The 44,917-nt window shown below is 38.8% G+C and carries 35 protein-coding genes and 1 pseudogene (1 of these 36 running past the window's edge); 16 read left to right on the top strand and 20 right to left on the bottom strand.

Annotated elements, in window-relative coordinates:
* Positions 1 to 136: 136 nt before the first annotated feature.
* Positions 137 to 496, top strand: a pseudogene (locus JMN32_RS27820) (transposase); the annotation flags it as partial.
* 76 nt (positions 497 to 572) lie between these two features.
* Here JMN32_RS27820 and JMN32_RS21035 read toward each other — a convergent pair.
* The 6 genes from JMN32_RS21035 to JMN32_RS21010 all read right to left on the bottom strand — a co-directional run bounded on the left by JMN32_RS21035 (position 573) and on the right by JMN32_RS21010 (position 12,406).
* Positions 573 to 1,787, bottom strand: coding sequence for a hypothetical protein (locus tag JMN32_RS21035; protein WP_202858353.1), 1,215 nt, complete (start codon positions 1,785 to 1,787; stop codon positions 573 to 575).
* A 24-nt stretch (positions 1,788 to 1,811) separates the two neighbouring features.
* Entirely contained in the window at positions 1,812 to 2,885 is a 1,074-nt protein-coding gene (locus JMN32_RS21030) for a porin family protein (protein WP_202858352.1), read from the bottom strand.
* Positions 2,886 to 2,934: 49 nt separating this feature from the next.
* Positions 2,935 to 5,976 (bottom strand): WD40 repeat domain-containing protein, encoded by a 3,042-nt coding sequence (locus JMN32_RS21025; RefSeq protein WP_202858351.1) that lies wholly within the window; start codon positions 5,974 to 5,976, stop codon positions 2,935 to 2,937.
* 129 nt (positions 5,977 to 6,105) lie between these two features.
* The gene (locus tag JMN32_RS21020; protein WP_202858350.1) at positions 6,106 to 9,306 is read right to left on the bottom strand and encodes a hypothetical protein; all 3,201 of its coding nucleotides are present in this window, start codon (positions 9,304 to 9,306) and stop codon (positions 6,106 to 6,108) included.
* 136 nt (positions 9,307 to 9,442) lie between these two features.
* Complete coding sequence (locus JMN32_RS21015) at positions 9,443 to 10,807, bottom strand: ATP-binding protein (protein ID WP_202858349.1); 1,365 nt, start codon at positions 10,805 to 10,807, stop codon at positions 9,443 to 9,445.
* 201 nt (positions 10,808 to 11,008) lie between these two features.
* Positions 11,009 to 12,406 (bottom strand): hypothetical protein, encoded by a 1,398-nt coding sequence (locus JMN32_RS21010; protein WP_202858348.1) that lies wholly within the window; start codon positions 12,404 to 12,406, stop codon positions 11,009 to 11,011.
* Between the two features lie 213 nt (positions 12,407 to 12,619).
* On the opposite strand from JMN32_RS21010, the gene JMN32_RS21005 reads away from it, so the two are divergent.
* The 10 genes from JMN32_RS21005 (at position 12,620) to JMN32_RS20960 (ending at position 27,030) form a co-directional block, all read left to right on the top strand.
* Entirely contained in the window at positions 12,620 to 13,024 is a 405-nt protein-coding gene (locus tag JMN32_RS21005; RefSeq protein WP_202858347.1) for a hypothetical protein, read from the top strand.
* Positions 13,025 to 13,256: 232 nt separating this feature from the next.
* On the top strand, positions 13,257 to 13,532 hold the full coding sequence (locus JMN32_RS21000) for a hypothetical protein (RefSeq protein ID WP_202858346.1): 276 nt from the start codon (positions 13,257 to 13,259) through the stop codon (positions 13,530 to 13,532).
* Complete coding sequence (locus JMN32_RS20995) at positions 13,532 to 14,038, top strand: hypothetical protein (RefSeq protein ID WP_202858345.1); 507 nt, start codon at positions 13,532 to 13,534, stop codon at positions 14,036 to 14,038. The genes JMN32_RS21000 and JMN32_RS20995 overlap by 1 nt, the downstream gene beginning before the upstream one ends.
* Positions 14,039 to 14,040: 2 nt before the next feature.
* Positions 14,041 to 14,547 (top strand): hypothetical protein, encoded by a 507-nt coding sequence (locus JMN32_RS20990; protein ID WP_202858344.1) that lies wholly within the window; start codon positions 14,041 to 14,043, stop codon positions 14,545 to 14,547.
* Positions 14,548 to 14,932: 385 nt separating this feature from the next.
* Positions 14,933 to 15,955, top strand: a complete 1,023-nt coding sequence (locus JMN32_RS20985; RefSeq protein ID WP_202858343.1) for an FISUMP domain-containing protein — start codon at positions 14,933 to 14,935, stop codon at positions 15,953 to 15,955.
* A gap of 62 nt (positions 15,956 to 16,017) precedes the next feature.
* Positions 16,018 to 21,195, top strand: coding sequence for a fibronectin type III domain-containing protein (locus JMN32_RS20980; RefSeq protein ID WP_202858342.1), 5,178 nt, complete (start codon positions 16,018 to 16,020; stop codon positions 21,193 to 21,195).
* Between the two features lie 252 nt (positions 21,196 to 21,447).
* Positions 21,448 to 23,193, top strand: coding sequence for a lipase family protein (locus JMN32_RS20975; protein WP_202858341.1), 1,746 nt, complete (start codon positions 21,448 to 21,450; stop codon positions 23,191 to 23,193).
* 62 nt (positions 23,194 to 23,255) lie between these two features.
* Positions 23,256 to 23,942: a hypothetical protein gene (locus JMN32_RS20970; protein WP_202858340.1), complete on the top strand. Its 687-nt coding sequence runs from the start codon at positions 23,256 to 23,258 to the stop codon at positions 23,940 to 23,942.
* Between the two features lie 126 nt (positions 23,943 to 24,068).
* Positions 24,069 to 25,889 carry an eCIS core domain-containing protein gene (locus JMN32_RS20965; protein WP_202858339.1) on the top strand — a complete coding sequence of 607 codons (1,821 nt, stop codon included), beginning with the start codon at positions 24,069 to 24,071 and terminating at the stop codon, positions 25,887 to 25,889.
* Positions 25,870 to 27,030, top strand: a complete 1,161-nt coding sequence (locus JMN32_RS20960) for a hypothetical protein (protein ID WP_202858338.1) — start codon at positions 25,870 to 25,872, stop codon at positions 27,028 to 27,030. The genes JMN32_RS20965 and JMN32_RS20960 overlap by 20 nt, the downstream gene beginning before the upstream one ends.
* A gap of 637 nt (positions 27,031 to 27,667) precedes the next feature.
* Here the strand turns inward: JMN32_RS20960 and JMN32_RS20955 are convergent.
* From JMN32_RS20955 to JMN32_RS20930, 6 genes are all read right to left on the bottom strand, one after another.
* Entirely contained in the window at positions 27,668 to 28,576 is a 909-nt protein-coding gene (locus JMN32_RS20955; RefSeq protein ID WP_202858337.1) for a ribose-phosphate diphosphokinase, read from the bottom strand.
* The gene (locus JMN32_RS20950; protein ID WP_202858336.1) at positions 28,573 to 28,947 is read right to left on the bottom strand and encodes a hypothetical protein; all 375 of its coding nucleotides are present in this window, start codon (positions 28,945 to 28,947) and stop codon (positions 28,573 to 28,575) included. Before JMN32_RS20950 ends, JMN32_RS20955 begins: the two co-directional genes overlap by 4 nt.
* 94 nt (positions 28,948 to 29,041) lie before the next feature.
* Positions 29,042 to 29,992, bottom strand: coding sequence for a cation diffusion facilitator family transporter (locus JMN32_RS20945; RefSeq protein WP_202858335.1), 951 nt, complete (start codon positions 29,990 to 29,992; stop codon positions 29,042 to 29,044).
* Positions 29,985 to 30,473: a DUF2231 domain-containing protein gene (locus tag JMN32_RS20940; RefSeq protein ID WP_238354573.1), complete on the bottom strand. Its 489-nt coding sequence runs from the start codon at positions 30,471 to 30,473 to the stop codon at positions 29,985 to 29,987. The genes JMN32_RS20945 and JMN32_RS20940 overlap by 8 nt, the downstream gene beginning before the upstream one ends.
* Before the next feature lie 2 nt (positions 30,474 to 30,475).
* Positions 30,476 to 30,802 (bottom strand): hypothetical protein, encoded by a 327-nt coding sequence (locus tag JMN32_RS20935; RefSeq protein ID WP_202858334.1) that lies wholly within the window; start codon positions 30,800 to 30,802, stop codon positions 30,476 to 30,478.
* 147 nt (positions 30,803 to 30,949) lie between these two features.
* Positions 30,950 to 31,417 (bottom strand): hypothetical protein, encoded by a 468-nt coding sequence (locus JMN32_RS20930; RefSeq protein WP_202858333.1) that lies wholly within the window; start codon positions 31,415 to 31,417, stop codon positions 30,950 to 30,952.
* A gap of 129 nt (positions 31,418 to 31,546) precedes the next feature.
* Between JMN32_RS20930 and JMN32_RS20925 the strand changes: the two genes are divergently transcribed.
* Positions 31,547 to 32,038, top strand: a complete 492-nt coding sequence (locus tag JMN32_RS20925; protein WP_202858332.1) for a cupin domain-containing protein — start codon at positions 31,547 to 31,549, stop codon at positions 32,036 to 32,038.
* 60 nt (positions 32,039 to 32,098) lie between these two features.
* On the opposite strand, the gene JMN32_RS20920 is transcribed toward JMN32_RS20925, so the two are convergent.
* The 5 genes from JMN32_RS20920 to JMN32_RS20900 all read right to left on the bottom strand — a co-directional run bounded on the left by JMN32_RS20920 (position 32,099) and on the right by JMN32_RS20900 (position 37,491).
* Positions 32,099 to 32,293 carry a cold-shock protein gene (locus tag JMN32_RS20920; RefSeq protein WP_202858331.1) on the bottom strand — a complete coding sequence of 65 codons (195 nt, stop codon included), beginning with the start codon at positions 32,291 to 32,293 and terminating at the stop codon, positions 32,099 to 32,101.
* A 20-nt stretch (positions 32,294 to 32,313) separates the two neighbouring features.
* On the bottom strand, positions 32,314 to 32,559 hold the full coding sequence (locus tag JMN32_RS20915; RefSeq protein ID WP_238354572.1) for a cold-shock protein: 246 nt from the start codon (positions 32,557 to 32,559) through the stop codon (positions 32,314 to 32,316).
* Between the two features lie 11 nt (positions 32,560 to 32,570).
* The gene (locus JMN32_RS20910; RefSeq protein WP_202858330.1) at positions 32,571 to 33,785 is read right to left on the bottom strand and encodes a DEAD/DEAH box helicase; all 1,215 of its coding nucleotides are present in this window, start codon (positions 33,783 to 33,785) and stop codon (positions 32,571 to 32,573) included.
* Between the two features lie 432 nt (positions 33,786 to 34,217).
* Entirely contained in the window at positions 34,218 to 36,053 is a 1,836-nt protein-coding gene (locus JMN32_RS20905; RefSeq protein WP_202858329.1) for a cytochrome-c peroxidase, read from the bottom strand.
* A 1-nt stretch (position 36,054) separates the two neighbouring features.
* A complete protein-coding gene (locus JMN32_RS20900) occupies positions 36,055 to 37,491 on the bottom strand; it encodes a PhoX family protein (RefSeq protein ID WP_202858328.1) in 1,437 nt (478 codons plus the stop codon).
* A 308-nt stretch (positions 37,492 to 37,799) separates the two neighbouring features.
* Here JMN32_RS20900 and JMN32_RS20895 point away from each other — a divergent pair, with 308 nt between their 5' ends.
* Positions 37,800 to 39,401, top strand: a complete 1,602-nt coding sequence (locus tag JMN32_RS20895) for an NADP-dependent glyceraldehyde-3-phosphate dehydrogenase (RefSeq protein WP_202858327.1) — start codon at positions 37,800 to 37,802, stop codon at positions 39,399 to 39,401.
* Between the two features lie 117 nt (positions 39,402 to 39,518).
* On the opposite strand, the gene JMN32_RS20890 is transcribed toward JMN32_RS20895, so the two are convergent.
* Entirely contained in the window at positions 39,519 to 39,959 is a 441-nt protein-coding gene (locus JMN32_RS20890; RefSeq protein WP_202858326.1) for a TerB family tellurite resistance protein, read from the bottom strand.
* A gap of 215 nt (positions 39,960 to 40,174) precedes the next feature.
* Positions 40,175 to 40,660 (bottom strand): hypothetical protein, encoded by a 486-nt coding sequence (locus tag JMN32_RS20885; protein WP_202858325.1) that lies wholly within the window; start codon positions 40,658 to 40,660, stop codon positions 40,175 to 40,177.
* 169 nt (positions 40,661 to 40,829) lie between these two features.
* On the opposite strand from JMN32_RS20885, the gene JMN32_RS20880 reads away from it, so the two are divergent.
* Positions 40,830 to 41,165, top strand: coding sequence for a hypothetical protein (locus JMN32_RS20880; RefSeq protein ID WP_202858324.1), 336 nt, complete (start codon positions 40,830 to 40,832; stop codon positions 41,163 to 41,165).
* Between the two features lie 296 nt (positions 41,166 to 41,461).
* Here the strand turns inward: JMN32_RS20880 and JMN32_RS20875 are convergent, their stop codons facing one another.
* Complete coding sequence (locus JMN32_RS20875) at positions 41,462 to 41,875, bottom strand: hypothetical protein (RefSeq protein WP_202858323.1); 414 nt, start codon at positions 41,873 to 41,875, stop codon at positions 41,462 to 41,464.
* Positions 41,876 to 42,029: 154 nt separating this feature from the next.
* On the opposite strand from JMN32_RS20875, the gene ppsA reads away from it, so the two are divergent.
* A complete protein-coding gene (gene ppsA / locus JMN32_RS20870) occupies positions 42,030 to 44,432 on the top strand; it encodes a phosphoenolpyruvate synthase (protein WP_202858322.1) in 2,403 nt (800 codons plus the stop codon).
* Positions 44,433 to 44,511: 79 nt separating this feature from the next.
* On the top strand, positions 44,512 to 44,917 hold the beginning of the coding sequence (locus JMN32_RS20865; RefSeq protein WP_202858321.1) for an AI-2E family transporter. Its footprint extends 671 nt past the window's final position; the window shows 406 of its 1,077 coding nt (coding positions 1-406); its start codon is at positions 44,512 to 44,514; its stop codon lies off the right edge, out of view.

The following is a 44,917-nucleotide window of genomic DNA, read 5'->3' as shown; positions in this document are numbered from 1 at the left end:
CTAAAAAGGCTGGCGATAGAATTTTCGCCAGCCTTTCTTTTGAGAGACTTTTGAGACAGCCTCTTTTATTTTCATTCACTTTGCTAGGTTTTCTCAAGGCAGTAATTGAATAAATTGCCTTTATTAGTTATACAATTATACTGCACCAACTAAAGAAGCCGCCAGAGCTGCCTGGAAGATTTCTCCGGTACTTGGGATAGTAAATATTCTTATGCCTAAACGGGAGGAGGGAGAACAGGGATGAACTCATCGCTTTTTTTGAATTCCATCTGGAAATTAGAAAGATCATATACACCACCAATCTAATAGAGAACCTAAATGGCAAAATCAGAAAGTATACCAAAACAAGCTTTCTTTCCCTACTGATCAAGCCGTCATGAAATCAGTTTATCCCGTTGTACGGGAGGCCACTAAAAAATGGTCAATGCCTATCGGGGGTTGGAGAATTATTCTTAATCTATTCTTAACTTTATATGAAAAAAGGGTCAGAATTTAATCTAACCCTTACTTAACGTACACACTTTCTGGGACAGTGTCTCCTATTCTTTTAGTTTATTGTTGACTATTGACTTTTACTTCTCACCTCCATCACCAGGAGTGTTTCCGTCAGCATCAGTTTTTATAAACTCTATGACATTATTATTGTTAACTTTGGCTGTACCCAATATAATAAGACCTCTGTCTGAAGATTCCTTGACGAAATTACCAGAATCATCGTACTCCCCACCAAATGTTTTCGACCAGAGTAGCTGCCCCAGGGAGTTTGTTTTTAAAAGATAGATATCACTTGTTCCTGCTGTAGTAAGGATTTTACCAACTACTGTATATCCACCGTCCGAGGTACGAGCTACGGAGTTACCCTCTTGGGAGAATGTAGAAGTTAAGTCCGCCGCCCATTTAAAAGTCCCTTTATCACTTATATTAACAAGCAAAACATTGGATTCACCACTATTCGTAAATGATTTCCCTGTAATAATGTATCCACCAGTGATCTTTTTCATATCGCTGGCAACGGACTGGGAGTTATTTATTTCCTCCTGATAGGTATAATCCCAGATCAAACTTCCAAGCGAGTCGGTTGAGACAACTCTCATACTTTGAGTACCATTTCTGTTAAGAGTTCCACACCATACCAGTTCTCCCGCCTCGTTTTCCACAACAGAAGTTACAGCATCAAATTCATCTATTAATCCATAGGTATTGCTGAATATCTCATTACCAGAATCATCTACTTTGGTAATGAGCATATCTTTATCAGAAGCATTGTTTTCTATTGTACCTATTAGAAGGTACCCGCCTGATACGGATGGTATAAGTCCAAGACCTTCTTCATTTTTAGTGCTATCACCATAAGTGAATGAGGCAACTTCTTCACCTTCGGAATTGATATGCAGAAGTAGAAAATCAGTGGTTCCGTTAGAAAGTGTGGTATGTCCGAATATAAAAGCGTCACCATTCGAGAGCAGTTCAATGTCTTTGCTGGTTTGATTTAGAGGTTGCTCTACTTGCTTTTGCCAAACACGGTTTCCGTTAACGTCTGCTTTTGCTATTAATATATTAGTGCTACCATCTTCTGTTGAGTTTGTGGAGCCAGTGAATATGAAATCACCATTATCAGCTTCTATAGCGGCATAGCCATTTTCATCATTTACCTCTCCAAAAAATTTGATGAACTGTCCTGAATCATCTGGTTCTGCAAACGGGTCAACCTCGCAGGATACACAGGCCAAGATGGCAAATAATGACAGAGCAATTGTTATATTACAAATGTTAAAGGAACTTTTCATGTCTACTGTTAATCTTGCGTACTGTTATTTTTTTGATTTTTTGACTAACAACTTTGGCTTATACTTAGGAATTAGATAACCAACTGTAAATGAGTAGTTGTTTATGCTAAAATCATTGTCTACATATAGGTAATCGTAAACTAGTGATGTATTAGCTGTTCTGTTATCAGGGTTTACAATATTATTCAACCCATATGTATAGCGAAAGTCAACTATCAGGTAGCCTCTGCCAATAATGTTTTTGAGTTTTACACCGGCACCAACCGCAGCTGCATAATTAATACTATTGCGCTGATCAGCTAAGTCAATGGATGGTCCTGAAACCTCACGTTGGTTTTCACCGCTGACGGCATCTTTTCTCAATACATCAGCTTCCGAACTTAGAAGATAGCTAACCGACCCTCCTGCATTGACGAAAGGAGTAATGTTATTATTCTTTCCATAATTGCCTATGTTGTATTTGACAAAAACAGGTAGTTCTACTAAGGTTTGTGTTTCTTCAAAGTTCAGGTCCGCAAAGCCCAGTATAAGATCTCTATACTGGTATTTTTTCTGGCTGAAATAGATTTCCGGAGCTGCAGATACCTTTTTGGTAATAGGTATCTCAAGGGCTATACCAACATTAAACCCTGGTATAAAGTTGTATTTACCCCTTTCAATAGAGGAGTCGTCAAGGCTAAAATTCTTTGAAACATTCACAGCAGTCATATTACTTCCTGCTTTACCACCTAGCAGATATACAGGAGTAGTCCTAAAAGAATTGTATAAATTAATAAATTCTGAGGGGTCAGCGATTACATCTATTTCATACTCAGGGTTTAGTGAAAGGAAGAAAGTCATTGCTTCAGCAGCCTTGTCACTTTCATTGAAATAAAGGTATGTATTTACCAGGAGTTTGTATGCAGCTATTTTTTCTTCCTTGTTAAATCCTGATTTCAGGCATGAAGCGAGTTGTTCCGGTACCAAATCGATACGCCCCCTTTCATAGGTAAGTTGGGCTTCTCTTAAGGTTTGAGAACAGCTACTTTGAGATTGGGCTATAGCCTGCAAGCTAAAAGACGCTGAAATTACTAAAATGAATATGATTCGTTTAAACATGATTGTTATATCGCCGTATTTTCAGGTTGAATTAATGTTAAGAATATTGCTATAATCCTTTGTAGTTTTGACAAGTTCTCTGATAGGATATGTCGGTAGTATCAGCAACAAAATCTTCCCACTCTTTTAGTTCCATATTACGAGAAATTTTACCGCAAATAATGTTAGCCATACTCTCTATTTTTGTAGGCCACATTCTGATCAAGTGGTCTTTACAGCCTGCCAATATGTAATCTCCGTTAGGGCTAAATTCAATAGACCACACCCAATCATCATGATCATCCAGTATGATAGGGGGGTCGTTGAGTCTTTCTGTATTCCAGATTCTTACCGTAGCATCGAAGCTTCCTGTAGCAAGCTTAGAATTATCTGCACTGAATCTTATGTTATTTACACGAGCAGCATGTTTATCCGAAATGGTTAACGGCATATTGGTACGAAGATTCCACACTCTTACTGTTCCATTTTCATTTCCAGCTGCAAGCATTTTCCCATCGCTGCTAAATGCAACGGATACCATATCTGATTGTGTCCTGCTGTCATGATAAAAAACTTTCTCTTCTTTAGTATCCAGGTCAATGAAAGTTACCTGTCCCTGTATTTTTGCAGTGGCTATTACCCGTGTTTTAGGGTTAAGCGCAATTGAGTTTATTTTTAAATCACTTTTTGTGATTTCACGAGGAGCAATAACTGTTGTTTTTGTAATCTCTCTTGGAATATCCCAAAGTAGTATTCTTTTGTCCTCACCAACTGAAATGAACTGGTTATTAGAAGCAAACTCTAAATACCATGTAGACCTGATCCTTTCATTCTGGCCGATCAAGTAGAGCTGAGGAGCACTTGGGTTTGTAACGCTAAACAATTGCAAATAGCCATAATCTCCTCCAGTAACCAGCCACTTTTTATCAGGACTTAAGGCCATAGATTTATTGATGAGCCTTTCGGTATTTGTTTTTACGGTAATAGGGTTACTTCTATTATTTAGGTTCCACAATAGTATAGTACCATCACTACCCGTTGAGTAGATTTGGTTGCCGCCACCAGGTACATTGGTAAGGACCCTAACATTATCAGTATGCTTGATTAGTTGGTTATATCCCTTGCCCTGAAGTTTTTTTACAGCATAGTATAAGCCACTGTAAATGTCAGGATCCAGAGGGTTGCCACCATTTTCATGATTAAACTTATAGGCTTGTTGGGCGACCAATCCCATTTCTTCAGGGTCCGCAATTTGCAGCGATTTGATAGCCATAGATCTTGCAATAGACAAGAGTCGCAAGTTATATGCATCTTCTTTTGCCAGGTCAGCAATGTTCTTTTGGTTTAGCGCATCATTTTTTGCACTATCAGCAAGGATAACAGCATCTCTTGCTATTCTTTCATTTCTTCGAGCTTCTTGCATGGCACTCGTCGCAATCTCTTTTTGCTGTAATGCAATCTTTCGACTGGAATCAGCTTTAATAGCTGCTATCCTGGCTTGCTCGCCCTTTTCGATTGCCTTTATTCTTGCGCTGTCTGCTTTTACCTTCTCTTCTCCCGCAATGATTCGTTGCTTTTCCCCATACAAAAAGAAACCAAAGGCAATAAGGAATGCAAGACCGAAGACTCCTGTAGTTACTTTTGCAATGAAAAGTCGTCTTTTCTGAATCTTTTGCTTGTTGCGCTGTTCCTTTTCATACTCATTCTTACTGTATTCTAAGAATAACATTGCTCTTTCATAGCCAGGGTTATACCTTAAACCCCAGGAAAGTGAAGGTTTGTGGGTTTCAAGCCAGCTAAGAGCCAGTTGAAGATCCGGTGGCCTCCATAGGCCCGCCTTACCTAACTGGTGCATCTCTGCAGCTTCGCAAAGTCTGAGGTAAAGTTTGGCAGACTCTGACTCATCATCTACCCATTCTCTAAGGTTAGTCCATATTCTCATCAAACTTTCGTGAGAAATATCAACCATGCTGTCCTCAGTCAGTGTAACATTATATGGAGGCATCAGCAAGGTACGACCTGCTGCGCGAAAATGCTCTACAATAAACATCACTTCTTCAGTAGTAGCTCCAGCAATTACGGCAATCTCCTGAAGACGCGTAGGTCTTCTTGTACCCCGACCGCCATCACCTTTTTCAGTAATGTTTTTAAATATCTTTTCACATAAAGCTTGTTGCTTTTCATTAAGCTCATAAAAGGCCTCGTTAGCGTGTATAGAAAGAGCCTTTTCCATACCTCCAATAGCCTCATAATGGGCAAATGAGATTGCATCACCCTTAAAACTATTATGCAGCCAATAGTCGTATGTACGCATTAAGGCATGCTGCATTACAGGTAGAGAATCTGCATCATCCCCAACATCATTCAGGATTTTCTGGACAAGGTCTTCATCAATAGTTGCTCCAACGGTTTCAATAGGGCCTATTACGGCTTTCTTTTTTTCCAGCCTCGTCATTTGAGGTATAAGAAACTGACTGTCATTTATTTTGTCTGTAAACTCAGGGTATTTTGCACAATCACCAACAAAATCAGAACGCATTGTAATGGCAATGTATATCGGTATCTCACTCTGACTGGTGGCTGTTATGAGTAGGTTAAGAAAGATACTTACATCATCATAATTGTTGTCATTCTTTTCTCTGTACCTGAAAATTTCCTCGAACTGGTCAATGTATATTAGAATGTTACGTCCTGAAGCTTCGTATCTTTTGCCTGCAATATTGACCAGTGTATTTACATCTCTCCTTAAATTATCTACTGTTTCAGTAACCAGTTGCTGGGAATTTTCATCATCAGCATGTTCAATCTTTTCGTGCAACAGAGCCTTGGCCATGTTTTTAAGGGCCGAGTTACCTGGACGAAAGTTTACGGACTCCCATTTAGAACTTACTGCTGTCTTGAAGTCTTTGAATAGAATGGGTAAAATTCCACAGTTAATAAATGATGATTTACCTATACCTGACGTTCCAATTATGGCAACGAAATGGTGTTCTATCAGTTTGTCCAGTACCTCACCAATCTGTTCTTCTCTGCCAAAATATAAATGGCTTTCCTCATACCTAAATGGCCTTAAACCCGGAAATGGGTTGAAAGTTTCATTCGAACCGTTCATAAGATCTGGTTTAGCTTCTGTGTTGGATATTATCACTGTCAATCGTGTTTATGGCTTACAAACCGGAGATGCCGGTATATTTAAAAATCCTGATTCATATTTATTTACCAGAGGTTTATGTTAACGTCATTAAACGGCCATTACCTCTTTTTTTTTATCATTTAATTCGTTTAACAAATTGTCAGGAAGTACTTCATAGAATGAGCACAATTCACTGAATGCCGATCTGTCAATCCAAAATAAGATAGTATTTTCGTTAGCAATAAGATTATATTCAGCTTCGCCTTCATTTATAAGATCCAAATCGTGCAAGAAACCATTTTGATCATAGCTGTTAAGCTCAAGACCATTTTTTTGCAGTGAGACAGAACCTTTGTAAATAAAAGCATAGGCCATATCATCCATACCATTAAAGGAAACAACTTCAGTTCCTATAGGGTAGAATGCAGCCTTGGTAAGCTTTGCGATTTCAGAAAGCACTAACCCAGGTACAGATTGAAGGCCTGCTATGTCATTTAAAAATTTAACCACTTCTATATTTAGTTTAGGGCTTTCTTGCAGTTCACCTTCTTTTCCTTTTTCAACATCTTCGATTAGTTTTAAGGCCTGTTCCGCATATTCCTTTTTGTATTTATCACGCTCGATAAATACAGCAAAGTTTTCTTGGCTCAGACGATAGTATGCTGCAGCAGCGATCTCCCTAAGCATTTGATCAGGGTTTACAAGGTTTGCCGCGAAAATGTCATGGTTTGATGGAGAGTTTTCCTCTGCCAATTCCATAATGGCACATGCCTTGGTCCATCTGTTGATCTTTTTATAATCCTTTAGGATCAAATCATACAGTACTTCATTCTTCGACATGGATGTTGTAGGAAGTATATACTGTAGTTTATTAATCTTTTCCGAGTAGGAAGAGACATTTAGAATGGGAAGTACAATCGGTTTCAATTCCTCTTCAAGGAAAATATCGAGAAGTTCTGATGCAAAGTCCGACTGATCGGTATTACCGCTGTTAATGTTTTCCTTAACGAGATCAACTGATTTTGCTTCGTAGAGCAGAGCCAATAGTTGGAATATCGTATTGTAATTATTCTCTATTTCTGCAGTTACAGCGTTAAGCAATAGGTTAGATGCTTTTTCTTTTTGCAAGTCCAGGTATGCCTGCATATTGGAAATGGTAGTTGCGCATATTTCCTCTAACTCCCTCTTAATATTAAGGGCCTTATCCTTTTTTACATTGTAACCTGACTTACTTAAGGCCACCAATGTTGCAGCTATCACATTTTGGTTTGGTAGGTCCAGTTTTTTCAATAAGAGTTCTACAGCTTGCTGAGATCCAATGCGACCATAGATCTGAACTATTCTAAGTTGGATTTTTTCTGATTGTCCGGTCAGGTGGAATGCAGATTCTAATACTGGCAAAGTTTGCTCTCCTGTTGCAGAAATTGCAGCTACCGCAGCATTGCTGTATAGGGGATTGTCAAGCATGACGATCAGGTTTTTTAGCATACTTTCATCTTCGGAACCGGCTGCAGCCGCTGCCGCGTAGTACCTTACTTTGGTTACAGGGTCACGGAAGAGCTTGTTCAGAAGTTTGGGTTTTATATCCTCTTCAGCGTACCTGGTTAATGAGGCTCCAAAGATCCTTTCGTTTACTAATTTGGAGTAGGTCAATTGCTCGATGTAAGTTAACTTTTCAAGCCTGAATTCAGCACCCCTAAGCTTATGATACGTTTTCTCAATGAGATCTCTGTTTTTAAGCACATTAAAATACTTGGATTCCATAATCTCATCCAGAATCGGGATAGCTTCTAACAGGCAGAGATGGCTGGCCTGATGAAGGGCTATCTTCTGAGCTTTATCATTATCACTATTGATGATCGATAATACAGCCGATTTAAATACAACAGGGTCGAGAGTGTTTATGATATTTAAGTGGCGGGGTAAGCGAGCCAAAGGGATGTTTTTTGTTTCTCGTGCCAATTTTTCTGCGTAACTCAACCTGGCTTCACTGGTTTTAACCAGCTGTTGTTTATCAAGAGTATTCTTTAGAACATCCCTATACGTGTTGTAAATTTTGAATACTATAATGATGCAAACAATGCAAATTATAATCAGAGCTGCAGCAAAATAGGCATCATTGTCTATGAATGTTGCTGTAGTCATATAGAGCAGAATACCACCGGCGATGGCAACGGAAGCCTCTCTGATTACTCCGGTTATTTTTAATAGAGTATCCTGTCTTAGCAGGTCCTCGATAGGTAGGAAATAGTACCTGAAGGCATTTGCAGTTAGGTTGTCATTAACCGACGTGCCGATAAGTTTAAGGATGCAGATAGTAAGGAAGAACACATGAAACGTGTTAGTACCAGGTACATGTCCAAAATAAGAGCCGATGACTATACCCAACCCAGATAACAGGCCTACAATAATGGGTAGAACCAGTAATGCTACTTTTAGGCCGTACTTATTCATTACACGGTTGTAAATCAAAATATGAGTGAATATTCCTGCTATTAATATGCAGCCATAAAAGAAACCCAGGAAGTCTAATAGCTCATTAGTGCTTGAATAGCTAGCTTCTACAATGTGTAAAAAGTAATAATCCACAAATAAGAGTATGACTGTTACTGTTAATGAGAAAAGAGCTAACTGTACAAGGAAGTTGTTCTTACTTATTTTGAAATAACTGTTTTTTGCATTGATATATTGAGCACTTACTGCCAATTCCTTAAGCACTACAGAACTTCGTGATATCAATGCCAGCAGGAGAGAGGAGAAAGCAAATGCGAGGCCTGCAAAATATACAAACTCAGAAATTGAAAGTGCAAGTTGTTTTCGTAATGGGGTTATTGTGAAAAAAATAGTGGCCGCACCTATAATTACACCTATGTGGGTCCATTCAGAGAGCTTTTTATGTCGCTGTTGAGCAAATATTAAACTGCCCAGGCTTCTGAAATTATAGTAAACAAGCGCATTGATTGGACCAGTTAATACAAATAGCCAATATACATATTTATAATAGTCAATATTTTCCAGACCATAATAAATAAAGAATGTGCTCAGAGTGATCAGAGTGAAGGAAATTATGGCAACTCTGGAAAACGAAAACCTGTTTTTTTGATAAGCGTATATCCCCAAAACAATAACTCCTACCAGTCCTGACATTGCAAAAGCAGATGGTAAGTCCTGACTATCGTATTTGTTCAAAAAGAGACTTACAGCGGCGAGGTCCAGGAAGGCTAGTCCGATGCCGATAAATATTCCCAATGTGGCTAGGATTGAGAACTTTCTTTTTGTGTTAAATGCTTGGTGGTTAAGGCTTTTCATTATTGCTCTGGCTCAACTGTATTCAATTTTTTGCCAATCTCACTTCGATAAGAACATGTTACTTCGGTCAAAAAATAGTTAATCTAGATTATTGTAACGCGTAAATATATTCAACTTAATATTCAAAAAATAACTTTTACATGGTTTTTCCTGTCTTTTTCAGCTCTTTTCTTATCCCTTCGTAAAAATTATCTTCTGTGACATATCCTTCATTATTATGGATTGCCATCATGGCACAATATCTTAATACATTTATAATATTACCACCAGAAAGTTCATATTTTCTTGAGATTTCATGGAGGTCAATTTCTTCATCTAAAATATAGTTTCCGGTAAATGCCTTTTTGTATAATTGGTGTCTTAGGTTTTCTCCTGGCATTGGGAAGCGGATCAAGGATTGAAAGCGTCTCATGAAGGCCGGATCCATATTTGACTTATAATTACTAGCGAGTATGACAACTCCAGGAAAGTCCTCTATCCGTTGTAATAGATAAGATACTTCCTGATTGGCATATCTGTCGTTTGAACTACTGGTTTGAGTCCTTTTTCCAAATAGTGCATCGGCCTCATCAAAAAACAGAATCCAATTACGGTTTTCTGCATGATCAAAGATTTTTGCCAGGTTCTTTTCGGTTTCACCAATATATTTGGAAACTACCATTGAAAGGTCAATATGATATACATCCAGCCCGGCAGTTTTCCCCAACAGGCAGGCAGTTAACGTTTTTCCTGTTCCTGATGGGCCATAGAAAAGGCTTCTATATCCTCGCTTAATCTTTCTACCTACTTCAGGGTCTGTAAGGAGGTGATGACCATGCTGTAACCATATGCTTATTTCCTGTACCGAATCGTAAGTTTCTGAAGCCAATACCAGATCATCCCAGTTTAGTTTTGTTGAGATTCTTTTAGCTGGAAAATCCGTGCTATACTCAGGGCGGTGGTGTTCTCCAGAGGTTAGCATACTCAGGTATTCCTTAGAAATAGTCAATAAACCACTCAGTTCAGGCTCGTTTTTATGGATATGTTCCAGATATAAGATGTTTTGGGATGCGAAAAAATGCTCTTTACTGAATAGTTTTGATAAGTAGAATCTTAGCTCCAGATTATCGGCAGCTAAGACATAAATGGCTGTTTCACCAGTTGGCATAAACCCGTTATGATTATTCCCCACAATCCCACCAAACTCGGTAAACACTCTTCCATACTGGTCATTTCGTGTAAAAAAAATGTCAAGCATTTCAGGTTTAATGTGGGGCAGGAGGGCGAGTAATAGCACTATGCGCTCAGGCAGGTCCATATTGAACTGCGTAACTAGTTGAACATAGGGAGAGGCAGAAACACTCTGATCAAACTGGGGCGGTTCAAGTTTATAAAGCTGCTGGGCGTCAAATTTTCTTTGCTTGTGAAGCTCTATTCTGAGGCTTAGAAAATTGGAGAGCCACTCTAGCTCCCTTGCCAAGACAGCAGCATTTAAGGAGAGTAAATTAGGACTTTCTTTCATGGCACAGATCAATCTACATTATGGGGACAAAAATAGAAGAATAAAAATATTTCTTGTAAAAAACTTGATGTGTTGTTTGTTATTTTTGCTATAAGTGAAACATTATTAATTCGTTATGTGTTATTTAAAACTTTGACCGCTCATTGCTGTATAGAAGTCAGCTTCATTCCAAAGTAATGAGATCATTTACAACCTTATACATTACCAATCTAAGGAGACTTTTTGATCTATATATTCAATTGTACCATCGGCCCCTGCATATCCTTTTTCACCCTGTCTGCCAGAGTTCCCCCGGTTTTCTCCCTGGCCTCCATTTCCTCCTGCACTATTGGAGCCTCCCTCGCCACCTTTAGATAGAATGGTTATTGCATTTATATACGGTTTTGCAGCAGGGTCTATATATACACGAACATTACCACCATCACCCCCGTCGCCTCCGTGTCCACCATTACCCCCGTCACCCCCATTGCCTGACTTCCCGTTGGTGTAATTAGAAGAACCACTACTTCCTCCAGACCCGCCATTACCCCCGTTACCGCCATTACCACCAGAGCCACCCCAGCCACCGTTAGCAATTATTGACAAATAACTGTTGTCGCTATTGATCTTCAGGTAATGTTCTTTATGTGAAGTGGTGCTTTTGATATGGACATTTAGAATTGGAACCTCATTAACATATGATCCTGACAATGAGACATATACTTCAACATTTTCACCATTCCCACCATCATCTCCATCACCACCATCCTGACCTCTGCTACCAGGTGAACCATCACGACCAGACCCTTGGCCTCCACCTCCTTTTCCATCTTTACCAGAGTTTCCGCTCCTGCCATCACGACCATTCCTGCCCGATCTCCCCCCATAAAAGGCCACTATTTTATTCTTAAAATCCTGAGGTATTTGTATGGTATCATTTATCGCTTTGTCAGCAACCAGTTGAGCGTTTACTCCAATAGTATTATTCCTCATATGCCGGTGATCGGTTTCCGACAAGGTTATAATTCCATCTTTAAATACTCCGCCGTTAGCCGTGAAATTGAGGATATCCCAGGAAAAACTGCTTGATTTGCTCGTAATGGTTTCCTCATTATACAATCTGGCGGATAAATTCAAGGTATAGCTCAGTGGATCTTGTGTTGGGGTGTAGTTAAGATCTATACTTGAGATTTCATGGACAGGGATAATCAATTCATCTTTGAATTCGGGTCTCATGATCACACCTACCTTCACCTTTACCCCCTCGTTGGGAATGTCGGAGCGCTTTGGGGCTACATGAACTAAACCGTTTTTAAAAGATCCTCCTTCAACCTCAACCGCATAGGCGGTCCAATCGATTTTATTATTGCTAGTGCCCGTTGTAATGGTTTCCTTATTTTTTTTCTGTTGAGCTTTTACTATCAGAGGTACGTGAGAACCCACTACATATAAGCCACTATCAGTAGGGTACATGGCTTCAATGGATTCAATCTTCTTTACATTTTTTTTAGTACGTATATCCTGGGCAGTTGCCTGCTGAAGTAGCAGGCAATACAGTACATAAATGAGGAAAAACCTTGGAGCTAATCGATAAAGTAGTAAATGGTTTAAAAGTGACATTTTGAAAATTTAAGTTGAAAAAACTATAGTAGGTAAAAAAATGAATAGTGTAAAGTGAGGATATCGAAAAAATGCCTTTTACGAAAATGTTGTTTTTTTATTGAGGTTTCATAATTAATCCCTTTATATTGCGTGCTTGTGAATTTTCTAAGATCGGCTCTATCGTCCCCATTAAGTTAGTGCAGGCATTTTGCAGTGAGGCATTAACTTTTCATGAATAGCCATCAATCTCAACAACAGTCAAATACAACCACATCTGGCAACAAGCCAGATAACCTACAGCGTGACAATTTATCACCAAACTCGAAAATACCTAACCTGACAGGTACAGCGGGGTTTGTGCCAAGATCTTTATCGGGTGCGGCGTCTGACGGGGCAGGAACAGTCTCAGCTAGTGAAATTATGCAGATGATGAAGATCGATTATTCGTCTTTGAAAGAAGTACAAGATAAAATAGCGACTGATAATGAAGATGGTGCATCAATAGAAACTAAGAGGAATGAAAAAGAAGCTAATTACGAGAGAACAGACCCTGAAATAAAGGCTCTGATCGGGGCTATTAGGGAAAGCATATTTAAGTTGAGGTATAAAATGGTGATTATGCCAATAGACATTTAGATTTTGAGCAAAATTGGACAGAAGATGCCAACGTATTAGGAAAAGAGTTGAATGAAATTGTGAATAAGTTGCCCATTTCTTGTGATGCCTTCACCTTATTAAGTTTAAAAGAAAGGGCTGAATATTTTTCTTCTGAATCAAAAAAGGATATCGAAGCAATGAACTGGCCAAGGAACTATTAATTGATTTGAAAAATATAAATGCCGAATTATTTAGCATAAATGTTTGGCAAATGACTAATAAGGAGTTAAGCAAGAGGTTGAAAGGAAAAGATTTATTAGGGTTTGATAAAAAAATCATAAGTGCAAAGAGCAATCTCCAAATTTCTCTTAGCAAAATTGATGATAACAATCAATTAAAGGCTGGTCTGAATAGGTTTAGACTTGGGGATTACCTGGGGAAAATAAAAAAACACGTCGATGCTATCATTTTGTGGACAGCCAGTGATTCGGTTTTAAACATTGAAGCACAAAAAATTATCAATTTACTTAGAGGATATAGGCTCTAATGAAAGGAGTGGTTATAAATATATTATGTTTGCTAATACTCATATCATGTAATGCTCAAGATGGGGGAGAGGCTGTTTCGAACAAATGCCTTGAAATTAAAATACCTCCAAATTGGCAGGTAGATGCTTTTGATAAAAGTTCTGAAAAATTCCTATTGGTTATTTCTGAAAAAGAGAGGGAAATTGATAGAATGGCAAGAATGGAAATTTTTAAAATTGAAGCCAATGAAAATGAAGAGCTTGAAGTTGCTTTTGATCGCTTAACATCATGGAATGTTGCTGTGGATTCAGTATTTGAAAAATCCACTATCTCCACAAATAATTTAGGGGTAGGTTTTTGCGTTCTAGGCCATGTTTTTTTTCAACCTAACCGTGTGATAAAAGCCTATTATTTTTCGGACAGGGATAGTATTATAATCATATATAGCGAGTATCCTGTTGAGGAATCTTTGAGACAAGAGCAAATATGTGACAATATAATAAAGACATTGGTTAGCAAATGTTAAGTATGAAAAGGGTGCTTGTATGTATATTATTGTTATTAGTATTGGTATCATATAATGCTCAAAATGGGGGAGAGGTTATATCGAATAAATGCCTTGAAATTAGTGTTCCTCAAGATTGGCAAGTCGATGTTTTTGATGAAAGTTCAGAAGAATTTGAGCTCGTGATTTCAGAAAAGAGTAAACAAATTGAAAAGATTGCGAGAATGGAATTTTATAGAATTGAAGCAAATAAAAATGAAGCTATGGAGGTTGCCTTTAATCGCTTCGTGTCCCTGGATTTTGCATTAGATACCCTTCTGGAGAAGTCCAGTATTGTTGCAGGTAATTTAGGAAGTGGATTTTACTATACAGGAGAAGTCTTTTTCCAGACCAACCGAATACAAAAAGTATTTTATTTTTCATATGGTAAATATATTGTAATTATTCACTGCGAATATGTTCGGGAAGATTCATCTGAGCAGGAAGAAATTTTTGAAGATATCATAAGCAGTTTGGTTATTAAATGTTGATCTCATTGGAGGTGTAGTGACTTACCTAGTAAATGCTAGATATGAAGTAGTCTGCTAGTGCATAAGGTGCTTCAAAAAAAAATATAACTTTTCATTTAACTTTTTAGAACCATAACGCTATATTGCCGGCTTGTGAGAAAAATCACAACGCTATTGGCCAGGGGAATAAGCTTGTTAATTAAGTGTTGTGGTATAATTTGTTGTTTAACTTGTTGATATTCAGATGTATCTGAATTTGGTGCTAAAAATAGATTTTTTATAAAGGTTACCTTACAAAAAAGTACTGTATGCATCACTTTATTAAAAGATATAATCTAACGAAAGTCATTGTTTACAATGTCTTCAACTTTCTGATTTAACCAAAACCAATTACTTTCTACATGCTATGAAGCAAAATTTACTTTCATTATTCTTTACAGCTTTAGTATTAACAGCGGTGTTTTCCTTGTCATCGTGTGGCGGAGACGATGATGGTCCGGCCCCTGACCCATGTTTAAACACTACGCTGGTTGTAACTACAACTTCTGACGCATTTGACATCACTGCAACGGCTACAGGTGGCGAATCTCCTTATGAGTTTTCGATAGACGGAAGCACCTTCCAGACATCAGGTACTTTTGAAGATGTTGCCCCAAAAGAATACACTGTAACCGTTAAAGATGCTAATGCCTGTACTAACACTACTAAAGTGACAGTAGCAGATGCCTGTGCAGACCTTGCAGTAACTGCGGCTGTAGAAGAATATACTGTAGAGGCAACAGCTACAGGAGGAACAGCTCCTTACGAATATTCTCTAGATGGCACAACTTTCCAAACCACAACGACCTTTGCTGATGTAGTTGCTGCTGATTATACCTTAACCGTTAAAGATGCAAATGCTTGTACAGCTACTATTGCTGTTACTGCTTCAGATCTAGAGTCATTACTTGATGAAAGAGATGGACAGCGTTATAAAATTGTAACCATTGGAGAACAGGTTTGGATGGCAGAGAATCTTGATATAGCTTCTGATACAGCAAGATACTGCTATAATGAGGTGACGGCTAACTGTGATGAGTACGGCTCAATGTACTCTTGGTATGCCGCTAAAGTTGCTGCTCCAGACGGATGGCATTTGCCATCAAAGGCTGAGTACGATGCTTTGATAGCGGAACTTGGCCCAGCCGTAGAAGAGGCTGCTCCTAAATTAATTGTTGGAGGGAGTTCTGGTTTTGAGGGCAAGCTTGGAGGAAGGAGAAAAGAAGATAATACATATGCCGGTATAGATGTAGTAGCTATTTATTGGACAGCTGATGAGTACTCAACAACTCATGCGTCTGATTTTTCTCTGCAAGAAACGACATGTGGCACAAGTTTGGGAGGCAGCGATAAAAATAGAGGACTTTACATCCGTTGTATTAAAGATTAAAATAATTTTAAGATCGGGAGGTTTTTTATAATCTCGGATTTTATGTTTATAAATTTTATATCATGAATAAACGCTTGCTGTACTTTTTGCTGATTGGATTTGCAATAGCTTTAAGCTCTTTTTCTCCAATAGGGTTGAAGAGCCTTAGTGATTTTTTTCTCATAACCTCGATTACAACCTCAGGTGTAAGCGGAATAAGTGATACTCAAGCATCAGTGGGAGGAGAAACAATTGTTGGAGTAGCAGTTGGAGAGACAATTACAGGTAGAGGTACATATTATTCAACTTCCTCTGGTGTAGATACGACGTCTACACAAGTTTCCTATTCAACTGCAGATGAAGGAACTGACTTTGTCCATGACCTCACCAGTTTGGCATCAGCTACGAAATATTTTTACAGGGCCTATGTAATGAGTGATTTGGTTACAGTTTTAGGAGAGGAAAGGAGCTTTTGGACTCTTTCTACGGAGCCAGATACACATCCTGGAATACTTGAAGCTGTTGCAATTTCTTCAACCTCTATCTCAGTTAGCTTTTCAGCGCTCGATGTTTTAGGGGGAAATGGTGCTGATGGATACATCCTTGTCAGGAAGAGTGGCGGCCTGCCGATTGATATTTCATCTATTGAAGATGGCTTGGCACCAGCTGATTTGAGCTTAACCGGTATTACACTTCTGAGTGATATAACCGACACCTTTAGTAATAGTTTCACTGATAATGTGTCCCTAAGTCCTGATACCCAATATAGTTATGCAATTGTTCCTTATAAAGTTGGTGCCAATAATTCGACATACAATTATCTTACAGGAACTGATATTAACTCATTATCAGTAAGGTCTGTAACGGAAACAACTCCTCCAGATCCACCTGCAAAAACTACTAATGTAGTGGCTTCTAATATTGGCTCAAGCAGCTTTACGCTTACTTGGGATGTTATGGATGGTGCTGATTCTTATGATATTGACGTGGCAACTAATGCTGGGTTTAGCACTGGCTTAATACAAAATACTGATATCGAAGGCAATACTTATGACGTTCCAAATTTAGCTCATTCCACTAAGTACTATTTTCGTGTTAGAGCAAAAAATGCAGGAGGAGTTGGAGACTTCTCAGACAGAGGAGAAGTAACTACATCAGCACCTATGCAGGTCTATCTTGCGACTACTGAACCTGATCTAGTAATATGCTCGGGAGATAGAGTAGATTTCTTTGCTTTTGGAGCAACCACTTATGAATTTAAAATTGGTACTACAGTAGTTCAATCTAAAAGTTCTGTAAGTACTTATTCAAGCGTTATCCTTCAGAATGGTGACGATGTTTCTGTTACTGGATACGAAAATTCGGATTTGTCCTCGGCTTCTTCTGGGGGCTTTACTGTTTATGATGCGCCAGAAGCAAATATAATAGATTCAAGCCCTTCATTCTTTGTTGAGGATGATCCGGTTGCATTGGAAGGCTATATTTCGTATTCTGGAGGAGTTTTGTCTGTTTCTGGTACCGGGGTCGCAAAGGATGCTGATGGCTACAAGTTCTATCCTACAATAGCTGGTGAAAATAATCATGAAATTATATACACTGTTGAGTCACCTGAAGGGTGTGTAAGAACTGTTTATCAGAATATTGATGTTTTTTCCGGAGCATTGACATTATCAGGTAAATACTGTAGCAATCTCTCCTCTACTACTTTAACGGTAAAATTAGAGAGGATCCCTGAGGGTAAAATTTATCAGAGACTTCGTTTTATGTATAATGGGTCTGAAATATCAAATCCTGCGGTTTATCAAAGCACTAGCTCGGATAATATACAATATACTTTTAGTCCGGCAGAAGCCTTTGCTGCAGGTATAGATACTTTGCAAGTTGAATTAATAGTTAAGTCTATCGATGTATGTGACTCGAGACACCCGAGCTACCCCGAGCAATGTGATGAAATAATGAATGATTCGTGTCACCCGGATAACCCAACTTACCCTAATAATTGTGGATGTGCATCCTGTGGGGTTTGTGACCCCGATTATGATGCCGGTGATCCTTTTGACCTAAACGATCAGTATCCTGAAAGTTGCAGTACGGTTATGAACAACCCATGTCACCCAGATAACCCCAGTTATCCGGGTAGTTGCACGGATTGTGACACGAGAAACCCAAACTATCCTAACAGTTGTGATGCGGTTATGAATAACCCTTGCCACCCTGATAACCCATCTTATCCTGGTAGTTGTGATGATTGTGATACCAGAAATCCGAATTATCCATACAGCTGTGACAATGTTATGAATAACCCGTGTGATCCTGATAACCCAAGTTATCCAACCGGCTGTGATATTGGACCTGACCCTTGTCTGCGTACTGATGGCACTGGGCGTTTCATTGATTGTCAATTACAGAGAGCAGAGGAAGCGCGTGTTACAAGAATTGCTGAGAAGTCTGCTAGGATCATGGAATACAATAAGTTAGCGTTCCCTCAATTATTTGCTTTGGCTTCTGATGAGGAAATATTTCAGACAAAAGAAACTAATATAATTATTCCAGAGATCGGAGAAATCACTTCTCTTAATGATTTCTATTGTGCCAGTTCTGGGGATGTTCAGTTGGAAGGTACGTTTTCAGGTAACTTTTCGGGAGCACATGTTCAGGAGGTAAACGGGCAATATTTCTTTCAGCCTAGTACTGTTGTTATTCCTGCCGGAGAGTCATTTGTAAATGAGACTATTGTATATTCATACTTTGATAATGGTGGCTGTTCTAATAGTATTGAGACCAATGTGAAAGTATATGAGCTTCCTCCTTCACCTGTTGTGGACGATATTGTATTATGTCATGGGGATACCCCTGAGAACTTTTTTGTCCAAAATCCAGCATCGGGTGCCTCTGTTACTTGGTATAGTGATGCTGGTCTTACTATTCCGGTTGGGAGTGGAACTGTATTTAATCCTGGGGTAACTACCACTGGCCCTTCGGGTATTACATATTATGTTACACAAGGAGTAAACGGCTGCCAGAGCATGGCGGAAACAGTGAATATTCTAATATATGAATTATCTACAGGCTTAGTAATGCATGAACTTTCAAACGCAACATACTGTAGAGATTATGAAGGACAAATTTCTCTTATAGCCGAACCAGCACCGTTGCCAGGAAGTTCTGCTGAATTTGTTTTAGGTAATACTGTTTCTCAAACTTATCATACAATTCCGGCGTCACTTTCTGGTGATGCTTTATATGGTGTTGCATCTTTCAGTCCTGCTGATTTTGACCTTGGTGTTTATAAGATTCATTATAGATTTATTAATGAAAATGGTTGCGTTAGTGAATCTGCTACAGAAACGGTTAATTTTGTTGATTTTGAACCTACAGTTAGTTTCGGTGTATCGAGGATTCAGGAAGGTGAAGAGACACTATTTAAAGGAGACGATTTGATAATTAAAAATTTATCTTCAGGAGGTCATGTTCTGGACTCAGTATTTTGGAATTTTGGAGGAGAAGCGGTTGTCGCTGATGGAAATAATTTAGATAGTATATACAGACATCAGTTTTCTGCTGCAGGTGTTTATGATGTTACCTATTCAATATTAACTGAAAGTTTTTGCTCAGGACAAATAACAAAAAAGGTGGGTATATTCCCCGCTATTGAGGTTTCTGATGATAATTACTATATAGAAAGCTTCGAGCAAACGGGACATGGTTGGATTGAAAGCGAGAAACTGGAGTTAGGTAATGCATCGAGTTGGGCATTAACCATGCCGCAGGGAGATACAATTAAAGGAGCTGCTTCAGGAGTTAACTCGTGGATAACCAATGCAGGGGTTGACGCTTCAGGTAACCCTAATAATTCGTACAATAAGAGTGAGGATTCATGGATAGAAGGACCATGTTTCTATATAAATAACTTAAGCAGGCCTGTTCTTTCTCTGAAAATCTGGTCAGATACTGAGGATGGCTTCGATGGAGCGGTTGTTGAATATTCAATAGGGGATACAACGGAATGGAATACATTAGGAAGTATTGAAGAAGGGTTGGAATGGTATAACACTCAAGGGTTGGTTGGAGCTCCAGGTAATCAAAGTGGAGCCAGTTTTGGGTGGTCAGGAAAGCTTCATGGCGACTGGACACTGGCTAAGTTCCCTCTTGATGATATTCGTGTAAAGGCAGGTAATAGGCCAGTTCGGTTTAGGGTTGCATTTGCAAGTACCAGTGACAACCCTTTTGGTAAAACCTTTGACGGGTTTGCATTTGATGACTTTACTATTGAGAGCAGGAATAGAGTTGTTCTGCTTGAGCACTTTACTAACTTATCAAGCTCTGAATCCAAGAGTGAAGATAGTAAACTAAGAAGTTTTGTAGAGGGAAAAAGTCCGGAAGTTATTGATATTCAATACCATACGTCATTTCCGGGGGCAGATCCATTGAATCAATTTAATAAGGCTGATCCTAGTGCAAGGGCATTACACTATGCTATTGCCGAAGTACCAAGAACGGTTATGGATGGAGTGTATGGTGTTTATTATAAGAATGAGCCATTCTTTAGAGATAGTTGGGGTGTTAATGCTTATAATACCCGTGCGTTGATTTCAGCTCCGTTTAATATTGATATTTCATTGGGTGATGATGTTGCCACGACTTTGGAGATTACAGCTAATATTAGTAAAAATGCTACAGCAGAAATCATAGAAGGTAACTTGATTGTGCAGTTGGCCGTGGTTGAACGTCAGGTAACTATAGATGGAAACACTTACTATAATGTGGTGAGGCGGTTATTACCTAACGCAGCGGGTAACAGGCTGTTCGGTGATTGGCAACCTGAGGATACCCGAGTAGAGCAGGTTGTTCAAACCTGGAATCCTTCTATTGAACCCGGAAACTCTGAATTCATGGTTGTGGCTTCTATATATAATGAGAAAAGTAAGGAAGTTTATCAGGCTGCGCATATGAGTATACCAGCTAGTAAGATGCCTCCTATGGCTAAGGTAACAGGTGTAGATGATCCTTTGAGTAAAGGAGGTGTCAGCTTGTTCCCTAATCCAACAGAGAAGGAAATTAATATACTATTCCCGGCTCCGTTAAATGAGGAGTATGTGTTAACAGTATATGATATACATGGAGTGGAAGTGCATAGAGGAGTTGTAAGGAGAGGGGCTGTAAAGGCCACTTTAGATACAGAAGCCTATTCTAGCGGAGTATATTCTGTTCGATTGAATAGTGGTACTGATCAGGTGATCAGAAGATTTATAAAGAAGTAATACAAAAGTTCTAAGTAAAAGCTGCTTTCCTTTGAGGAAGCGGCTTATACCTTTATTGAGGTGTTTGCATTTTATTGTATTGATTAACAGAGAGTTGTTGTTGGTGTTGTGGGATTTTTTGTCAATTTATGCCTCTTGCTTGCCTTTAGAGTGCAGGTTATCTGGTATTCGGGTATCAGAAAGAAACTTCTAATTATATTCAGTTTTTAAGGGTGTGTTGATATATTAGCAAACCCAGCATAATTCTAATCTATGCAAGACAATCTACTCCAAAACCAACAACAGACATCTGCTGCTTCTGCTCAGAAAGTAAGTAATTTAGATCGAGACAATTTGCTTCCGAACTCGAAGAAACCTAATGCAAATGGTACGGCGAGTTTTTATCCCACAAATACGTCTTTAGGTGAGGCTTTCAACAACGTAGGGAAAAACTCCATTTCTTCCGTTTTAAATTCTCCTTCGGTAAGCAGTTCTCCGGTTCAGAAGAAGGCTAATAGTGAAGATAAACTTCAGCTAAAGGCTAAAAATGAACCATTACAGGAAGCTCCGGCAGAGAGTGTTAATGCTAGTCTTGGCGGAACAATGGTCCAGGCTAAAAAAGTACCTGTTAATGATGATGCAGCTCTTGAAAATGAAGCAGATATCATGGGGGCAAAAGCAGCTAGAAACGAAATGGTCAATGTAGGTGGAGGTGCTTTGTCACAGACCGTTCAGAAAAAAGCTGTTATTCAAAGGCAAACAGGGGAACAGGAGTTGGATAGAATCGCACCCCAACAGGCCATCTATGAATATGCTGCGCATCATCTGGTGTATCAGCAGGAAAATTATGCTTTAACAAATGAAGAGATTCATATGCTATCCGCTGCAGGTTATAATCCAGCAGGAATTGCTTGGTATGGGGCATCTGCGGGTGCACAAACCGGGTTCCAGGCGGTACTCGTGCCTTCAAGAAGTGATGAAAAGAACAGTTTACTTGCCATTAGAGGTACAATACCAGGAGGTGGATCTGAAAACTTATTAACTATATTTACTGACTTGGATCCTCAAGCGGTAGGAGCTTCTCAGTTTGCCAATAATAGGGCTCTTATTGAAAGTATATTGGAGGATGCTGGAAGGCAGGTTGATGTCACAGGTCATAGTTTGGGGGGAGCAATGGCTCAGCATGTCGCAGTTAACTACTCAGGTCAAGTGGGCAATGTAGCTACATTTCAATCACCTGGTATAGATCAGGCTTCCGTAGACCGGTTTAATAGGCTATCGGAAGATGAACGGCCGCACGTCGTTCATCATATTGTTACAGGAGACTTGGTTGATAAGGCAGGAGAAGCCAGTCTGCCAGGAGATGTTTTTGAACATGATTTTGGTAAATCTTTGGATGTGAGGGTATTGTTGAGTACTATAACAACCTCTGTTACTGAAATAAGGGCTGATATTTCATTGCTTAACCAGACAGTTCGAGAAATTCTCGGTATCGTTCGACCTCAATTAAGTCTTCCTATTTCAGTTTTTGAAGACGCTCAACTGTTATATCAAAAAATCCAGTTATTATCCACTATAAAAAACCGCATCCAAGAAAGAGTACAGGCCCTAAGAACCTATTTATCTACAACTGCTTCTACAGTAGGAGAGTCTCATGGAATGCATGCATTTGGGGCCGCTAGATATAATACGATGAGATCTGGTTTAGGAATGGGGGATAATGTTATGGGTGATAATGTAGGGAGAAGTTCAACTATCAACCATTATGAGAGTTATCCACACACTGAGCAGAGGGAAGTAGCGGAGCCTATTAGGAAAAGTGCAGGCAGAGCTTTACAAAATATTTTCAGGGCATATATTTCCGTTGTTCAAACTTATGAGTCAACAGTAGAAAGTTACAATAGGTTTAAGCAAGGGATTAGTAATGCTTGGGATCGATTTACACAGGGAGTTAGCGATGGAATGAATGCTGCAACAGACAGGATTAACCGTGCTTGGAGATGGCTAACAGATTGGTGATAACTATGATACGTAAAGCAAGTATTTTTCTCTTTTATTTATGCATAATAATTTCGTGCGAAATGTCTAAAAAATATAGTAATTCTGAGCTTGAAAAGCTTTTAAACGAGCGCTATCACAAAGAATTCAGAGTTGAAACAAATCAATTTAATGTAGAAATTAATAAGTTTCAGTTCTTGGCAGTACCGGTAGATAATGCAGCTGTAAGGGTACATGGTTCATATAAAGATAATAACTCTGATGTTTTAGATAACTATATGCAGATGGAGCATAGTTATCAGGCAGAGGAAGTCATGAAGGAGCAACTAGATAAATATTATGAACAATATGCTGTTAAGGCCAATGCAGCCATAGATAAATATACCTCACCTTCGTTTCTGGAGCTAGTAAGTAATGCGGAACGGGATATTATAATTTACTACTATATTTATTTGTTTGACAATGCCTACAGTTTAGAAGGTATTAAATCTGCTGTGGATTATTTTAAAAATCAATATTATGGTACTTATACTTTTACAATATATTTCTGGAGTCCCGAATTCTTGAAGGGCAAAGATTTTGAGAAAATGAAGTTTGGGTTTAATTATAATAGTGATAAGTATGCTGATAATTTGATGGAAAAAAGAGAGTATATCAAGCAAGAGTTAATATTTGAGTTTGATGCTTCTGAGAATACTGAAATTACTATTGAAAGACTACATGAACTGTTAGCGCCATACAAGAAAGGTAAACAGTATAATAGGTTGTGAAATTAGTAATCTCTTTAGGATTAGTTTTTTCCTTCTTGTAAAAGAAAAGTGAAAAAATAGCTCTTATAAATTCTGTTTTTTGCTTGGCGTTTATATCTTAGTAACACTAGCTATTTCGATTAATTTATGCAGGATAACTTACTCCAAAACCAACAGCAATCTGCTACAACAGCAGGAAGGAAAAATAGTAACCTAGATAAGGATAATCTATTTCCCGATTCAAAGGTATTTAATACCTCAGGTAAAGCAGGTTTCAAGCGAGCTTCAACCTCTTTAATGAACACCTTGGGAGAAGGAGCAGCAGCTACCATAGGGATAAATGCCCCAGCTCAGATGAAGGCTATCAATATGCCGACTCAACTTATGGTTGACAAAGGAGTTAAAGAGGATGAAAAAGTTCAGATGAAGTCAGGGGGAGATCAGTCTACTGGTGGGAACCCTGCTAGCCAGTCTGGCGCATTACCATCCTCAGTTTTAAGTAAAATGGAAGGAGCTTTTAATACCAGCTTCAGCGATGTTAAGGTGCATAATAATTCTTCGAGTGCAACTAGTATGGGAGCCCTTGCATATGCTCAAGGCAGCAGTATTCACTTTGCTCCCGGACAGTATAACCCTAATAGTACCAAAGGGCAAGAGCTGATAGGTCATGAGTTAACGCATGTAGTTCAACAGCGACAAGGGAGAGTGAAAGCAACAACCCAGGCTAAAGGTGCCCCTGTTAATGATGACCCTACGCTTGAACGCGAGGCTGATGAAATGGGAAAAAAGGCTGTGCAGGGTAAGTTTGCCGACGTAAAGGGAAGTAGTGGTAATGCTGTTCAAATGCAGGAAGATCCAAAAAAAGAGGATATTACCTACTATAATGGTTGGGGGGCTAAAGAAACAATCTCTGGAGTAGAAGTTAAGGGAGACTACTATAATGTACAATATGTAAATGGCGAACCTCGTAAAGCTAATGTTGCTAAAATTATTAAAACCACAAAGTCAAAGTGGAAGGAAATCCTGAAAAATGCGGATAGAGGCTACCACATGTATCATAAATGGATATTTGGTTTCTTGAAAGCAAATGTTCATGGCTTAAGGGAGTTTAAGTGGATACCAAACCAAGCCGTTATTTCAGCTTCAAACTCGGGTCCTCTTTATTGTGATTTATATGATAATTCTCCTTATGGGGAGCAGGATATTTTGAATTTTATGGAGGCGTTGTACGGTATTGGTGAGAATGAAAATGAGACTGATTTGCCCAATGGATACAATCTAGAAGGAGGAGTGTTTGCTGAGAGGACGTTTTTTCCAATGATGGGGCAATTCGTTGCCAAACATCAACCAACACTTTTAAGAAGTGTTTCCTATAGTGGTAACAACAGGTTGGACAGCAGTTCAGGAAATATAAGACACTTTGCAGATGAAGCCACTCCACAGGGAGTATTTTCATATGGAAGCCCTGATGTGATTATTAATATGATTCAAAGTGCATATGGCTCTGCTTTGGCATCAGTAAAGGCCATTTTAAATATGTCGGTCAACGGTATTAATGACACTAACGTTACCAGTGCCATGAATGAAAATAATGTAGTATATAACGCTGGGTTAACCATTAACAATGCCATTAAGGCGTATGAAGGAGTGGTCAACAGGGTCAATGAAAATAGACAATCTGCATTTGACTTGGCATGGTCCCTCGTGCCGTTTAGCGATAAAGTGCCTGATATAGCTAAGGAGTCGCTAAAGATGGTGGCAAGTGCTGGTTATAAGGCTGTTTTTAGCAGTAAGGCAGACAATGTTTCAGACCTTAAGGACAAAATGAAATCAGAATTTAGTGGGATTCAAGGGTTTATTAATGATATTATCAACGACCCTGAAGTAAGGGAGAAGGTTAATTTCGATCTTTTAGGACTAAGAATAGATAACCTTAAAAATACATTTGATGCAGGAATTGATGGCTAAAAGACTGATTGTCGCTTTCATCTTAATAGTGACTGCCTGCAATACAAAGTTGCAAGAAAACAATATTGACACATCTAAAATGATAGAATTACCTAATGATTGGCGAATAGGTTCTTATTCGGCAATTAGCGATAATAAACTATTAATACTGGCAAATCATCCTGACAAGTTGGATAGGAAGTTATGGATGTATGATTTAGATAAACCGAGGGAGAATCCGGTTTTAATATATGAAGGGAGGCATTTTAACATAGAGCAAATTGTTGAGAATAAATTATTGTTAGCCACAGACCTACTGCCTATTGATAGTCCAAAAAATGTCCTTATCTATGATTTAAAGTCAGGTGATCATATTAATTTTTCACAATCAACATTTTTGTTTGTAGGAAATTACGGAGCCATATTAAAGAAAGAAGACAATGCTTTTTTGTGGAAGCCTGAAGTGGAAGACTTGGTACTTCTTAATAAAAAAGTAGAGGAATTACTAGAAGGCGGATACTGTTTATTTAGTTCGTTTTCAGGTAATGAACTTCAGTTTATTATTCTTTCAAGCTATTCCGATACGTCACAGCTGAAAAGAGTTAATTATAACTTGGTAGCCAGAGAGCTAAATCAAAAAGCCTCTAATTTAAATGAGAAAATGGTTCCTTTAAAGGTGTCACATACTGATGGAGAGATTGTATTGCTCTCAACATCTAATAAAGTATACGCTATTGAAGATAAAAACGATCAACTTCAATTAAGAGAACTAAGGAAGATTATAAACCTGCCTGAACTAGCTTCAAAGCAATTGGTTGGTGAGAAATTAATTGTGTCAGATGGATATGCGGATGAAACTTCTGTTTACATACTAAACGAGAACAATGGAAAGGAGATACTTGCAGAGGGAGTTAAAGCTGCTTATAGTGAGTCATTCAAGAGTTTTGCAGGAACAAGTGCGGATGGTGGGTATACAAATATCTTAATTTTAAGTGATAACCACGTAACTGAATACAATACCAATGGTGAAAAGGAAGCGGAGTATAAATACCCTGCTGATGTTTCTGTAGATAAAATTATTGCTCAATCAAATGAATACATCGTTTTATCTGATGATAGAGGGTTTTATGTACTTGAGAAAGAAAAGTCATTTGTCCAATAAATTGTTCGTCGGATAACTTTTTTCTAAAACTTGCGAAAAAAGTAGAATTCATATTAAATAGTGATGGGTGGAAAGTATGGCTTAGGGTATTTATGGTTAATTACGCCGATATGTGTTTTCTTGATAGCGATACCCTTCAACTAGTAGCCAATACTTCTGGAAATATAGAGTTGTTGGTATTAGAACCTAACTGGAGGTAAAGAGATTTTTTTAAGCTTTTTCCAAACTGGAAAAGCAGTTATCTGGAAATAATATAAGACCATATTTTTTTCTACTTTTCGTAAAAGCCCTCTATTTGATGCTTTAAAAAGGATAAACCAGATAAAGCCCTGTGGGAAATAGCTTTTAATAATAGATTTTGTGAGAATGAGAGTCTTTTAACAACAAGCAAATATCTATTGGTTAATTGCCTTGATCCTGTATTCAGTGTCCATCAATGCAGCATATCTCAGGATGGTGAATTAGTTAACGTTTAGAATAGTCCGGCACTTTTATTTGATTCAGCAACACGTTCTCCCTTGTGGGGTACTTCAATCCATCGCTTCCCTGATTATCATAGCATAGTTTTATCTACTCTCAATATTTCTGCAACGCTTGACAGTTGGTGGTTATGCCGTTTACCTAAAATAAAAAGATGTCAATGTAGCTGATTGCAAATAAGCTCGGCTATACTTCTAACCTCCAAAAACTCATCATTTAAGGTATTAACATTTTTGTGGGTGTCGGTACAGATCACTTTTTCTATAAGGCCACAGTCTTTTAGCTTTTGAAGGCCGTTACCTACAAATATGCCATGTGTGGTGATTACATAGATCTTATTTGCTCCAGCGTTCTTATAGGTTTTTGCAGCATTGATGATACTGCCTCCGGACCGGATCATATCGTCATATATAACGACATCTTTGCCTTCCACATCTGCATTAATGGCACTGACCTCTGTTTGGTCTCCTTTTATTCTTCTTTTTAACACAAAAGCAGCATTTACTCCCATGTCGTTGGCTAAAGATTCTACCCATTTTGCGCGACCAGCATCGGTGCTGGCAAGCACAAAATTATCACCACCATATTGGCGTGCAGCTTCCATTACAATACCTTTACAGTACACATGAACAGGGTATAAATGGTGTTCAAAGTAGTGAGGGATTCCTTCCGTATGAAGATCAAAAAGATATATTTTATTGCCTTTGTTGCTTCTGGGTATAGCCGATAGTAGCCGAGATCTGGTTTTAGCGGTTACCACTTCCCCGGGAAGAACGGAACGCTCCATAGTGGAGTGACCAAAATAGGGGACGACCATGCGAAGTGAATTAGCTCCACAACTTACAATTGAAGAAGCCAAATCAAATAGTTCAAGTGTAGCTTCATCATTAACTGTACCGCCCAAAACTACGATATCCCTATCCTCTACATCAGTAAGTATACGCTGATACCTTTCTCCATCAGAGAAATGGTCAACTTTTACTTTACCTTCTTCAAAATCACCATACTTAAGTACTTTTTCTGCCAGATAGGCATAGTCTGTTATATGAAATAAAACTCTTTTCATGAAAGGGGTTTATCTATCTTATCTTGATTTATATACATAAAAATGTAGCTGATACCTAGGCATAGTAATCCTAAAACTACATATGGTGCTCCACCAAGGGAGCCGTGTACCACAGCGTGTGCCAGCTTCATTTTTGTCATTTCACCGGCCTCATCAACATGTCGCAAAGAAACCATATAGTTTTTAATAAGACCAATTATGCTAAAGGAAAGTGCTGACATTCCCAGTGGTATGAGTGAGTGTAGCATGAAGTTCCTTTTCTGTTGTACATGCTTTCTGAAAGTTTGTACGCTACCTATACAAATGATAAGCACAAAAAGAATGAACAACAGTACAGAAAGCCAGGATTGAGAAAATAAAGGTAAAGTCATTGCTATAGATTTATAGCTCCAAGATAAAACTATTTAAAACAACTTAAAAGCTAAGTGTTTCAGTGAGATAAAAGTATTTTATATGCTGGAAAGATCATTGTAGTGACTTGTGAATTTTACTATCACTTTTAGTCTGATCATGCTCTTCCATATTAGCTGGCTCTACATGCACAAGCACGTCTAGTATTTCTGGCAGATGGTTCCTAATGTGATTTTTGACATTATGGGCAATTTCATGCCCCTCGGCCACTGACATATGTGAGTCAACCCAGATATGCATATCTACTACATGCATAACTCCCATTTTTCTGGTATGACACTTTTCTACTTTGTGTACAGCTTCTACTTGTTCGGCCAGCTCTTTCACCTGAGTATTAAGTTCAGGAACAACAGATTCGTCCAAAAGTTCTCCGATGGCAGGGCGTATTATAATGTAAGCATTAATAAGTATTACCGCAGCAGCAAAAAGAGCAGCATAATCGTCAGCTACTTCGTACCCTTCACCACCAATAATGGCTATGGTAATACCTATAAATGCAGCTGCAGAGGTAATGGCATCGCTACGATGGTGAAAGGCATCAGCTTTTACTGCTCCACTATTAATTTCTATTCCTGTTTTCAATACATACCGATACAATAATTCTTTGGTTGTGATTACACTTACAAGAATAATTAAAGTATAAGGAGCCGGAGTTTTGTGGGGTTCCATTATATGGTAAATGCTGTCTCTTGTAATGATGAAGGATGCTATTGCAAGAGCAATAGCTATGCCTACTGCTATTAGAGCTTCTGCTTTTCCATGACCATAGGGGTGATTTTTATCAGGTGGGCGAGCTGACCATTTTAAGCCTATCCAAAGCATTATAGATGATAATACATCACCGGCAGATTCTATAGCATCTGCAATGAGAGCATAGGAATTGCCAAATATTCCGCCCAAGGCTTTTACAATGGCTAGAATGGCACTGATAATAATCCCTACTAATGTAGTTTTAAGACCTTTTTGAGTAGGGTGAGGAATATGGTCTTGTGCTTCTTTATTCAAATTCTTTACAATCTTCGGAGGGAACTGAAACTCCTGCTGCCTGTTGATAAACTAATGAGGCGCCTAAATCACCCATATATGTTAGCAAAACACTTCCTATGAGCATTAAAATAACCACAATGGTCCTTCCTATCCTTCTGAACCTGTTGATCTTTTCGGATAGTATAGCTATATCCAGAAAAGAAGCTGCCGTAAATATATATGTAAGGTAAAAAGCCATATTTTCATGACTTTTTAACACGGTAGGGTCACAAACAGATCTACTTACTTTGCCATCAGCCAAGTCTCCGGTATAGATAGCTATCCATGCGGTAATGGTCCCAACATACAACAGAAGACTTCCCGAGGTAGTTAAAAATTGCTTGTTGGTAACCATGGCAACAAGCTTAAGCAATGTGCCCAGTAAAAGAAATGCAATAGGGAAATGCACGGACAATGCATGATACACCTCTGTCCGTATCCAATCCGGTATCAGACCCATGCTTAATCCAGTACTTTTACTGCGATAGGATCAAGTCTTTGGCCAACCTTCTCCACTTCAACTTCCACCTTCATGCCTTCTTTAAGAATATCAAAGTTTATGGTTTCTCCATTTTTTGTGAGCTCTGTTTGGTCTGTAAAGTAAAGCTCAAGTTTCTTGTTGTCTGTCGTTTTTACATATATCTCTGTTTTGTCAGCTTCAACTTCATCGATAGTTCCCTGATAGATTCCGGATTCAACCACGTCTGTACTTCCACCACACGCTACCATGGTTATGACAAATAAAGTTGCCAATGAAACAGAAGAAAGATAATGCGTTAATCTTTTCATAAGTGATAAGTTTAAATTCTAGTAAAGTAAAAATTCTTACAGTAATAACAGTTGTAAAAACAAATCTTCTAAACTCTGGCTTTATCGTATTTATGTAGCAGTTTCAAAGGTAGTAAATAAGAGAATATTTGCTTCTAAACATCTTGTTTATTCCTTGTCACCATCGGGATCATAATCATCGGCACTAACACCGGGAGGGTTGAAAAGCCCCCAGCGATCTACGCAATAATTCCAAGGGTCAAAAGTGCTTACCCAATCAATAAACAGTAGCCTATATTCTTCAATAGCTTCTCTTATCAGGTGCAGGTACTGCGTTTCTTTAAAACCAAACATCTTTAGCCCGCTACAATGAGTCATCAGATCCCGTGCAGCCTTTCGTATAATAGCAGCATTTTCCATTCGTATATCATACAAGTCAGCAGCCTCAGCTCCTGCAACCTTCACAGTCAGATTGGCAGCATCTTCAAGCATAAAGTCTTTATAGGTACACAACATCTGATCTTCATCAGGAATAAGATCAGTGATTTTAACGGTTAATTCATAAATTTCCCGTCCCTTTTTAAATATTGGCAGCTGTTCCGGGTTGGGTGAGCTGGCGTCTTCTTCCTCGTGCATAGATTGTTTGGTCAGGTCGTTTGTACTATCTCAAAATTACTATATTTGATATGATAAGTAAATACAGCACCCTTTTGTTTAAAGATGTTTAAGAAATCATAGGTGCTTTTTAATGAGTTAATTTTACATATGAACAAGGTAGATAACTATATTAAGACATTAAGTCTACAACCTCATGTTGAAGGGGGGTATTATAAGGAGACTTACAGATCTTCAGTTGAAAATACTTATGACGGTTTTAAGGGGAAGAGGAGTGTAAGTACCGGTATTTACTTTCTGCTCAGGAGCGGTGAGTTTTCAGCATTCCATAGGATAAAGTCTGACGAAATGTGGCATTTTTATGACGGAGACCCTTTGTCTATCTATGTTATTTCAGCCTCAGGAAAGCTTCAGGTTATTAAGCTGGGGTTGGATTTAAGTAATGGTCAGCAGCCTCAGGCAGTAGTCCCTGCAGGGTGTTGGTTTGCATCGCGGGTTGAGCAGCCTGACAGTTTTGCCTTGGTGGGGTGTACTGTGGCTCCTGGTTTTGATTTTCAGGATTTTGAAATGGCTGATGGAGGAGAGCTAATGAGAGAGTTTTCTCAGTATAAGACCATTATCACTGAGTTGACAAGAGTCTGAGGGGGGCTTTAATTAAAACGGGAAGCCTCAATCAGGCGACCCGTTTCAGAGTGGTGTTAATTAGTCGATCACCTCAACATTAATCGCATTAAGTCCTTTGCGGCCTTGCTCTACATTAAATGATACTTTATCATTTTGTACAATCTCATGGATCAAACCACTTTCGTGTACGAATATATCTTCTTGAGTATCATCTTGTAATATGAAACCGTAACCTTTTGACTCGTTAAAGAATTTAACTGTTCCTTTTTTCATTCTATTGTTATTAATAATTATTAGATTCCTTTCTTTTGATTGCTGGTGTCAGCCTTATCATTTTTTGTGGAAGATGTATCTTCATGTTCTGATGGCGGAGTGGATGTAATATTGCCAAATTCATCTACATAGGCAATCATATCATCCAAATTGCCCCCTGTAGAGTTTTCTTTTCTTTCCTGCTTTTTTTGCAGTTTCTCTTCTTTCTTCTTCTGTTTCTTTTTTTCTCTCTGTTGCTTAATGAAGCTGTTTTGAGATCGTGCCATATATTGTGTTATTAGTTGATAAATGTGACTGCTTTTCCGGTTTTCCCGGCTCGGCCTGTTCGGCCAATTCTATGGATATAGTCATCATATGTTCTGGGTACTTCATAGTTGATTACCATTGAAACATCTGTAACATCTATACCTCTGGCCATAACATCAGTTGCCACTAAAACCCTGATCTGGCCTGTTTTGAATTTTTTCAATGCTCTTTCACGCGCTAGTTGGCTCTTGTTGCCGTGTATTTCGTCTGATGGAATACCGGTTACGTTCAGTTTTTTAGCCAGTTTGCTTGCCTTCCTCTTGGTTTCGCAGAAAAGGATAACCCGACTGTCTTTTTCATTATCACTAGATATTACGGACATTAGCGAATCAAACTTATTTTCACCCTCAGATACGGAAACCACGTTTTGGTCTACATTGTTAGACGATTTTAATGCTGAAGAGGCTTTGACTTTTACAGGGGTTGGTATTATTTTCTTGATAATTCCTTCCTGTGAAGCCGGCATAGTTGCTGAAAATAGCAAAGTTTGTTTTCGGGCAGTCATTTGGCTAATTACCCGCTCAATATCTCTTATAAAACCCATATCCAACATCCTGTCAAATTCGTCAAGAATTAGCACGGGAAACTTTCTGAACGCCAGTTTACCACGTTGAGCCATATCCATTATTCTTCCAGGCGTACCTATTACAATATGTGCAGGCCTTGAAAAAGCAGCCATCGATTTGTTCATATTGGTGCCACCGATAAGAGTAATAGAGCGAAGCTTTGTAGCTCGGGTCAATTTTCGAAACTCATCTTCAATCTGCAATGCCAATTCTCGCGTGGGGGTAATTATAAGTGTGTCGAAAAATGCAGGTTCTGTAAGTAATCTGTTAATAATAGGTATCAGAAAGGCTCCTGTTTTTCCTGTACCGGTTCCTGCAATACCTACTACATCCTTACCTGCAAGTATATGGTTAATGCTTTTATCCTGAATTTCAGTAGGAGAAGAGTAACCCCGGTCTTCGATTCTTTTGATGAGGCCTTGTTGAAGGGGGAAATCTACAAATTTATTGGTAACCTGATATACCTCTTTTTGCTCTGGTGCTATTGCCTTGCTTATAAATTTGTTAATGTCTATACTGCTGCTATTATTGTTTTTCTTTTTGTTTCTATTTCTATTTCCGCCGGAGTTGCGGTTAAAGTTTGAGGTGCGTTTTGTTGGCCTCTGTTTAGTTCTATACATTGTATTTGTTTATATAAAAAAATCATGCTTACCCAACCATTTAATGATATGGGTAGCCTGTGGATTTCACTCATGCCTAATTCATAGGCTTGGAAATTTTCTAATCATAATAAGAATTCAACCGCATGAAGAATAATGCTACAGCAGGTTAAATCTGATTAAAAAGCAACTCGGTCTTGATTGTTGTTTAAAAGAACCGACTTTGGTCAAAGCCGAAGGATATTAGAGAAAAGAATCTTGTGAGAAATTTCCTGTAAGAGGTTGCCTCTACTTTGATAAGTGACAAAGGTAGCACTAATATGTCTCATTACCTAATATTATTGTCACCATATGAGGCTCTTAGCGAACCAAAAGGCAAACTGATTAATGACTTTTTGGTTCGTTTAAAGGTCTTCCTATAGGGGGCTGGTAGAGTTATTCTCCTAATAGATATTAATCAGCCTCATAGGGAGTAAGTGGAGATGATGTAGTTAAATCATCCTCAAGACTTTTCATGAAATGTATGAGGTCTGAAATTTCTCGATCAGAGAGTCCTAATGTATCAGCTGGTAAGGTCTGATTATGTAAGAACATACCTATACCGTTTCCACCACCAAGGTTATAGAATTTAACTACTTCCTCAAGAGTATTGAATACACCGTTATGCATGTAAGGTGCAGTTTTGGATACATTTCGTATAGTTGGAGTTTTGAAAGCAAACTTTTTAAGGTCTGCCTTGAATAAGTTGTACCTGCCAGAGTCAGGGTCAACGGTGGCGTTTGCAAATACAGCCAGTTCAGGTACGCCAAGTACCTCAAGCTCTGTATGAGAAAAGGCAGGAGGAACTGTGCCATTAAAAATAGGTGCAAAGTGACAAGTACCACAACCTGCTTTTCCCATAAATAAGTTAAAACCATTAATCTCACTGGCCGTAAGTGTATTTTCTTTGTTAGATATATTTCTATCAAATTTTGAGTTAAATGGCACCAGAGTTCTAATATACTGAGCTATGGCATTTCTAATATTTCTGGATGTTATGCTATCCTTGTAAAGCGCCTTAAATTTATCTCTATATGTTTCTGAACCGTTTACAGTTTCCTGAAGGAGGTTGATGTCAGAGTGAAATTCTCTTTCGCCATTTACCACATCTATAATCTGGTTTTCCAAATTAGCTACGCGAGCATCATAAAACTGATTGTTTTGTAAGGCAGCATACAGCAAAGTAGGTGAATTGCGGGGAAGCGGATTTCCATCATTTGCGGTGGATTTAGTTAGACCATCCGTAAAGTATTTTTCTGGCTGGTGGCATGTTGCACAACTCATCGTTTTACTCCCGGACAGGTTTTTGTCAAAAAAGAGTTGTTTACCAAGAGATATTAACTCTCGTGTTGCTTTTGGAGAGTAAGAAGGGGCAAAGCTAATGGTATTGAATGTAGTACTATCAAAAAATGTTTCAGCTTCATAATTGAGTTTAGTTTCAAAAGGAAAGCTAACACCCCAGTCTACTACTGTTTTTTTCCACAAGTTCAATAGAGGATGGATATGATTTTTGATGAATGCATATCGGTCAAAAGTATCAAAGTCTTGTTGATTAAGGTTTTGAGCACTCTGGATTAATGTTTCAATCCATTGGTTATAAAGTTTTTGGTCATGAAACCTCCCTTTATGAAGTTTCATGTAGTTCATGAGACTGAGCAGAACCTGTCTGTTTTCAGGAAGTGAGTAATGTAATACTGGAGAGTCAAAACCCGAGATGCCCAGGGCTATAATACGTAGAAATGAATCTCGGAGTAGCCAAAGGAAGTGGTAGTCACTAGATTTAGCGATATTGACATTGTCTTTTTCAAGCTTCAAAGTCCTGTAAACATTAGTGATTTCAGCACGAACTATATCGATATCCATACTATCGCCTGCCAGCAACTCTTCAATAACCTGAAAGCCTTGCGGAGGTTCATTTTCTATGCCATTGTCACCTTCATGAACAATCATCAGGTTTGGCTGATTTAGCGCTTTATAGGCAGAGGCTTTAAAAAAGGCCATGATAGGCTCTGTTTGCTTGAATTTTAAACGAGCTTCAAGGAAGATATGCTGAAGACTGTCTGCGCGGTCGGTCAGTTGTAGTCGCTCAACAGCAAGCAGGGTTTCTTCAAGATCATGAAGGTACAAGTCCTGCATTTGTAAAGGGATTGGAGTTTCTGCGGTTCTATTTTTGTTAGAACAGGCATTGAGAAGTATAAAGAGGCTTAGCAGAAAAGCCCCTTTATACAGAATAGGAAAATGGATGTACATATTATCTTTCTAAACCTTTGAGTACTACTGCATAGCTACCTTGATCGGAGCTATTTTCGTCTGTACCTGCTCCATCAGGATTAAGGAAGGCATCATTATGCCAGGAGTGTGCCTGAACGATTAGCAGGAAGCTTCCTTCAATACCGATTTCGTCAGAGATGTCTATCATACCGGTAAGCTCCCAAGTACCAAAGCCATCATTTGCGGAGCCATAGCCTCCCGAAATGTAAGCGTCTCGATCAACTTCAAGAACAGTTTTTACTTCCCCTGTTTTTAGGTTATACTGATAGAGATAGGCATCATGTTGCTTAGTAACATCATTATCATATCCATTAGGATCTTCCTGGATGTAAGCATAGTTTTCTGTTACAAGAATGTTGTCTGGGCTGTGGAAACTTTTGGCTTTTCCATTCAGGTTATCACCATCGAGTACAAGCGTAAGCGTGCCTTTAGTAGGGTCATTTTCATTAAGTACTATTTTATAAACACGACCATAAAGAGTTCTGGTGTCGTTGAACTGGCTTCTGCCTGTTGCGTTGAAGTAAAACTCCCTGTTGGCTTCGCCCGAACCTTTTCTGTAATCAATATCCTCAACCCGGTTAAAAGCCATTACCTTTTTAGCAATTGCTTCATCGTTTAGGGCATCATAAGTTCTTTCATTCAGTTCTACGAATGTAACGTCATATTCCTGGTCTACTATAAGGTCATTGTCAACAACAGTTCCATCACCAACCTTTAGGCCGTAGAGTTTGCCATTATCAAGGTCACCGGCACTGTTGGAAACATACATGGCAAGCTGACCACCTGCTTCACCATGGCTGTCATCACCTATAAGAGCAACAGTTTTTCCAGGGAAAGCATCTTTTCCTAATACAACAGCATTCTCAGTAGTCCACTGACCGAAGTTAACCAGTGTTTTTGCAGAGCTTGCAGCAGCAGCACTTTTGAAAGGGTCAGTTACAAACACGTTAGTTGAAGAACCACCCCACTCACCGCCGCTCAGATATAGAGGACCGAAGCCATGCTCTTCAGGAGTAATCAAAGACCCTGAGCACTGAGCAGTATTGGCAGTGGCATCAGAGTTAACGATATATTCTCCTTTTACAGGTTTGAATGTTTCATCAAGAGTAATTCTTGCAATAGAATAGTCCGCTTCAATATTGTTGATTAAGGTAAAAGTACCGTCAGAATTTTTCAGTAAACCGGCACCATCGGCCATACTTCCGTAAACGAAATCAGGAGATTCGCTGAGTTTATCTTCAGAACTGATCAGAGTAAAAATTTCAACATCAGAAAACTCTGGCTTAAGCTCTAACATATGTGGGGTTTTGGAGTGATTCTGTAATACAACCGGGTTGGCCGGTGAGGTAACATCATCATCTCCACATGCACAAAACAAGCTGCTAACCAGCGCTAATACAAGTAAATTTCTTTTCATTTTTAGTGTTAATTGGTTAAGTGTGTTTCTCTAAGGCGCAAAATTATTTATTCTTTAAAGCCCTGATTAATAAGCGGTATTATGCTTTTTTTATCTTGTTTGTACGAGGTAACAGAAATTTAATTAAGGTGTAACAGTGTCATGATGCAGCTTAAATTAAATCGATTAATAAATAGTTTACAGTAATTTTTGTAAAAGCAGGAAGGTGCTGAATAAAGAGGCTGAAGCCATGGATATATTCTAAAATATTCCGAATTTGGTTTCACTATTGGATGCGCAATCAATAATCTCAAAGAAAAAATAATGTAATGGAGACAAAGCAACATGAAATCCCTGCGCAATTTCAAGTGGAGAACCTTACGGATCAAAGTACCTATCTTGTTAATGGGGAACTAAAGCCTTGGAATGGAAAAGTGACAGAGGTGTACTCATCTATTCATAGCGTTAATGCCAAGGGTGAATATGCACCTACTTTACTAGGGAGTATTCCATATATGACTGAAGAGACAGCTCTCGAGGCTCTGGATGCGGCCAGCAATGCCTATAGCAAAGGACAGGGGGTGTGGCCAACCATGAAAGTGAGTGATCGCGTCGCGTGTATGGAAAAGTTTGTGAGCCAGATGAAACTCAAACGTGGTGAGGTGGTCAAACTTTTGATGTGGGAGGTCGGTAAGAACCTTACTGACTCTGAAAAGGAGTTTGATCGAACTGTGGATTATATTTATGATACCATAGAGGACTATAAACAGTTGGATCGAGACAGTGCTAAGTTCGAAAAAAATGATGGTGTGTATGCTCACATACGCCGAGGTCCCTTAGGAGTAGTGTTGTGCCTTGGCCCCTACAACTATCCTCTTAATGAAACCTTCGCCTTACTTATACCGGCTCTCATTATGGGCAATACAGCTGTTTTTAAGCCTGCTAAGTATGGTGTTCTGTTAATTTCTCCCTTGTTAGAGGCTTTTAGAAACAGCTTTCCTTCAGGAGTGGTGAACATCATTTATGGCCGGGGTAGGGAAGTGGCTACGCCTATTATGCAAACAGGCAAGGTTGATGTATTGGCACTTATAGGTAACAGTAAGTCGGCAATTGCACTTCAGGATCAACATCCTCATAAGAACAGACTTCGCCTCGTACTGGGATTAGAGGCTAAAAACCCTGCTATAGTATTGCCCGATGCCGACCTCGACCTCACTATTGATGAATGTATAGCAGGAGCACTCTCTTTCAATGGTCAGCGTTGTACTGCCCTGAAAGTGCTTTATGTGCATGAAGATATCATTGAAGAGTTTAATGAACGATTTGCCCGCCGGGTAGATCAACTCAAATTTGGTAATCCCTGGGATGAAGGTGTAAAACTAACACCATTACCAGAACCAGGAAAACCTGCATATATTAAAGAACTTATTGATGATGCCACTGCAAATGGAGCCAGTATAATAAATGAAAAGGGGGGAGAAACTACTGAAAATTATATTTTTCCTGCAGTCTTGTACCCTGTCAACAAACAGATGCGGGTATACCACGAAGAGCAGTTCGGTCCAGTCGTACCCATTCTTTCCTTTAAGGAAATAGATGAACCTCTTGATGATATGGCTGAATCAAACTATGGTCAGCAGGTGAGCTTGTTTGGTAAGGATATCCAGACCATAGCTCCGTTGATAGATACACTTGTGAACCTGGTTTGCCGTGTCAACCTAAACAGTTCTTGTCAGAGAGGTCCTGATGTTTATCCTTTTACAGGCAGGAAGGACTCTGCCGTGTCAACACTTAGCGTATATGATGCGTTGCGCTCGTTTTCAATCAGGACATTTGTTGCCTCTAAAGACAATGCTTATAATAATGAGATACTCAATGCATTACTAGAGAGTAAAGCTTCAAATTTTGTAAGCACAGATTACATACTGTAATAACGAAACGGTCATAGTTATACCGGGGTTTCTGTCAGGTCATGTTAAGTAATGGCAGGAACCCGGTATTAATTTTAGAGGAATATAATAGTTGGTTAGGTTGAGAAAGAAAGGTGGTTATGAGATCAACATCCACTCTACCCTTTGCAGAGTATCTTCATGGTCGTTGCCATTGTCTATGTTGCTTTGTATAGTGCTGACAATCTCTTCTATACGCTCTTTGGGATAACCGAATTTAATCGCAAAAAGATTACATAGCTTTTTCTCTTCACCATGTACATCATTGTCAATTACCATCATATGAACAAGGTCGTAAAGCTGAGAGAATCTTTCTAGTTTGTCTTCCGGAATCTCGAAAGGCACAGTATCAGGATTATTTCTGATAGATTTTAGTTGTCCATTAGAGATGCCATTTCTCTTGGCAATACGTTGGAGAAGTTGATATTCAACTTCGTCAAAGTTACCATCTGCTGCAGCCATTTCAATCAGATTTTTCATATGGCTCTTGGCAGTGCTTTTACCTTGCCTGAATAGATTTAGGATTTCACTGAATTTCATGTTTTAGTACTTAAAGCCAACAAGTTAAATTCATAATTTATGGTTTATAATTGGTACTAAAAAGAAAAATTTTAAATAAAATGTGAAAATATTTAAAAATAACTATTTGGGTAAAAAGAGAAGAGACTGTATCAAATATTTGTAGTCCTTGCAGTATACTATAACAAAAAATATTTAATACAGCCTCGAATTATTTTGACAGGCCGGAATAGGTGTTATCCTATAGCTGGCCATTTTATATTGTCATCATCATCAAAGAGTGGCCCTAGTTGAATCTCTGATAACACGTCATCGTCAAGCCAGAAATTAATTTCAATCTCTTCTGCCGAAATAAGTTTGTGGTTTGGGCTTTCTGCTGATGACCAATCTTCAAACTCCAGGTGACCAATTTCCAGGCTTTTCAGGGCTTTAACCAATTCATCATACTTTAAGCCTATAAGCTTATGGCCTTTGAATAGTACATCTTGAGCGCTTATAGCAATTGAAACGAGTTTCCAGTCTTCTTCCTCGTCAAATGATATTGATAACTCTGCACTATCGTAATGCCAGGTTTCGCTGAGTTCTCCCTCTTCTGTTTCATAAGAGTAAGTCTCAACCTCATCAGGTTCTCCCAAAATTTGTTTTACCTGATTAGTAGACATGCCAAATTTAAGTTGTCCCAAACCTTCACCACTTTTTATTTCTTGTATTTTCTGATCCATTTGTATTTCGTATTTATTAAAGCAAATTTGATATAAATAATTGAAACACACTTCTGTTTGCTTCACTTTATATACACTTGGTATTACAACTCATCAATCATAACCAGTGTCTAATAGGTAATGGTAATCCTAAAAAACAAGATTTATGTTTAAAGGTCTTGCTTTAATTGTGTCTGTAGTTTTACTCGCTGCATGCCATTCTGAATCCATTGAAATAGTTGACCAATGTCGTTATAATGCTGTGATGAAAGATCATTCCGATCTCGATGGCTGCGGTTTTCTACTAAGATTAGAAAGTGGGAAATACCTTGAGCCATTATGGTCATACTTTCTCCAAACGCCAGCACAACCTATAGAAGATCCTATGCAAGATCTTGAGTTGGTGGATGGAATGCATGTTCAGGTAGATTTTGAATACGTAGAAAGCTTCGCAACGGGATGTATGGGAGGAAGTCTGGTGATGATCAATAGTATAAAAGAAGCGCAATGTGCCCAAGCGGAATAGAACTACCATTTAACCTTGAGAGGTACACGATACCAAACATCAAAGAAGTAATTTCAGGTCTGAATTTTTATATCAATAATTTCAAGAGAGGTTAACTGTCCTGATTTGACCTATGGGAATATGAAAGAGGATTATCGATAAGATACGCCAGGTTATAATCTGTAGATACTCAGGAAGTGGTTTTAGGTATACCTGAGCGAAGCTGTAGAGTATCAACTTGGAGTGAATGAAGGGGATAAAACTCCCTTGAACAACTTTTAAAATGAACCGCTCAAGGGATTTAATTTGATAATAGCTTAAAGCACTCTTTCGATAAAATGGAAGAAATCTTCCTTATACTCAATAAAACTTTTGTTAAATGCTTCCAGCTCATTCATAATTTCGTTATGCTCTTTAAAGTATTCTATTCTTGACTCATTTCTGGCTCCGAGCATTCCGGCAAGTTGCTTTTCATGGTCGCGAAGCTTGCTCCTCAATGTATCGATCAATTCTCCACTATAATAAATGATCAGATTTTGAAAATGATCTATTTGTTTCTTGTCTTCAATTTCAGTGAATTTCGAAGCATTTTGGTCCAATAGTTTTTGAAAGAAGGCCAGCTCTTGCTTCCAGAGTAAAGTGGCAGATAACCACTCAAGTGTTTTCCTATGCTTGTCCAGCAAACTAGGCTGAACAATGTACTTATCGGTAGCTGAGGTAACAGATATCATGGGCTTTAATTGTTTAAATTGTCTAACTAAGGTAGGCATGCATGTAACTTTCTTGAAATGATCTTAATCACCCTTTAGCTTGACCTTGGTCATCGGAGATTATGATATGTTAGGTTAGGTTTGTTTACCTTAAAAGGGTTAAATTATAATAAAGATGAAAAACTTTGTTCAGCCTTTTAGCTTTCTAACAATGAATGATATACCGGAGGTTGGAGGTAAAAATGCGTCGTTAGGTGAACTGATCAGTACCTTATCCCCATTAGGGGTCATGGTTCCCGATGGTTTTGCTATTACTGTAGGTGCTTACAGGTCATTTATTGTTAAAAACTCACTTGAAGTTCCACTGCAGAAGACTCTTAATAGACTTGATCGAAAAACCTTAGGAAACCTTGCTGAAGTAGGTAAGGAATGTCGAAAGCTCATTTCAAAAGCCGATTGGCCGAGTGATGTGGCACATGCTATTCATGAAGCATACCAAGGCTTTATTGAAGAAAAAGGTAAGGCAACATTTGCCATCAGAAGCAGTGCTACGGCCGAAGATTTACCAACAGCCAGTTTTGCTGGTCAGCATGACTCTTTTTTGAATGTTTCAGGAGTAAAACATGTACTAGAGGCAGCTAAAAAGTGCTATATATCCCTGTTTAATGACAGAGCTATCAAATACAGAAGTGACAATGGTTTTGCTGATATGCAGGTTGGACTTTCCGTTGGGGTTCAACAGATGGTAAGATCAGACAAGGGTAGTGCCGGGGTAATCTTCACCATTGAACCTGAGAATGGAAATGAGAACCTTATATACATTACAGGAGCTTGGGGGCTAGGTGAGAGTGTGGTTCAGGGGGCAGTCAATACGGATGAATTTTACCTGTTCAAGCCTGCGTTAGAAAATCAGGGACACCCTATTGTTTATCGTAGTATGGGTTCTAAGCAGCAGATGGTTGTGTATGGTAAAAGTGAAGCTCATGAAACTAAGTGGAAGGAAACACCTGTAACCCTCAGAGACCAATTTGTGCTTTCAGATGAGGAGATCAACTTGTTGGGGCAGTGGTCATTGGCTATAGAAAAACACTACCGAAGCCCAATGGATATCGAATGGGCTAAAGATGGGCTAACGGATCAGATTTACATACTACAGGCACGCCCTGAAACCGTACACTCTCATCGCAGGAATATCACACTCAAGGATTACAAAATATCCACTAAAAAAGAGCCTCTTTTGAGGGGGAAAGCCGTGGGAAGGGCAATTGTAAGCGGTAAGGTGAGGATTGTGAAGTCCCTGGCCGATGGAGCAAAAGTTAAGGCTGGGGATATTATCGTTGCCGATATAACAAACCCTGATTGGAATGCACTGCTGAAGAAAGCTGTCAGTATTATTACCAATAAAGGGGGGAGAACAAGCCATGCTTCCATTGTAGCCCGTGAGTTGGGAATTCCGGCTATAGTAGGTACGCTTTCTGCGACGGAGCAGTTAATTGATGGTCAGATTGTTACCATATCATGTGTAGGCGGAGATGAAGGGTTGGTTTATGATGGGAAACTGAAATGGGAGGAAAAGGAGGTCGAGCTCGGAGCAGTAGCCAATACTAAGACAGCTCCAATGTTCATTTTAGCTGACCCTGGTAAGGCGCTTTTACTGGCCACATATCCTAACAAGGGTGTAGGGTTGATGCGGATGGAGTTTGCCATCAGTAATAGCCTTCAGGTACATCCGATGGCGCTTGTGAAATATGATGAGCTGCCAAATGATAATGAGAAAAAGCAAATAGCTGCTCTTACAAGGCATTACGCTGATAAGAAAAAATTTTTCATTGATAATCTTGCCGAGTCTGTTGGTTTGGTGGCGGCAGCCTATTACCCGAGGGAGGTTATAGTAAGGATGAGTGATTTTAAAACCAATGAGTATGCCAAGTTATTGGGAGGCAAGTTTTTCGAGCCAGAAGAGGAAAACCCTATGCTTGGTTTCAGGGGTGCCAGTAGGTATTATAATGAACGTTATGCTGAAGGCTTTGGACTGGAATGTGCAGCTATTAAAAGAGCCAGAGAAGAAATGATGCTGGACAATATTAAAGTGATGATACCTTTCTGCCGTACGGTTGAGGAGGGCCAAAAAGTATTGGATACTATGGCACAGTTTGGCCTAAAGAGGAAGCAGCATGGACTTGAGGTGTATGTAATGGCTGAAATACCCAGTAATATTCTACTCGCGGATAAGTTTGCCGACATATTTGATGGCTTCTCTATTGGCTCTAATGACCTGACACAACTTACTCTCGGCCTGGACCGAGATTCGGCTATAGTAAGTAGTCTGTTTAATGAGAAAAATGAAGCTGTTCTTTATCTTATCAAGCACCTTATTAAGGTGGCACATACCAAAGGAGTGAAGGTTGGCCTATGTGGGCAGGCACCAAGCGATTACCCTGAATTTGCTCGTTTTCTGGTCGAAAATAATATAGATTCTATATCCTTTAATCCTGATGCAATTATTAGAGGTATTGAAAATATTGCTGAAGCCGAAAAAAGGTCTAAGCCAAAGATGGACTCTAGCTTAAGCTTTTAATTCATTTAACATCTTTTTATCTTAACCTGCATGATGAAGGTTGATTAAGTGATAAAGCTTCCCTCATAAATTGAGAAATATGCCAACTCAGAAAACTATTGCCAAAGAAAGTTTACACATTTTAAAGTGGTTACAATTCATATTTTTTGGAGCTGCCATCTTATACTTCGGTAGAGATATATTTGTGCCTATAAGCTTTGCTGTACTGATTAGCTTTATTTTATACCCTATTTGTGCCTGGCTCGAAAGGAAAAAAGTTGGCCGTATGGCGGCTATTGTTATTTCATTGAGTATACTAGTTCTTTTAGGGTTGCTCTTATTAACACTTTTAATCAGCCAGTTTATAGCATTTCTTGATGAATGGCCTTTGTTGCAAGATAAACTCAAGCAATCATTACAGGACCTGAGTCAAATGCTTATTGATGTGTTTAATATTTCAAAGGTTCAACAAGAGAATATATTGACGCGAATGTCAGATGAGTCAG

The organism is Fulvivirga marina, from assembly GCF_016775155.1.
Taxonomy (GTDB): domain Bacteria; phylum Bacteroidota; class Bacteroidia; order Cytophagales; family Cyclobacteriaceae; genus Fulvivirga; species Fulvivirga marina.
The sequence above is the reverse complement of the archived record's forward strand: the minus strand, read 5'-3'. Positions and strand labels throughout refer to the sequence as shown.

Excerpts from the sequence above, each read along its gene's own strand:
- JMN32_RS21035 (WP_202858353.1), bottom strand. The coding sequence starts at position 1,787 with ATGAAAAGTTCCTTTAACATTTGTAATATAACAATTGCTCTGTCATTA.
- JMN32_RS20905 (WP_202858329.1), bottom strand. The coding sequence starts at position 36,053 with ATGTACATCCATTTTCCTATTCTGTATAAAGGGGCTTTTCTGCTAAGC.
- JMN32_RS21025 (WP_202858351.1), bottom strand. The coding sequence starts at position 5,976 with ATGAACGGTTCGAATGAAACTTTCAACCCATTTCCGGGTTTAAGGCCA.
- JMN32_RS21015 (WP_202858349.1), bottom strand. The coding sequence starts at position 10,807 with ATGAAAGAAAGTCCTAATTTACTCTCCTTAAATGCTGCTGTCTTGGCA.
- JMN32_RS20895 (WP_202858327.1), top strand. The coding sequence starts at position 37,800 with ATGGAGACAAAGCAACATGAAATCCCTGCGCAATTTCAAGTGGAGAAC.
- JMN32_RS20935 (WP_202858334.1), bottom strand. The coding sequence starts at position 30,802 with ATGAAAAGATTAACGCATTATCTTTCTTCTGTTTCATTGGCAACTTTA.
- JMN32_RS20940 (WP_238354573.1), bottom strand. The coding sequence starts at position 30,473 with ATGGGTCTGATACCGGATTGGATACGGACAGAGGTGTATCATGCATTG.
- JMN32_RS20980 (WP_202858342.1), top strand. The coding sequence starts at position 16,018 with ATGAATAAACGCTTGCTGTACTTTTTGCTGATTGGATTTGCAATAGCT.
- JMN32_RS20990 (WP_202858344.1), top strand. The coding sequence starts at position 14,041 with ATGAAAAGGGTGCTTGTATGTATATTATTGTTATTAGTATTGGTATCA.
- JMN32_RS21030 (WP_202858352.1), bottom strand. The coding sequence starts at position 2,885 with ATGTTTAAACGAATCATATTCATTTTAGTAATTTCAGCGTCTTTTAGC.
- JMN32_RS20890 (WP_202858326.1), bottom strand. The coding sequence starts at position 39,959 with ATGAAATTCAGTGAAATCCTAAATCTATTCAGGCAAGGTAAAAGCACT.
- JMN32_RS20920 (WP_202858331.1), bottom strand. The coding sequence starts at position 32,293 with ATGAAAAAAGGAACAGTTAAATTCTTTAACGAGTCAAAAGGTTACGGT.
- JMN32_RS20985 (WP_202858343.1), top strand. The coding sequence starts at position 14,933 with ATGAAGCAAAATTTACTTTCATTATTCTTTACAGCTTTAGTATTAACA.
- JMN32_RS21000 (WP_202858346.1), top strand. The coding sequence starts at position 13,257 with ATGACTAATAAGGAGTTAAGCAAGAGGTTGAAAGGAAAAGATTTATTA.
- JMN32_RS20950 (WP_202858336.1), bottom strand. The coding sequence starts at position 28,947 with ATGACTTTACCTTTATTTTCTCAATCCTGGCTTTCTGTACTGTTGTTC.
- JMN32_RS20925 (WP_202858332.1), top strand. The coding sequence starts at position 31,547 with ATGAACAAGGTAGATAACTATATTAAGACATTAAGTCTACAACCTCAT.
- JMN32_RS20910 (WP_202858330.1), bottom strand. The coding sequence starts at position 33,785 with ATGTATAGAACTAAACAGAGGCCAACAAAACGCACCTCAAACTTTAAC.
- JMN32_RS20915 (WP_238354572.1), bottom strand. The coding sequence starts at position 32,559 with ATGGCACGATCTCAAAACAGCTTCATTAAGCAACAGAGAGAAAAAAAG.
- JMN32_RS20955 (WP_202858337.1), bottom strand. The coding sequence starts at position 28,576 with ATGAAAAGAGTTTTATTTCATATAACAGACTATGCCTATCTGGCAGAA.
- JMN32_RS21020 (WP_202858350.1), bottom strand. The coding sequence starts at position 9,306 with ATGAAAAGCCTTAACCACCAAGCATTTAACACAAAAAGAAAGTTCTCA.
- JMN32_RS21005 (WP_202858347.1), top strand. The coding sequence starts at position 12,620 with ATGAATAGCCATCAATCTCAACAACAGTCAAATACAACCACATCTGGC.
- JMN32_RS20970 (WP_202858340.1), top strand. The coding sequence starts at position 23,256 with ATGTCTAAAAAATATAGTAATTCTGAGCTTGAAAAGCTTTTAAACGAG.
- ppsA (WP_202858322.1), top strand. The coding sequence starts at position 42,030 with ATGAAAAACTTTGTTCAGCCTTTTAGCTTTCTAACAATGAATGATATA.
- JMN32_RS20885 (WP_202858325.1), bottom strand. The coding sequence starts at position 40,660 with ATGGATCAGAAAATACAAGAAATAAAAAGTGGTGAAGGTTTGGGACAA.
- JMN32_RS21010 (WP_202858348.1), bottom strand. The coding sequence starts at position 12,406 with ATGTCACTTTTAAACCATTTACTACTTTATCGATTAGCTCCAAGGTTT.
- JMN32_RS20965 (WP_202858339.1), top strand. The coding sequence starts at position 24,069 with ATGCAGGATAACTTACTCCAAAACCAACAGCAATCTGCTACAACAGCA.
- JMN32_RS20975 (WP_202858341.1), top strand. The coding sequence starts at position 21,448 with ATGCAAGACAATCTACTCCAAAACCAACAACAGACATCTGCTGCTTCT.
- JMN32_RS20900 (WP_202858328.1), bottom strand. The coding sequence starts at position 37,491 with ATGAAAAGAAATTTACTTGTATTAGCGCTGGTTAGCAGCTTGTTTTGT.
- JMN32_RS20875 (WP_202858323.1), bottom strand. The coding sequence starts at position 41,875 with ATGATATCTGTTACCTCAGCTACCGATAAGTACATTGTTCAGCCTAGT.
- JMN32_RS20995 (WP_202858345.1), top strand. The coding sequence starts at position 13,532 with ATGAAAGGAGTGGTTATAAATATATTATGTTTGCTAATACTCATATCA.
- JMN32_RS20930 (WP_202858333.1), bottom strand. The coding sequence starts at position 31,417 with ATGCACGAGGAAGAAGACGCCAGCTCACCCAACCCGGAACAGCTGCCA.
- JMN32_RS20960 (WP_202858338.1), top strand. The coding sequence starts at position 25,870 with ATGCAGGAATTGATGGCTAAAAGACTGATTGTCGCTTTCATCTTAATA.